Source organism: Streptomyces sp. NPDC004610 (assembly GCF_040609715.1).
Taxonomy (GTDB): domain Bacteria; phylum Actinomycetota; class Actinomycetes; order Streptomycetales; family Streptomycetaceae; genus Streptomyces.
This window is the reverse complement of the sequence record NZ_JBEXLA010000020.1, coordinates 1-57,671: the sequence shown is the minus strand read 5'-3', so window position 1 is coordinate 57,671 and position 57,671 is coordinate 1. Positions and strand designations below refer to the sequence as shown.

Genomic DNA, 57,671 nt, shown 5'->3' with positions numbered 1-57,671 from the left:
CTGCCCGCCGGGCGCCCCGGTGTTGCTGTTGATCCGCACCTGGACATCGGCGGTCCGCGCGGTCACCGGGATGGTGAGCGTGTTCCCGGTGCTCGGGTTGAAGCCGTAGTTGGTGGCCGCCACCAGACTGGTGTACGCGGTCTGGCTCTGCTCCCGGCCGAGGATCTGGATGTTCTGGGTGCGCGCGCCCCAGATCGGGTCGGGGTTGAGCTTGATGACGACCTGGCTGATGTCGGCGTTGGCACCCAGCTTCACCGTGAGCACACTGGGCCAGACCCCGCTGGCGCCCTCCCAGTAGGTGCCGACGTTGTTGTCGACGGCGTTCGGCCCGACGAAGGTGTGCACATACCCGGAGACGGTGACCGGCTTGCCCACCGCGAGGTTGGTCGCCAGGATCCCGGCGTCCCCGGTGGTCGCCGCCTTCGCGCTGAGCGGCGAGGTGTTCCCGGCCGCGTCCCTCGCCCGCACCTGGTAGGTCACCGTCGCCCCGGCCGGCTGGTCGTCGGTGAACGAGGTGACGTTCCCGGCGACGCTCCCGGCCCGCTTGTTGTCGGCGTAGATGTCGTACCCGGTGACCTTCCGGTCGTCGGCCGACCGCTGCCAGCCGAGGCTCACCGCACCGGACTTCGCCGCCTTCGCGGTCAGCCCGGTGGGCGGGGTCGGCGCCTCGGTGTCACCCTTCGCCGCCCGGCGGGTCACCGTGCCGCTCGCCGCCGACTGGTTCCCGGCCGCGTCCCGGGCCGTGACCTTGTAGGCGAGCGTCCGGTCCGCGGGCTGGTCGTCGGTGTACGAGGTGACGTTCCCGGCGACGGTCGTCCGCAGCACCCCGCCGAGATAGATGTCGTACCCGGTGACCTTCGTATCGTCCTTCGCCGCCGCCCAGTCCAGGGCGACCTTCCCGGTGGCGGGCTCGGTCAGCTTGAGCGCGCCGGGGGCGGAGGGCGCCGAGGTGTCACCGGTCGCGGGCCCGTACACCTCGACCTCGCCGAACTGCCCCCCGCTCTTCTTCGACGCCCCGGCGAGCGCGAGCCGCAGATACCGGGTGGTCGTGGTGTCGAAGCTGATGGTGGCCTGGTTCCCGTCGTCCGGGTCGAACCGGTAGGCGGCCTCGGCGACGATGTCCGTACGGTGCTTGCCGTCGGTGCTGCCCTGCACCTTCAGCGTCTGCGTCCGCGCGTCGAACCCGGCGGGCAGCTTCATCACCACCCGGTTCACCGGCAGCGCCGCGCCCAGATCGGTCTGGACCCAGGGCGCGGAGTCGCCCTTGCCGCTCTTCCAGTAGCTGCTGCGGTCGGTGTCCGCGGCCGAGCCCGCCGCGTGTCCGGCCACCGCGCTGCTGGCGGTCACCCGCTTGCCGCGGGCCAGATCGGCGCTGCTGCCGGTCGCCTCGTGCGCCTCCAGCTCGGCCAGCTGACCGGCGCCCGCGGCGCTGTTGCCGGTGATCTCCACCCGCAGATAACGGGTGTCGAGCGCCGGGAAGGCGATGGTCACGGTGTTGTCGTCGGCCGGGGCGAAGGTGTACTCCGCCGAGGGCACCAGGACCCGGAACGCCGCACCGTCGGCACTGCCCTGCACGGAGAGGGTCTGGGTCCGTGGCTTGAAGCCCTCGGGCAGCTTCAGCACCGCCTGGTCGATCTTGGTGCGGGCGCCGAGGTCGATCTGCGCCCAGGCGGGGAAGTCCCCGCGACCGCTCTGCCAGTACGTGTCCCGGTCGCCGTCGTTCAGCGCGGCGGCGGAGTGCCCGCCCGCGCTGCTCGCCGCGGCGGCACCGCTCGCCGCGAGGGCCGGTCCGCCGCTGCCACCGGCCGCCAGCGCGGGCAGGGTCGGCCCGCCGACGACCACGAGACTGCCCGCCAGGGTCATGGCGAGCGTCCGCCATCTGTAGCGCCTGCCGCCGGATGGCTCACTGCTGATACGCGTGCTGCTCATCGTGCTCCTCGTCCGCAGGGGTGGGGGATGCAGGGGTGCTCTCGCTCATGTCAGAAAGTTGCGAGAGGGTGATCCTGAGAAGCGTTGCACTGCAAGTAATTTGCGTAGGTCTGTTGAAGCGTTGCAGAAAGCGCGGTCTACGTCCATGCTCATGACAAAGATCGGTGCGGGGGTGGGGTGGGGGCGGTGGGGGTGGGGATGGGAGCAGGGGACAGCGACAGGGCCGGGGCCGGGAACGGGGCCGGGAACGGGAACGGCCCTCGCGCTCGGGGGAGTCGCGAGGGCCGTTCGGGGGAGGGGAGGGGGAGCGGGGTGGTGCCGGGTCAGTCCTGGAGCCCGTAGAAGAGGATCGGGGAGTTGGGCCGCAGGCCGATCCGCCGGTAGACCGGGGCGCCGGCCTCGGTGGCGTGCAGTACGGCCCGGGTGAGACCGGTGGCGCGGGCCCCCTCGTACAGCGCCTTGCGGGTGACGGCCTCGCCGTACCCCTTGCGCTGCCACTCCGGGTCGGTGGCGACCAGCGCGACGAACAGCCGGCCGTCCTCCGCGACCGCCCCGGCGCAGGCCACCGGGGTGTCACCGCGCATCCCCAGATAGGCGTACACCCCGTCCTTCCACAGGGTTGACCCGAGCAGCCCGTCGCGCCCGTCCTCCAGCGGGAAGCCGTACGCGCGGGAGTTGAGATCGGCGTACGCCCGTAGCTGGGTCTCGTCGGTGACGCGGACGAAGGTGAGGTCGGGGTGGCGGGGTTCGGGCAGCGGGAGGACATCACCGGCCATCCCGGTGCCGGGGAAGGCGTACCGGAGACCGGCCTGCTCGGCGGCGATGGGGAGCGCGGCGCGGGCGGTCTCGTCGAGCAGCGCCTCGAACAGCCAGAGGAAACCCGGGCGTTGCTTGGTCCGCATGACCTCGGCGGCCTCGCGCAGCCGCCGGGCGAGCGCGTCCGGACCGATGCCGGTGCCGGTGAGGGTGAGGCAGTTCCAGAAGGCGAACCGGCTGTCGGCCCAGCGCACCGCGACACCGGGCAGATCACGTACATCGGCGTCGGGAGTGCGGTCGAGCACCATGTGCCGCCAGACGGAGGTGAGTTGCTCCGCCGATTCGACGGAGTCCGCGAGTTCAGTCACCGTGGTTGACCCCAGAGGTCGGAAGTGGGCGCCACCGCCGGGCTCCACGAGAGGGGGGCGGCGGCGCGGGACGGTTCCGGGGTAGCACAGGAGGGGGGCTCTCGGGGGTCGGTTGGGTGGGAGGGGGTGCTCTTGAGGGGTGGGCGCTTCTCCACCGGGGTGCGGTGATGGTGGAGGGCGTGGGTGGTGAGGGGTGGTCGGGGCGGGGCGCGGCCGGAACCGCAAGGGGCCCTCAGAGCTCTCTGGGCCCTCTGGGCTCTCTGGGCCTTGAGGGCATCAGGTGTCGGCGGAGTCAAAAGTGCGATGCGCGGATTCGTACGCCTCTGCGACCATGCCCGGATGGAGCAGAGTCCTGAAGCGCTGGTCATCCGGCACGCCCACCGTCTCCCGTCCCCTCCCGGGTCCCCCGGTGAAGGCGCCGTCGTCGCGCGGCAGTTCGACGCGGTGCTGGCCTCGGTGGGGTTCAAACTGTCGTCGGAGTTGCTGGAGCGGCTGTCCGGGCTGTCCAGGACGGCGGTCACGCGCACCGCGCGGCGGACGCTGCGCACGGTCCGCGAGATGGTGGGCGACCACGTCCGCCACAACAGCTACTTCATCGACTTCCCGGCGAACGTCCCGGACACCGAGGAGTTCTGGATGCGGTGCGTGGCGGAGGCGCTCGCCGACCCCGCGTCCCGCCCGCACGTGCTGTCGCAGCTGGCCCAGGGCGTCCTGAACCTGCTCAGCCTCCCCACCTACGGCCGCTACCAGCACACCTACGAGGACATGCTCGCGGCGCAGGACGAGCTGATCGCCGCCGCGGGCGACCGGGTGACGGTGCTGCACCTCGGGCGGGACCTGGACGACGAGCTGACGGAGCTGTACCTGGCCCTGGCGGGCGGTACGACACCGCTGGGCGAGGACGACCTCCTCGACCTCACCTTCCTCGCCGGGTGGTGTGTGCTCGGGCCCCAGCCGGAGTCGATCCCGGTGCGGGAGAACCGGGCCGTCGTCAACGCGGCGCGGCTCTCCGCCGGCGCGGATCCGCTGCTGGACACGGTGACCGATGTGCTGCGGCTGGCCTGCGCGCTGTCCGGCGGCGATGTCACCCTGACGGAACCGACCCGGTTCCGGACGCTGCCGAGGCCGGTGCGCCGGGCGCTGCTCGCGGGCCTGGACACCCTCGTCGCCGCGAACCCCGCGAAGCTGGCCGACGTCCTCGCGCACCGCGAGCCGTTCAAGCGGCTCGGTGAGCGGCTGCACCCGCACGAGTACCCGCAGTGGCGGCACGCCGCCGCGGTGTTCGCCGTGGCCCGGGGCGACCGGCGGCCCCGCCGCTCCCTCGACAGCCGGATCGAGGAACGCCTGCACGACCACGACGTCCCGGGCGCGGTACGGCTGCTGTCGTCGGCGCCGGGGAAGCTGTTCCGGTCCCTGGACCTGCTGCTGCGGATGGCCGTCGGCCAGGAGGAGCGGGACCTGGTCCTGGAGGCGGCGGAGCGGGTCGCGCCGCAGGTGTCCGGGCGGGTGCTGCTGTCGGTCCGCGAGCACTTCCACAACCGGGAGCGGGAGACCGGCGCGCCCCGGGTCTTCGTCAATCGCCGGGGCCGCGGCTGGGTGACCGACGATGCCCGGCCGCCCGTCCCCGCCGCCGACCGCGATCTGCTGATCGCCGCCCTCGACGCCGAGATCCGCGGTCGGCTCCCGGTGCCGCCGGGCCGGATCCTGATCGACCCGGACATCCTCGATGTGGCGCTGCCGCTCAGCGGCCGGGCGGCCCCGGCCGGGCTCGGCGTGCTCCCGAGGGGTTCGCTCTCGCCGGTCGACGGCGGTGAGCTGCGCTTCTTCGTCCACTGGAAGCAGAGCAAGCACCGCACCGACTACGACCTGTCCGCGCTGCTCCTCAACGCGGACTACAGCACCGACGCCTGGCTCTCCTACACCTCCCTCAAGGCGGTGGGGGGCTGGCACTCCGGTGACATCACCGAGGCACCCGACGGAGCCTCGGAGTTCATCAGCCTGACCCTGGACCGGGTCGGCCCGCCCTTCATCGTGCCGCAGGTCAACATCTACGCGGGCGAGGGCTTCGACGAGGTCGAGGAGTCCTTCTTCGGCTACATGCTGCGCGACGCCGAGCAGCGGGGCCGCCCGTTCGAGCCGCGCACGGTACGCATGAAGTCGGACCTGCGGGGCACGGGCCGGGTGGCGCTCCCGCTGGTCTTCCGCCGAACGAAGGACGGCCGCTGGGGCGCGAAGTGGCTGCACCTGTATCTGCGGGGCATCTCGGCGGCCAACCGGGTCGAGGAGAACCAGGTGTCGGTGGCGAAGGTGGTGCGGGCGGTGGTGGCTCGCGACTATCTGACGGTCCGATACCTGGCCGATCTGATGTCGGGTGAGGGCGGCACGGGCCTGATATCCGGCGTGGGTGCCAGGGACCTGATGTATCGCGAGGGCGGGACGGGCCCGGTGTCCGGCGATGGTGACACGGACAGGGGCCCTCTGTCCGGCGACGGCCACACGGACCCGACGTCCGGCGGCACCCCGCCGGTCACCCCGTGGCGCGCCGGCGACCCGCTCCCGTCCGAGCCCGTCCTCTACCTCGGCCTGGAACGCCCCGAGGGCCTCCACCCGGACTCCCGGATCATCACCCCCGAAAACTTGCGCGACATGATCCCGGCGTGAGTGTTAGCGTGGCCGTACGGCGAGGCCATGAAAGGGCTTCCTTCTCAGACTCCTTACTGCACGAGTTCTTTCGCTTTCCTCGCCGTTCGCTTTCCTTCCGGGCGGTGCCCGCGCTGTCTCGCGCGGGCACCGCCCGGTCGGCTTTCCTGGTGGAACTCAGCGATGGCGTCCTTGACGCCGGGGGAGGGCTACGAGCCCGTCCGCCACCTGTCGCCGTCCGAGTCCGGCTCCGCATCGGGGTCCTGGTCCACGTCCGGGTCCGGGTCCAGGTCGTACAGGGGCCGCTCCTCGATCCCCAGGGCGCGCATCAACTGGCTGGTGGGAACCCTGAACTGGCGCCCCACCCGGAGCACCATGCAAGGAAACTCGCCCCGGTGGACCAGCCGATAGGCCGTCGCGTTGCAGACACCCAGCGCGCGGGCCGCGGTCCGCAGGTCGATGACGACGGGCAGTTCGAACAGCTCGGTGAAACTGAGCCGACCATGGGACGAGGTCATCACGGCCTCCTCGTGGCGGGGCGGGACGTGAGGGCGCGCACCCGACGCCGGGGCACGCGCTTCCGGGGAACGTGGCCCCGGGGCGGCCGGACCCCGGATTCCTCTTCGGTACGGGCGAGTGCCTCCGCCCGCAACTGCTCCGGACGTACCCGGAACCTCAAGGAGGCGCGCAGTCCGTCCGGCCCGTCCGGACGGTCGACCCGTACGTCGAGCCCGTCCCGTGCCGTGTCGATCTCCGACGGGTCGGCCGCCACGGGAGTCAGGGCACGGTCCTGAGGGAGACGCTCCACCTGAGTGGAAGGGGTCTCCCGCAGACCGGCACGGGCGAATCGCCACGCCCTGGTACGGGCCGCCCTGAGCAGCGGTCCGATGTGAAGGCCGGTCATGGCGCCCCAGTGGGCCGACTGCGCGGGCTCTTCCTGCCCTGCCTGCTCTTCGAGTGCTTCGAGCAGGGCCAGGACCATCTCGGACTCCACGTCCGAGCGGTTGACGCGCAGCCGCCCGCAGATCCGCCGGACCGTCCCGCTCAGCTTGGGCGCGGCCAGCCAGATGAGCAGGAGCTTCCCGGTTCCGTCGGGGGAGCGGTCGGTCCGGGCCGCACTGAGTACGGCGTCCCAGACCGTGGCGGACAGGCGCGGGTCCCGGTTCGGCCCGTAGAGGGCCTCGTACGCCTCGGCGGCGGTCAGCCGGACGGGGCCACCGTCGCTCTCGTTCGCCTGACGGCCGAGGATCACCGGCGCCTTCTCGTTGGCGTGGAGGTCGTCGAAAACCCTCCGGACCTCCCCCACCTACCACGGCACCACCAGGCGGGGACGGCGGTGCCCGCCCCCCCGCCTTCCCCGCCTTCCCGTGCAGCTGGGCGTCAGCGAAGCCGGAGGCCAGCCACCGGCAATGGCACAAACCTGTCGCGCCTGGCCGGATACCACAACGGCTGTGTTCAGGTTCACCGGTACGGAACATCCCGCTGCGTGGGGCGGACCTGTTCGGAGGTCAGGCGGGGACGCCTGCCTGGTTCAGGACGGTGGCCATCTCGTCCTCGGGGAGGGCGGGGTTGGCGCCCGCGCTGGAGGCCAGTTCGGGGATGCGGAGGGCCTCGCGGAGCCGGTGGAGCGGCAGGCGTGGGTCGTTGGCCGCGGCCTGGCGCGTCCAGACCGTGGGGTCATGGCTGAGCCGTTCGATCAGCGCGGGTGAGGCGGCCGGGTCCCGGACGGCCAGTCGGCGGTGGTTGCCGTCCGGGTGGTCCGCACAGCGCGCGGCGAGGCCCTCGCGGGGAAAGCGGGGGTGGGTCTCCGCCATCCAAGCGGAGAACGTCCCGCCGAGCCGGGCGAACACACGCATCAGGACCTCCTGAGGGGTGTCGGGGTGGTGCACGCCCAGGAGGTTCTCCACCAGGGGGTCCCGGGTGCGCGCGAGCAGGCTGACGAGGTCGGGCGGCAGATGGGGGCTGTGGGCGGCGGCGCGGCGGAGCAGTGGGTGGGCGGAGGCCGCGGCCCGTCGCAGCACCCCGGGGTCGGCGAGCCCGTCCCGTACCCACTCCACGTCACCCTTGGCGAAGGCGTCGACGGTGAAGTCGATCGACATGCGGCGTGTCTCGTCCAGTTCGGGCCTGAGGGAGACGGCGAGCCGTACGGCCCCGTCGGGGTCGGTGGCGAGCCGCTCGACGAGGTCGGGGGGCAGCGAAGGGTTCTCGGCGAGGGCCGTCAGGTGCGTCCGTTCGGCGAGGCACCGTTCGGCGTCGGCGCGGACGAGGAGTCCGTGGCGCAGTGCCCCGGCCGCGGACTGCGGATCGCGCAGGAGTCCGGCGGTGAGGTGCGCGTCCCGCCGGCACGCCCGCAGCGCGGCGGCCCGCCGCACCTCCGGGTCGGGGTCGGCCAGCAGCGCCGACCGCTCGCCCGGCGCCAGGATCTCCCATACGCGTGCCGCGCTTCGGCGCGCTGCCGGATCGGGGTGCGCGGCGAGGGAGGCCACGAACGACGGCGCGATGTGGGGTGAGTCCAGCAGGGCCGTCCGTACGGAGGGGTCGGGGTCGTCGAGCAGGCGGGCGCACACGTCGTCCGGCAGCGGTGCGACCGTCGTACGCGGGTCACGCGACTCGGGTCCGTACGCGAGAGCGGCCCGCACCCTGGGGGAAGGGTCGTCCACGAGCCGGGCCCGCTGCGCGGGCTCGGCCCTGGCGCTCATCGCGAACCCGGTCCGGGCGCGCGGGTTCGGGTGAGCCAGGATCACCGCGACGGCCGGCTCGGGGAGTCCGGCCCGCTGGAGGGCGTGACGGGGCGGGCCGTCACCGCCGCCGTCACCGTCACCGCCGCCGTCGAAGGCGAGCAGGCGCAGCAGCAGCGGTGTCGGCAGCGCCGGGTTGCGGGCGACTCCGTCCAGCGCGGACGTATGGAACGCGACCATGATTCCCCTGATTTCCCTGCCCCTGTGTCTTCGGCGGCTGGTCCACGACCATCCCCCCCCGCAGCCCGTCAGGCCGTCCGGCGGGCGAACCCTCCTGATCGGCCGGACAGTACCCAATCTAGGTCTAGCCAGGTGCTGTTGCCCGGTCCGGGCCGGCCCGGACCGCGCCTGCGCCTGTCGGTGGGCTTCTCGGTGTGGTGGTGCTGCGGCTTCTTCGGTAACCATCGCTCGACCGTGCGGCTCAGCCGTCTCCGGGGAGAGGAAGGCATGGTGGTTGTCACCGGCCGGTACACCGGGGTGTCCAGGAGCCGGTGCCTGGCCGCCGCTACGAGGGCGAGCGAAGGGCTCCGCACCCACCCTGCCGCACTTCCGCTGCCACTGTGACGTCCGTGGCCCGGATTCCCGAGCTGGCGGTCGCACAGGATCATCCCCGGTGCGGTGCGGTGCGGTGCGGTGCGGTGCGGTGCGGTGCGGCCGGGCGGGTGTGCGCCGCCGCTCAGGATCACCCCTGGCCCGGCGTCGCGGCCGGGCAGTTGCGCGGCCGGGGTCTGCGGCTGGATCGCGGCGGAAATCGGCGTAAGAGTGGCTTATGTCGTGCGCCGCGCCGTTGTCACCATGTCCCGATGAGCGGCTCGCCGGACACCGGTATCCCCGTGCAGAGCACCACGGACGGTGACCCTGCTGTTCTTCTCGCCCTGCACGAGTGGCTGGGGCCGGAGGACGCACTGTGCGGCCGACTATCGCCGCAGTCGTCCCGGAGGGCGGTCGGCGGGGAGGGGAGATGGGCGGGGGCCCGCTCGACGTGCTCGCGCTCGGGAGGAGCCGGGATCACCGTGCGAAGGCCCCGGGGGCGCAACGTCACCGTCGGTGCCCACGGCGTCCGGGAGAACCTGCCCACCCCGATCCGCGAGACCGACCGGCTCGCGCACAGACCCGGGCGGCAGCCGTGACCGGGCTCCCCGACCCGACCCGACCCGTTCCCGCGCCGTACTCGGCGACACCCGGAACGGACCGGTCTTCCGGGTCAAGGCCTTCGCCAGCCTGGCCTTCGCCACGCCGCCCCCGACTCCGCTGTCCCCGGGACCCTGCACCGCCACCGCCGCACCAGCCCTCGGCCATCCCGCCACCAGCACCTCCCTCGCCCAGTACCTTGACGCTCGCCGCTACTTCGACGACTGGATCACCCTCATCACCACCGCCCTGGCCGCCTACCGGGAACTCGGCAACCAGCGCGGCGAAGCCCTGGCACCGAACAACCTCGGCATCGCCCTGCGACAGGTACGGCGGTTCCAAGAGGCCGCCGACGCCCACAGCCAGGATCTGGCCATCTGCCGCGAACTCGGCGACCACCGGGGCGAAGGCGCAGCACTGACCAACCTCGGCAACGCCCTCCACGAGATACGGCGGTTCGGGGAGGCCGTCGACGCCCACACTCAGGCCGCCGCGATCTACCGCGAACTCGGCGATCCGTCCAGGAACGGCTGGCTCGGATGGCCTGCGTGGTTGCGCACAACGATGGCTGGCTGAGACGAAGCCGAGCGACCGACGCTGATTGACCTGGGCCGGGGCGAGCGCTGCGGGTCCAGCCAGCGGCACCGGCCCAGGGTGTGGACCCGTGCGGCGGCTGGGTCGGTGGTGCCCCTTCCCGCCCGAGTCCGGCTCGGCCGGTGGCGGCGGCCATGGCGAGGTTGGAGCATGTGCAGGCCCATCAGGCGGCGTGTGTTCCGCAGGGCTGCTGCTGTTCCTGTTCGGCGTCGTAGAAGACGGCCTGGTGCTCGGCGAGGAAACGTGAGGCCGCGTCCACACCCAGGGCACGCAACCCGCTGGTGTCCTCCCGCACGAGCCGGGCAAGGTAGTCCCCGATGCTCAGCCCGAGCTCGGCGGCACGCTTCCGCGCGAGCTCCGCGACTTCCTCGTCCCCGCGCACGCCCATTTGCGTCTTCGCCATACCACCCTCGCCATACCACCCATGGCAACAGCCGTTACCAAACGGTGGGCGGAGAGAACGGTCCGGCTGACATCCGCAGGCGCCTGGTGCCCCGAGCCCGGCAAGGCCGTCCCGCGACTGCGGGAGACGCCCGCCTTGCCGCGCGGCCCGCCCGGCCCCCTGCGGACAGCCGTCGGGACCGCCGTTGCCGGATCGGCGGTTTCAATACGGGCAGAGTGGATGCGGCTCTCTGAATTTCAAATTCAGGCGGCACAGCTCCGCCCATTGCCGCCGTTCAGTCTTTTTGGTGTTTGTGGACGAGCCAGACGGCGAGGAGTGATCCGGCTGCCGGTGGGATGAAGTTGAGTGATGCTCTGAGGCCCCATTGTGCGGCGGTGAAGAGTGCGGCGAGGTGGATGAGCACCGCGATTGTCGAGACGAGGAGTAAGGGGCCTCTGGCGAGCATTATGCGTCTTTTCTGGGTGGGGCTGGCTTTGCTTGGTATTTACCGGGAGGGTCAGCATGCCGCGTGGTGGTTGTGTGCGCAACAACAGGTTGTTGCAGGGCCTGAACCGGTGACCCCGTATGCCCCTTTGCGGAGACATTGCGAATCTGAGGTTGATTGCCGCCGAGCAGGGTAAACGCGGATGTTTCCGTGCCGCGCGTACTGGCTGATTCTTTTCGGTTTGGCTCATTAGCTTCACCGGCTGCATACACCGGGTTTTGTATACGTTACGAGCTGTGATGGACATCACCAGGAGTCTGGGCTGCCATCGCTGTCCGAATTGGATTCTTTGATGATCTTTGCGATCTTGTGTTCCGTGGTTACTTTTCGATTCGTTTACAGCTCCTGCATGCGTGGAAGAAAAGGAGTGGCTTGTGAGACCCGAAGAGTTTCCCTCTCCCGAGGAGAGAGGGCGGATGTGGCATGAGAAAAGCAGAAGCATCCGCTGGATAGCGGGCGGGCTCGCTGTTCTGCTGTCGGTTTCCCTGATGGAAAGCGCGGCGGTGGCCGCAGCGCCGGAACAGGCCGGTACGGCGGCGGGTGAGGAGAAGAAGAAAGCTGTCACGTCCGCGGCGGACATTCCGTCGGCGAAGGTCGCGGCCCGGTTGTCCGGGCAGCGGGTGGAGGCGCTCAGTGAGCGTACGGAGACGTCGACGACGTGGGTGAACAAGGACGGCTCGCTGACGACGGAGCTGTCGGCGGGGCCGGTGCGTTTCGAGCGGGACGGGAAGTGGGTGAACGTCGATGTCGGCCTGCGGGAGACATCGGACGGGAGCGTGGAGCCGGTCGCGCATCCGGGTTCGCTGAGGCTGGCGGGCCGTACGGGGACGCCGGCGGCGTCGCTGGCGGCGGCCGGGCGGGCGAAGCCGGTGGACCTGGTCACACTCGGAGAGGGCGACCAGCAGATCACCCTCCAGTGGAAGGGCGGTCTGCCCGAGCCGGTGCTGGACGGCACACGCGCCACGTATCCGGAGGCGGTACCGGGCGCGGATGTCGTGGTGGAGGCGACCCGGACCGGGTTCGAGCAGTTCGTCGAGATCAACGAGCGTCCCACCACGGACGCCTACTCCTACACGCTGCCGCTGAAGGCCAAGGGCCTGAAGGTGAAGCAGCTCGCCGACGGCAGTGTCCAGTTCACCGACAAGAAGAACAAGCGGCGGGCCGTCATGCCCGCGCCGGTGATGTGGGACGCGACGGTCGACAAGCGTTCCGGTGAGCACACCCGCAGGGTGCCGGTGGCGATGAAGGTGGTGCAGAAAGGTTCCGGCGTCGATCTGGTGATGACCCCGGACGCCGCCTTCCTCAAGGACCCGGAGACGAAGTTCCCGGTGACGGTCGACCCGTCGACGTCGGCGCTGGGCAATGTCTTCGACACCTATGTGCAGCAGGGCGAGACGGTCGACTGGTCCACGGACACGGAGCTGGACCTCGGGAACCCGGGCACGACCAACGCGAACGGCACGCCGCGTACGGCACGGTCGTTCATCTCCTGGAACACCTCGCCCATCCGGGACGCGCTGGTGACCGGTGCGACGCTGAGTCTGTTCAACTTCCATTCGGGCAACACCGATTGCACGGCCCAGTCGTGGCAGGTGTGGTCGGCGGGAGCCGCGTCCACGTCGTCGCGGTGGACCGCGCAGCCCGCGTGGACCGCGCAGCGGGCCACGTCGACGCAGACCCGCGGTAACCCGGCGTGCACGGCGGCGCCGGACGGCTGGATCACCGCGGATGTGACCACCCTCGCCCAGGAGTGGGCGTCGGCCGCCGCGACCCGGGGGCACATGGGGCTGCGGGCGGCGAGTGAGACGGTCGTCGCGCAGTGGAAGCGGGTCAATTCCGCGAACGCGGCGTCGAATCCGCCGAAGCTGTCGGTGACGTACAACTTCCGGCCGAAGACGGGCACGAAGCAGGAGGCCGGGCCGCCGTTCTTCTCCTACAGCGGCGCCTATACGGTGAACACCGTGCGGCCGGTCCTGCGGGACACGTTCGTCGACGCGGACGGCGACAGGGTCAACGGCACCTTCCAGATCTACGACTCGACCGGCACCACCCAGGTCGGCACCAACATGGTGTCTCCCTATGTGGCGTCCGGTTCGGCGGCGTCGGTGACCGTCCCGGCCGGGGTCCTCACCAACGGCACCACCTACCGCTTCCGCACCAGCCCCTACGACGGCACCCACTACAACACCGGCTGGTCGGCGTGGAAGACGTTCACCGTCGACACCGCCGCCCCCTCCGCCCCGCCCGCGGTGACCTCCACCGACTACCCGTCCGGGCAGTGGGTCAAGGGCGCCGGGCAGGCGGGCACGTTCACCGTCACCCCGCCCGCCGCCGACCACCAGTGGCTGGAATGGTCCCTGGACGGCGTGACCTGGACCAAGGTCACCACCGGCGGCGCCACGGTCGACAAGACCATCAGCGTCACCCCGCCGAAGAACGGCACCCACACCCTCCAGGTCCGCTCCGTGGACCGCGCCGACAACAGATCCGAGCCCCGCGACTACGTCTTCCACGCCGGGCCCGGCGGGTTCGTCCAGCCCTCCGAGGGCGAACGCACCGCACGCCGCCTCCCGCTGGTCGCCGAGGCCGCCGCGAGCACCTACGACAGCGTCGCCTTCTCCTGGCGCCGCTCCGAGGCCGACCCCTGGGTGCGGATCCCGGCCGGTGACGTCACCTCCGGCGGCACCGCCCTCACCGCCTGGCCCGTCCCCCTGGTCAGCGGGAAGAACGCGCCGCTGGTGTGGAACGCCACCAGCACCGTCGACCCGGACGGCACCGTCCAGATCAAGGCCGACTTCACCGGCCCCGGCTCCGCCGCCTCCTCCACCGCGCCGCTGACCGTGGTCGTGGACCGCAACGCCGACGGCGCCGCCACCACCGACACCGGTCCCGGCTCGCTGAACCTGCTCACCGGCGACTACACCCTCTCCGAGACCGACGCCTCGTTCTTCGACATGTCGGTGACCCGCACCGCCTCCTCCCGCAGCCCGCAGCAGGGCGCCCAGCAGGAGGGCCAGGCGGCGATCTTCGGCAGTGAGTGGGTGGCCGGCACGACAGCTGAGCTGACCGACTCCGACTTCAGCCAGCTGCGCAGGATCTCCGACACCGCGGTGGCGGTGGACATGGCCGAGGGCGATGTCCTGCACTTCACCGCCAACGCGGCCCGCACCGGCTGGATCTCCGAGCCCGGCGCGGAGGACCTCACCCTGACCGGCAGCGTGAGCGCGGCGACGTTCACCCTGACCGACAGCGAGGGCACGGTGACCACCTTCACCAAGCCCACCGGCGGCAGCACCTGGCAGGTCTCCTCCACCCTGCTGAACGGCCTGACGAACTCCACCACCACCGTCATCTCCGAGACGGTCACCACGGGCGGCACGACACTCGCCCGTCCGAAGCGAATCATCGCCCCGACCTCGGCCGTCACCGCCGCCACCTGCGAGGCCACCCCGACCACGAGGGGCTGCCGGGTCCTGGAGTTCGTCTACGCCACCGCCACCACGGCCACCGGCACCGACACCAACGCCCAGTTCGGCGACTACACCGGCCAGGTCCGCCAGATACGCCTGTACTCCACCCAGCCCGGCGCGACCGCGGCCACCGCCACCGTCGTCGCCACCTACCGCTACGACTCCCTGGGCCGGCTGCGCCAGACCTGGGACCCCCGCATCGGACAGCAGGCCCAGACCCAGTACGCCTACCACGAAGGCCGCGTCACCTGGCTGGAACCGGCCGGTGAACAGCCCTACACCTTCACCTACGGCAACGCCGGAACCGGCACCGCCCCCGGCGCGGGCATGCTCCTGAACGTCTCCCGCCCCGCCCTCCAGCAGGGCAGCGCCACCACCACCGACGGCGACGCGGTCACCAGCATCGTCTACGGCGTCCCGCTGACCGGCACCAAGGCCCCCCACACCATGGGCGCCACCACCACGGCCGGCTGGGGCCAGCTCGACAACCCCAGCGACGCCACCGCCGTCTTCCCCCCGGACTCGATCCCCGCCTCCCACGACGGTGACGCCCTCACCTCCGGGAGCTACGGCCGGGCGAGCGTCCACTACCTGAACGCCTCCGGCCGCCAGGTCAACACCGCCGAACCCGGCGGCCACATCAGCACCACCGAGTACGACCGCTTCGGCAACACCGTCCGTGAACTGACCGCCGCCAACCGGGCCCTCGCCCTCGGCACCACACAGGCCCAGCAGGACACCCTCACCGACCTCGGGATCGTCTCCCGCACCTCCTCCGAGCGGGCCCACCTGCTGTCGACGACCTCCCTGTTCAACGACACCGGCACCCGCGAACTGGAGGAGTTCGGGCCACTGCGCCGGGTCGACCTCGGCGAGGACCTCAGGGACGGCACCACCGTCCTGGTCGAGTCCGGCACCTCCGTACCCGCCCGCGCCTGGACGGTCAGGGAGTACGACGAGGGGCGGCCCACCAACGGCACCGCCACCGTCAGGGACCAGGTCACCCTGGAAATCACCGGCGCACGCGTCCGGGACTACTACTCGGTCATGGGTGAGCAGCGCGTCACCGAGTCCCAGTACGACTGGGCGAAGGGCCTGCCCACCCTCGTCATCAAGGACTCCGGCGGGCTCAATCTGACCACGTCCAACGGCTATGACGCCCAGGGCCGCGTCACCTCCCAGTCCCTGCCCGGCTCCACCGGCAGTGACGCCGCGACCCGGATCACGACGTACTGGTCCGGCAGCGGTACCGGCTGGTGCCAGGGCCGCCCGGAGTGGGCCGACGCGGTGTGCTGGACCGGCCCGGCCGGAGCCATCACCGGCGGCGGCTCCAACCCGGCCAACCTGCCCGACACCAGCACCGAGTACGACTACTACGGGCAGCCCGCGACCGTCACCGACACCGCCAACGGCCAGACCCGCACCACCACCATCGTCTACGACGCGGCCGGCCGGCCTGAGACGACCACGATCACGGGCACCCTGGGCCAGGCCGTGCCCGGGTCCACCACCGAGTACGACCCCGCCACCGGCGAGGTCCTCAGAACCGTCTCGACCGCCGGGGGAACCATCACCCGCGCCTACGACACACTCGGCCGTCTCATCTCCTACACCGACGCCGACGGCGGGCAGACCACCACCGAGTACGACCGTCTCGACCGGCCCGTCAAGACCACCGACAGCGTCCCCTCCACAGTCACCTACACCTACGACCACACGGCCGAACCCCGCGGACTGATCACCAGGACCACCGACTCCGTCGCCGGTGACTTCACCGCCGCCTACGACCCCGACGGCTCCCTCACCACCGAGAAACTCCCCGGCGGCTACACCCTGAACGTCACCGAGGACCCCGCCGGCGCGGTCACCTCCCGGGCCTACACCCGCGACAGCGACAGCACCTCCGTCTACACCGACACCGTCACCGAGAACGTCCAGGGCCAGACCACCAGCCACCAGGGCTGGTCCGCCCAGGAGTACACCTACGACAAGGCCGGCCGTCTCACCGGTGTCGACGACACCGTCGGCGAGGTCTGCACCCGCCGCACCTACACCTTCGACCAGCGGGCCAACCGCACCGCGCTGGCGACCTCCACCGAAGCCGCCGGGGCCGCCTGCACTTCCACCGGTGCCACCACCACCACGAACACGTACGACAGCGCCGACCGCCTCACCAACACCGGTTACACCTACGACGCGTTCGGCCGCACCACCGCCCTGCCCGGCAGCACCCTCAGCTACTACACCAACGACCTCGCCCACCAGCAGACCAGCGGCACCACCCGCCAGACCTGGCAGCTCGACGCCGCCCTGCGCTTCCGCTCCTGGACCACCGAGACCGGCAGCGGCACCACCTGGACCCAGACCGCGTCCAAGATCAACCACTACGACGGCGACAGCGACAACCCCCGCTGGATCACCGAGAACACCACCACCGGCGCCCTCACCCGCAACGTCGACGGCACCGGCGGAGACCTCGCCGCCACCACCGGCCAGACCGGCGACACCGTCCTCCAGCTCACCAACATCCACGGCGACATCGCCCTCCAGTTCCCCCTCGACACCACCCAGGCACCCACCGCCCTGGACAGCGACGAGTACGGCAACCCCCGCCCCGACCAGGCAGCCACCCGCTACAACTGGCTCGGCGCGAAACAACGCTCCAGTGAAACCGTCACCGGCCTCACCCTCATGGGCTTCCGCCTCTACAACCCGGCCACCGGACGCTTCCTCTCCCTCGACCCCGTCTACGGCGGAAACTCCAACGCCTACGAGTACTGCAGTGCCGATCCCGTCAACTGCTACGACCTCGACGGCCGATTCGGCTGGGGCAAGATGTTCGACCGTGTGGGGATGGGCCTGTCCGTCGCCGCGATGTTCGGCTGCGGTCCCTGCGCGGCAGGCGCAGCGGTCATCAGCATCGGCCGAGGGGGATACAAGCTCGCCCGCGGGGACCGCTCCGGGTGGATCGACCTCGCGGGAGGCCTCTCCTACGGCGCTGCCAGGGGGGCCAAGTGGGTCGGCAACCGGTGGAGGAACCGCAACATGAAGGCCAGCCCCAAGGGCGTGAGCAACGGCCGGGCACGAGCTCACAAGCGTGCACGCCAGAGGGCAGCCGCCAGGCACAGGAGCTACAACCGGCGCGTAGTACGCCGGGCCAACCGGCTCGACCGCTGGTACGGGTACGGCAGCACCTCCTACTCGCTCTATGGTGAGTACCGCGACTGGCGCCGCCGCTGAGCCGATCAACAGATGACGTAGGAAACACCACAGTGTGACGGGAGGGGCTGCACGCGCAGCCCCTCCCTACCCGCTGATCCGGAACCCGAGAAGAGACTTCCTCATGCCCATCCGCCCACAGAGGCGTATCCCTGATCTGGCGGCCACGGCCGATGCGTTCGCGTCCTGGCTCCTGGACCGTATCGGCGACAGGTTCTACGAGCCTGCCGACCAGTCGGGAACCGAAGAACTCGCGGCTGCCTGGAAGCGCGTCAGGGCAAAGCCAGGACGGCTTTCCACCAAGACCAGCGACGAGTGGAGCCGTATCGAATCGTTCATGGGAGCCACCGGCTTCGGGTGGCTTGTCCTCTCCACGCTCATCGGAGTCCTCTACCTGATCAGCCCCCTCGGCGGATGGGCCGCCACACTGCTGCACAGCGTCATCCTGATCACCGTGTCCCTGACCGCAGGGCTCGCTGCCACCCGCATCGCCGCGCACTACGCGGCCACCGCGGCAATCTCCCAGAACTACGCATCGAACCGGCGCATACGCACCATGACATCGATCCTCCGCAGCCGGACCGTCCTCGCCGTCGCCGCTGTGACCGCAGCCGTTCTGTACATCTCCTTCGGACCGCACCACCCCTGAGAAGTCCTCACCAGGTCAGCCCTGCGAAGTCGATTTCGACATGCCCTGTCAGCGGATGGGCGTGGCGAGCTCGTGGACGATGTCGAGGCAGGTCGAGGCGACCGGGTTCAGGCCGGTGCGGGGCCGCAGGAAGCCGTAGTCGATCGGTGGGGCGTCGTGCAGCGGGACGAAGGCCAGGCCCGGACGGGAGTGGAAGTCCTGGGCGCGCATCACCACCGTGCTGACGCCGACGCCCATGCTGACGTGGACCAGGACCTCGGGCCAGAAGCGGGTGGCCGGCCTCTGCGGGATCGGCCGGCCGGGCGGGGTTCTTCGGGGGAAGCAGTAGTCCATCCAGTATTCGGGGATGTGAACTGGATCTCCACACAGCTGAGTTGTGTGCAATCCAATCGCGGGATGTGTCGTGCGCCCCGTACTGTCCTCCTCGACGAAACCCCCACCGGCCGACGGCAGGACACCCAACGCCTAACCGGGCCCCGTCGGGCCAGTGGTCCCTCTGCACCCCGCAGGACCCGGTCGCCCCCCCCGCTCCACCACGGCACCAACACCCTCGCCGAGCGCGGCGAAAGTGCCGCTTCCCGTAGGCGCGGATTCCCCGCGGCGGCGGCGGACGCCTCCCGGTGGTGCCCCGTGCATCGCAGATTCCCCCGCCCCACCCCTTGCGGGATCGCCGGGCGACAAGGCATGCTCCCGGCATGGTTAAAGGATTTAACTACTTTCGGGTAGGGGGGAAGTGACCGCCCTATGAGCGATCCATCCGAGTTCGACGCGCTGGGTCAGGCAGAGTTGATCCGTAGCGGGCAGGTATCGCCGAAGGATCTGCTGGAAGCCGCCATCGAGCGTATTGACCGGACCAATCCAGAGATTAACGCCGTCATTCACACCATGTATGACGAAGCGCGTTCGACCGCCTCCGGAGCGCTACCCGAAGGGCCTTTCACCGGAGTTCCCTTTCTGCTGAAGGACGGCGGCGGAGTGGGGTACGCCGGGGTGCCGATGACCTCCGCGAGCAGATTCCTCGCGGATTACGTGCCCACCGAGGACGGTGAACTCACCCGCCGCTACAAGGCCGCCGGTCTCGTGGTGTGCGGCAAGACGAATCTGCCCGAGTTCGGACTCCTGCCCACCACGGAACCCGAACTGCACGGGCCCACCCGCAACCCCTGGGACACCGCGCTGTCGGCGGGCGGGTCGAGCGGTGGCGCGGCGGCGGCCGTCGCCGCGCGGATGGTGCCCATGGCCAACGCCAGCGACAGCGGGGGATCGATCCGGGTTCCGGCCGGGAACTGCGGGGTGTTCGGGATGAAGCCCACCCGGCTCCGGATCTCCTCGGCCCGCCGCAGGGCCGGACTCTCCCCCCGGATCGCCGTGCTCAGCGAACACGCGGTGACCCTGAGCGTGCGCGACTGCGCCGCCCTGCTCGACGCCACCGCCGGGCCCCTGCCCGGGGACCCGTACCGGGCGCCGCGGCCCGAGCGGCCGTATCTGGAGGAGACCGGACGCGATCCGGGGCGGCTGCGGATCGTCTTCAGCCGCCGGTCACCCACCGGCTCGCCGCTCCATCCCGACTGCCTCGCGGCTGTCGAGGACGCGGCCCGCCTCTGCGAGGATCTCGGACACCATGTCGAGGAGGGCACGCCCGGACTGGACGCCGCGAGGTTCGGGAGCGCGTTCAGCGCGGTGTCATCGGCCGGGCTCGCCTGGGACGTGGCGCGGATGGAGCGGACCCTCGGCCGGGCGGCCCGTGAAGAGGACTTCGAGGCCGGCACCTGGGCGATGATCCAGAACGGCCGGTCCGAGGCCACCGGACTGGCGGCCTACTTCGACGCCCTCGCCGAGTTGCAGACGCTCTGTGACGGGCTGGCCGCCTTTCAGGAGCCGTACGACGTCTGGCTGACGCCCACCGCGGGGGCGCCCGCGCCGCCGCTCGGCTTCTTCACCTCGCCGCCGGAGGACCCGACGCGCGGACTGCGTGCCTCCGCCGCCTTTCTGCCGTTCACGGTGCTCATCAACGTCACCGGGCAGCCCGCGATGTCCGTGCCTCTTTTCTGGAATTCGGCCGGTGTCCCGGTGGGAACCCATTTCGTCGGCCCCTACGGCGACGAGGGGCTGCTGTACCGGCTGGCCGCCCAATTGGAAGCCGCCCGCCCCTGGGCCGGACGCCTCCCGCCCGTGCTGAACACCCGATAGCCCCGATAGCCCCGATAGTTCGATGGGCCGATAGGTCGATAGCTCGATGGCCGGTTGGCCCGATAGCCCGAGGGCTCATCGCGCAATGAGGCCGAAAGCCCTCGCGGGTTCTTCCGGGACCCGCACGACAACGAGGAGAAAAGCTGTGTCCACCCATACCGAAGCATGGCCGAACCAGCTGATTGCCGGACCCCGCTGGACTTCGCACCAGTTCATCGCCAGCGAAGTGATGGACGACCAGATCAAGCATCAGCTGAGCATGATGTTCTTCGGCATGTCGGATCTGGGCGAGTGCCTTGAGGTCGCCCGGCGGATACGCGTCGACGACGAGGAGAGCTGGATCGAGGCATGGGGTGACCGTGCCCATATGCTCCAGCAGCGCGCCGAGGCAGCGGAGAAGCGTGGCCGGAACGTCTCCGCGGGCGACGCCTATCTGCGTGCCGCCACCTACTGGCGGGCCTCGCTGATGCACTTCAGCCACCCGGAGGATCCCCGGGTCCGCGAGCACGCGATCAGCAGCTACGACTGCTACGACCGCTATCTCGCGCTGTCGGGGTATCCCGGGGAGTTCGTGCGCATACCGTACGAGGGCAGCTTCCTCTTCTCGTATCTCTACCGCAGTCCGGTGGCCAAGGGCCCCGCGCCGCTGCTGATCTTCTTCCAGGGCCGGGACGCCTGGCCGGAGGACACCCGCTGGGTCTACGACGGTGCCATCCGGCGCGGCTACCACTGTCTGTCCGTGCAGTGCCCCGGCCAGGGACTGAGCCTGCGGCTCAACAAGCTGCCGTTCCGGTACGACTGGGAGAAGGTCGTCACACCGATCGTGGACACCGCCGTCACCCTCGACGGAGTGGCCCCGGACCGTATCGGTCTGATGGGACTGAGCTTCGGCGGCTATCTCGCGCCCCGCGCCGCCGCCTTCGAGAAGAGACTCAAGGTGTGCGTCGCCAACCCGGGCGTACTGCACTGGGGGGACGCCATCCGGTCCGGGCTCCCCGACGCGCTCGGCGACGCGCTGGCCGGCGGGCCCGAGGTGTTCAACGGGGCCGTCGCGTCACTGGGCGCCGAGCTGCCGCTCGCGGAGTGGTTCCTGCGTGACTCGGGGTGGAAGCACGGAACCACGACACCGTACGAACTGTTCCAGGCGTTCGACGCCTGCGATCTCACCGACGTCGCGGCCGGGATCGAGTGCGAGACCCTGGTGATGGACGGCGCGGAGGAGCGGTTCTCCACCGGTCAGGCGGAGTTGCTGTACGACGCGCTGACCTGCCCCAAGGAATTCATGCTGTTCGACGAGGACAGCACCGCGCAGCTGCACTGCCAGAACGGCGGGACCGCCACCGCCGCGGAGTTCACCTTCGACTGGCTGGACGGGCGGCTCTAGCGCCCCGCCCCGGGGCCCTTCCCCTCCGCTCCGGCCCCGCCCTCCCCGGCCCGAGGGTCCGTCCCCGGCCCCAGGGTCCGCCCTCCGCTCCAGTCCCGTCCTCCCCGGCTCCAGGGTCCGTCCCCGGCCCTAGGGTCCGTCCTCCGCTCCGGCTCCGTCCTCGGCCCCAGGCTCCGTCCTCGGCCCCAGGCTCCGTCCTCGGCCCCAGGGTCCGTCCCCGACCCAGGGTCCGCCCTCGGCCCCAAGGCCCGTCCCCGGCCCCAAGGCCCACGCCCGCCGCCGACCCCCAGGGCCCACGCCCACCGCCGGCCCCAGGCTCCGGCTTCCCGGACCTGCGCCGTGTGCCCCCGCCGGGAGGGTGCTCTCCCCCCACTCCCCGCGTCCCCCTCCTCACTTCTTCCCCCCGTCCAGGGACCCTTCAGGGAGTACGCCCATGTCCGAACCCCTTCCCCGGGTCGCCGCGCCCGGCGCCCGACCCGCACCCCGACCGCCCGCGGGGGCCGTCGAGGGCCGTCGCGAGGTGACCGAGCACCCGGCGGACGACGTCCCGGGCCCCGGCTCGGTCGACCCCGGCCCGGCCGCCCCCAGCGCCATCGCCCCCGGCGCCGTCGACCCCGCCGGACTGCGGCTGCGCGACACGCTCCGGCGCGGCGGGTGGAGCATCTGCCTGCTGGCCGTGCCCCTCGTCGTGATGGAACAGCTGAGCCGTGAGGCGACCAGCACCCTCGCCCCGGACATCCGCAACACCTTCGGCATCTCCGACGCCGCGTTCGTCGCCACCGCCGGGTTCACCGGAGTCGCCCTGGTCCTGGGCGGGATACCCATGGCCTGGCTGGCCGGCCGGGTCAACCGCAAGAACCTCGTCGTGATCTCAGCCATCGTGGGAACCCTCTCCCTGATCGGCGCCGGGCTCGCCCAGAACGTCTGGCACCTCTTCGCCGCCTACGCCTTCACCGGCCTGGCCGCGGCGTACTCCAACCCGGTCTTCGGCTCGCTGATCGCCGACGCCTACCCCGTCGAGGGACGCGGCCGGATCTACTCCCTGCACGCGACGGCCACCCCGATCGGCCAGGCCGTCGGACCCGCACTCGCCGGATCGCTGGCCGGTGTCGCGGACGACGGCGGCACATCCTGGCGCTGGGCGTACATCGGACTGGCCGTGCCGTACGCGCTGCTGGCGATCGCCGCGGCCGTCTTCCTGAAGGAACCGCGGCGCCACGGGGCCGGCCGGCCCGCCACCGACGGCGACGGAACCGGTCCGGCGCGGGAGGAGCACCCTGTCGGGATCCTCCACGGCTTCCGGCAGATGATGAGGGTCAGGACGTTCCTCTACATGTGCCTGGGCATCGGTGTCCTCGGGCTGGCCCTGTTCACCGTGCCGGTCCAGATGTCCCTGCTGCTGGGCGACGAGTACCACTTCGACGCCTTCGAACGCGGAGTGATCTTCTCGCTCACCCAGTTGCCCGTGATCGGCGCCATGGTGATCGGCGGCCACTACTTCGACCGGGTGTTCCGGCGGACGCCGGAGACGACCGTGCTCATCGCGGGCGGCTCGATCCTCGGGTACGGCGTCATCACCTGCGGCGGGATCTGGCTGGGGCCCGCCTGGCTGATGCTCATCGCCTACGTCCTGGCCTCGATGTGCGTGGGGATCGCCCTGGTGTGTGTCGGTCCGCTGGTCGCGGCGGTCTCACCGCACCGGCTGCGGGCCCAGGCGTTCGCGTTCCTGCCCGTCTTCACCTTCCTGATGGGCGGCTTCTTCGGCTCCGTCTTCGCCGGATTCATCTCCGACTCGTTCGGACCCCGGACCGCGATCACCTGCGCCGTGGCCTTCTCGGCCTTCGCCGCCGGGCTGCTCTTCCTCCGTGGCCGCGGACATCTGCGGCACGACATCGCGGCGGCGGCCGAGGAGCCCGACCTCGACCCGGAACCCGTACCCCTCTGAAAGGACTGGCCATGTCTTCGTCTTCGCACCCCGCGGGGGCACCGACCACGCCACCCCACCCGTTCGGCCTGCACGGCAGAACAGCCGTCGTCACGGGCGCGAGTTCGGGCATCGGCGCCGAGATCGCGCGGGCCCTCGGCGCCGCCGGCTGCGACGTCGTCCTCGTGGGCCGCTCCGCCGACCGGCTGACCGCCGCCGCGGCTGCCGTCGCCCTGAGCGGAGCCGCGCATCTGACGGTCGCCGTCGATCTCCGCGAGGACGACGCCCCGCGCCGGGTCGTCGAGGCGGCGATCGAGCGGTTCGGGCGGCTCGACGTCCTGGTGCACTCCGCGGGCGTCTACACCCAGGCATCGCTGACGGACACCACGGACGAGATGTTCGACGGACAGTGGGCGACCAATGTCCGCGCGCCGTTCCGGCTCACCCGGGCCTCCCGTCCGCATCTGACGCGGGGCGCCTCCGTCATCTTCGTCTCCTCGATGTCCGGCCGGGTCGGCTCGCCCGACGACTCGGCCTACTGCGCCTCCAAAGGCGCGGTGGAACTGATGGTCAAGGCGCTCGCCACCGAGCTGGCACCGGCCGGCATCCGGGTCAACGCGGTGGCCCCCGGCAATGTGCACACCCCCATCAACGCCGGACTCATCACCCCGGAGCTGGAGAAGGAGATCGTGGCGACGACCCCGGCGGGCCGGGTGGGCGAGGTCGCCGACATCAGTCCGGCGGTGGTCTATCTCGCCTCGGACGCCTCGTCGTACGTGTACGGCGCCAGCCTCGCCGTCGACGGCGGGTTCACCGCGCAGTAGCCCACCGGCACATCCGCCCCGCGCCCGGCGACCGAGGACACCGGCGGCGCGCGCCTCACCGGCGGACCGGACATCCAACCCCGTTCGAGAGCGAGCACGAGGACCCGACATGACCACATTCCCCAGCGGCGTCGACCCGCACCGGTTCGAAGCCGAACTCCGCCGGCTGGAGGAGGTCTCCCGCTTTCCGGAGATGCCCCGCAACCTCTTCGACGAGGGCCCCCATCTGATCACCACACCCGAACTCCCCTGGGGCGACGCCGTGCGCGAGGCGTCGGTCGGGGTGTACCTCCGCTTCGTCCACGGCGAGACCTGGATCACCGGCGGCGGGGCGCGGGAGATGGAGGCGGAGGTCGTCGGGTGGCTGGGCGGGCTGATGGGCGCCGCGGCGCCGGCCGGCTTCATCACCTCGGGCGGCTCCGAGTCCAATATGTGCGCGATCCTCACCGCGAAGCAGCGGGCCGGACGCCGTGGCGGAAGTGTGGTCTTCCCGGACAACGGCCACTACTCGCTGCACAAGCTCTGCCGGATGTTCGACCTCGACCCCATCGTGGTGCCCGCCCCCCGGGGCCGGCTGGACCAGGTCGATCCGGAGGCCGTCGAGGCCGCCGTCCGCCCCGACACGATCGCCCTCATCGCGACGGCCGGGACCTGGGCGTACGGCAGTGTGGACCCGATCGCGGAGATGGGTGCGATCGCCGAGCGCCATGGGCTGTATCTGCATGTCGACGGGGCGTTCGGCGGCTTCATCCTGCCGTTCCTGGAGCGCTCCGGCTATGACACCGCCATCCCCGCCTGGGACTTCCGGGTCCCCGGGGTCTGCTCGATCAGCGCCGATCTGCACAAGAACGGCATGGCCCCGCCGCCCGCCGGAACACTGCTCTTCCGGGACGCGTCACTGCTCGCGTCCGCGAAGGAGATCTGTCCGCCCAACGGCACCATGTCCGGCACCCGGGGCGCGGGGCCCATCGCGGGCGCCTGGGCGATGGCGAAGCTGCTCGGCGAACCGGGCTACACGGCGGTGTCACTGAAGTCCATGGCGATGCGCGACGAACTCGTGGCCGGGGCGGAGGCCGTGCCCGGTCTCGACGTCCACCCGGGGTCGCGGATCAATATGACCCTCATCCACTCCCGGACCCTCGATCTGCGGCCCGCCGCCGAGCAACTACGGCGCCGAGGCTGGATGTTCGCGGCACGGGCCGTGCCGGGGCCGGTGAGCCTCGTCGTCGTCCCCATGCCGCACAACGACGGCCGGATCGCGGACTTCCTGCGGGATCTGCGGGAGTGCGCGGCGTCCGCGCCCCCGCTGGAGGGGACGCCTGCCGAGGCGTCCCGCGAACCCGTGTCCAGTTACGGCTTCTGAGCATGAGCACCGAGAAGCGGAGACCGACCATGTGCGCCGACCACCCTCATCCCTCCCCGGCCCCCGGGCGGACCCGCCCCCCGAGGGCCGACTCGGCCCATCCGGCCCACCCGGCCGACTCGGCCGACTCGGCCCATCCGGCCGCCCTGTTCCGCCCGGCCGCCCCGGCCGACTCGGCCCGCCCGGCCGCCCGGCCGCGCCCAGCGACCCGCCCCGGGCCCGTCCCGGCGCCCCTGCCCGCGAAAGGGAACCGCCCGTGAGCGCCCCCGGCCCGGCCACCCGGGTGTCCGTCGACATCGGCGGCACCTTCACCGACCTCGTCGTCGAGCAGAACGGCGAGCTGCGGCTGTTCAAGTCGCCGACCGTGCCGGACGATCCGGTACGCGGCATCCTGACTGTCCTCACCAGGGCGGCCGAGGCCGATGGACTGACCCTGGAGCGATTCCTCGCCCACGTCGGGACGTTCGTCCACGCCACGACCCGCGGACTCAACGCCGTACTCACCGGCACCACCGCGAGGACCGCGTTCCTCACCACCGAGGGCCACCCCGATGTGCTCCTGCTGCGCGAGGGCGGACGGCCGGACCCCTTCGACTTCACCGTCCCGTTCCCCGAGCCCTATGTGCCCCGCTCCCTCACCTTCGAGGTGCCGGAGCGCATCACCGCCTCGGGGGAGATCCTGCGCCCGCTCGACCACGACGGGCTCGGCCGGATCTGCGACCGCCTCGCCGCCGCCGAGGTCGAGGCCGTGGCCGTGTGCCTGCTGTGGGCGACGGTGAACCCGGCGCACGAACTCGCGGTCGCCGAGGTGCTGCGAGAACGCCTGCCCGGTGTCCCCCACACCCTCTCCCACGCGCTGAACCCGTCGCTGCGGGAGTACCGGCGGGCCTCGTCCGCCGCGATCGACGCCTCGCTCAAACCACTGATGTCCCGGTACACCGAGGGCCTGACCGGGCGGCTGCGTGCTGCCGGGCTCACCGGCCGGATCCTGATGGTCACCTCCATCGGCGGGGTGATGGATGTCCGGGACGCGGCCGAGAAGCCGGTGCTGACCATCAACTCGGGTCCGTCGATGGCCCCCGTAGCGGGCCGCGCGTACGCCGCCGCGGACCTCGGCGCGGGCACGGTGATCGTCGCCGACGCGGGGGGCACCACCTACGACGTCACCCTCGTCCGCGACGGCGAGATACCCGCCACCCGGTCGGCCTGGGTCGGCGGCGAGATCACCGGACATATGACCGGGCTGCCGTCGATCGACGTCAAGAGCGTCGGCGCGGGCGGCGGCAGCATCGCCTGGGTGGACCCCGGCGGCCTGCTGCACGTCGGCCCGGCGAGCGCGGGTTCGGTGCCGGGCCCGGCCTGTTACGGGCGCGGCGGTGCCCGTGCCACGGTGACCGACGCCGCCCTCGTACTGGGGTATCTGGACCCGGCGTCCTTCTCCAGCGGCGCCATGGTGCTCGATCCGGAGGCGGCGCTCGCGGCGATCACCACCGATGTCGCCCGGCCGCTCGGTGTCGAACCGGTCGCCGCGGCCCACGCCGTACTCGAACTCACCACCGAGCACATGGTCCGGGCGATCGAGGAGATCACCCTCCAGCAGGGCATCGACCCGTCCCGGGCGGTCCTCGTCGGCGGCGGTGGCGCCGCCGGGCTCAACGCGGCGGCGGTCGCACAGCGGCTCGGCTGCCGCACCCTGGTGGTTCCGGCCGTCGGCGCGGCGCTCGCCGCGTCCGGGGCGCTGATGTCCGATCTGCGGGCGGTGTACACGGCGACGGTCCCGGCGGTGACCAGCGCCTTCGAGGCGGACCGGGTGAACGCGGCGCTGGCCGCCCTGCTGGCGCGGTGCGGCGAGTTCGCCGCACATGTGGGCGCGGACCCGGCGGAGATGACCGTCACCCTGTTCGCGGAGGCGCGGTACCCGCAGCAGATCTGGGAGCTGGAGGTGCCCCTGCGCGGCGAGTCCTTCGCCACGGCGGACGCCGTCAGGGACTTCGAGGCCGACTTCCACGCCGTCCACCAGCGCATCCTCGGCATCACGGACGAGGATTCACCGGTCGAGGTGGTCAGCTGGGGCGCCAGGGCCAGGGTGCCGCTGGCCGACCGTACCGGCGTGCTGACCGCCCGGCCCGGGGAGGCCGCCCCCGCCGGAGTGCGGCGGGCCTATGTGCCCGGCCGGGGCATGACCGGCATTCCGGTACGGCCCCTGTCGGGCATCGCCCCCGGCGAGGTCCTCCAGGGCCCCGTGCTCATCGAGTCGCCCTTCACCACGGTGGTCGTCGCCGACAACAGCACCGGCGGGATCAGCGCCTCCGGTTCCCTGGTCATCCACCCGGCGAAGGAATCCACCGAGCGGACCCGAGCGGAACGGCCGTCCGGCGCGGAAGGGTCGTCCGGTGCGGAAGGGTCGTCCGGTGCGGATCAGCCGTCCGGCGCGGAAGGGTCGTCCGGCGCGGATCAGCCGTCCGGCCCGGAACGGTCGTCCGGCGCGCAACAGCCGACCAGCCCGGAGCGGCCGTCCGGCACGCAACAGCCGTCCGGCGCGGAACAACGGACCGGTTCCGGCCGGCGGGAGGAGACGAGATGACCACGGAGCAGAGCGCCCCACGGAACGTGGCCGGGGTACGGGACGGGGCCCGGCTCGCCGTCCTGGCCCACCGATTCGAGGCGATCGTCCGCCGGATGTCCAACACCCTCGCCCGCAGCGGCCGTTCGGGTGTGCTCAACACCGCGCGGGACTTCTCCTGCTGTGTGCTGACCGCCGACGGCGGGGTGCTGATGACCGGCCAGAGCCCGCCGATCCATGTGATGGGCGGCCCCGACCTCCAGGCCCGCTCCCTGCTGGAGTTCCATCCCGAACTGCGCGCGGGCGACGCGTTCCTCCACAACTCGCCCTACCACGGCAACACCCACGCCGCCGATCACTCCATCCTGGTGCCCGTCGTGGACGACGCGGGCGTCCACCGGTTCACCGTGCTCGCCAAGGCCCACCAGGCGGACTGCGGCAACTCCGTACCGACGACGTACATGGCCGGCGCCAGGGACGTCTACGAGGAGGGCGCGCTGATCTTCCCCGTCGTGCGCGTCCAGGAGGACTACACCGACCGTACGGACATCCTGCGCATGTGCGAGATGCGCATCCGCGTCCCGCACCAGTGGCGCGGCGACTATCTCGCCGTCCTGGGCAGCGCCCGGATCGGGGAACAGTCGTTGCTGCGCCTCGCCGAGGAGGTCGGCTGGGACGCGCTCGACTCCTTCGCCCACGATTGGCTCGACTACGGCGAGTCCCGCATGGCGGCGGCCATCGCCGCCCTCCCGGCGGGCGAGACGACCGTGACGACCCGGCACGACCCGTTCCCCGGGGTGCCGGACGGCGTCACCATCGGCGCGAAGGTCCGCGTCGATCCCGTCGGCGGCGTGATCGACGTCGATCTGCGGGACAACCCCGACTGTGTGCCCAGCGGACTGAACCTCAGTGAGGCGTCCTCCCGCACGGCCGCGCTGATCGGGGTGTTCAACAGCATCGACCACACCGTTCCGCACAACCAGGGCAGTTTCCGCAGAGTGCGGGTGCGACTGCGGGAGAACTGCGTGGTGGGCATTCCACGGCACCCGGTGAGCTGCTCGGTCGCGACGACCAACCTCGCCAACCGGCTCGGCAACATCGTCCAGCGCGCCTTCGCCGATCTCGGCGACGGGATCGGCATGGCCGAGGTCGGCACCGGAATGTCCCCGTCGGAGGCGGTCGTCTCCGGTGTCGACCGGCGCGGCGGGGGCGCCGAACCGTTCGTCAACCAGATCTTCACCGGCACCAACGGGGGAGCGGCCGGCCCGTTCAGCGACGGCTGGCTGACGATGGACGACCTCGGCAGCGGCGGCACCCTGCTGCTCGACAGCGTCGAGATCGACGAGCTGAAGCAGCCGCTGGTCATCCATGAGCGCAGGCTCGCCCAGGACACCGAGGGCGCGGGACGGATGCGCGGCGCCCCCGGACTCACCGTCGAGTACGGCCCGGTCGGCGGCGACCTGGAGGCGGTGTACGCCAACGACGGATCCGTCCATCCGATGAGCGGCGCCCGCGGCGGACTGCCCGGCGCGCGCTCGGCCCAGCAACTGCGGCACCACGACGGACACCTCAGCGATCTGGACATCTGCGGCCCGGTACGGGTGGCGCAGGGCGAGCGGCTGGTCGCCCGCACCAGCGGCGGCGGCGGATACGGCCCGCCGGACACCCGCGACCCCGACGCCGTGGCCCTGGACATCCGCGAGGGCTGGATCAGCGCGGACCGCGCCCGGCGGATCTACCGGGTGGCACTGGACGACACCGGCGCGGTGGACACGACGGAGACCGCCCGGATCCGCGGAACGACATGAACGACGCGAACGACATGAACGACGGAAATGAGGTGACGGCGATGAACCCTGCAAGCCCTGCAAGCCCTGCAAACCATACGAACCCTATGAACCCGGTGGACCGCACCCGGCTCTCCGCCCTGCTCGCGGAGGAACGCCGCACCTACCGCGACCGCAACCCCCGCTCCCGTACCGCCCACCAGAAAGCGGACCATCTGCTCGGCGGTGTGCCGATGACCTGGATGGCGAAGAACGCGGCGGGCTTCCCGCTCTATCTGCGACAGGCCGCCGGAGCGACGGTCGTCGACCTCGACGGCCATGAACTCATCGACTTCTGCCTCGGCGACACCGGAGCGATGGCCGGGCACTCCCCGGCACCGACCGTCGCCGCAGTCGCCCGCCGGTACGGCGAACTCGGCGGCGCGACGACGATGATGCCCACCGAGGACGCGGCGGTCGTCGCGGAGGAACTGGCCCGCCGGTTCGGGGTGTCCCGCTGGAGCTTCGCCCTCTCCGCGACCGACGCCAACCGCTGGGCGCTGCGGCTCTCCCGCGCGTTCACCGGCCGGCCCAGGATCCTGGTCAACAGCTACGGCTACCACGGCAGCGTGGACGAGTCGTTCGTCGTCACCGGCCCCGACGGCCCGCGCTCCCGGCCCGGCAACGTGGGCGCCCCCGTCGACCCCACGACGACCAGCCGGGTCGTCGAGTTCAACGACCTCGAAGCGCTGGAGCGGGAACTCTCGTACGGGGATGTCGCGGCGCTCCTGATGGAGCCGGCGCTCACCAACATGGGCATCGTCCTGCCCGAGGCGGGCTACCTCGACGGCGTACGCGAACTGACCCGCCGCGCCGGTGTGCTGCTCATCAACGACGAGACCCACACCGTCTCGGCCGGACCCGGCGGCTGTACCGGCGCCTGGGGGCTCGAACCGGACATCGTGACCATCGGCAAGGCGATCGGCGGCGGCATCCCGATCGGGGCGTACGGGCTGAGCGAACCGCTCGCCGAGGAGCTGTGGGCCAGAGCGGACCTGGACCTGGTGGACACGGGCGGAGTCGGCGGCACCCTCGCGGGCAACGCGCTCTCCCTCGCCGCCGCCCGCGCCACCCTCACCGAGGTACTCACCCCGGCCGCCTACGCGCACATGTCCGCACTCGCCACCCGGTACACGGCCGGTGTGGAGCGGATCATCCACGCCCACCGGCTGCCCTGGTCGGTGACCCGCCTCGGTGCCCGTGCCGAGTACCGCTTCATGGCACCGGCACCGCTGAACGGCACCTCCTCGCAGCGGGCGACCGACGCCGAACTGGAGGACTGTCTGCATCTCTTCCTGCTCAACCGGGGCGTCCTGCTGACCCCCTTCCACAACATGGCGCTGATGTGCCCGGAGACCTCCGAGGCCGACGTCCGGACCCATCTGGCCCTGCTCGACACCGCGGTGCGCGCCCTGGTCGCGTGATCACGCCCGGCTCTCCAGCGGTCCGCCCCGGCCCGGAGCGGACCCCGGGAAGGCTCACCCACGAACTCAGAGCAAGGCATGGAATCCACTTCCGAACGACCCGAATCAGCCGGCAAGGGCGCCATGGCGGCGGCGGATCCCGTGATCTCCCATCGGACGATCATGCGGATCCTCACGGGACTGCTGCTCGCGCTGTTCTCCTCCGTGCTCAGCACGATGATCGTGACCAACGCCCTGCCCGCGATCCTGACCGAACTCGGCGGCAGCCAGGCCCAGTACACCTGGGTGGTGGCGGCTTCCCTGCTCACCATGACGGTCAGCACCCCGATCTGGGGGCGCCTGGCCGACCAGTACAGCAAGCGCCCACTGGTCCAGCTCGCGCTCGTGATCTTCGTGACCGGCTCGGCGGGCGCGGCGCTCGCCCCGTCGATGGGGCCGCTCATCGCGATGCGGGCGGTCCAGGGCATCGCCATGGGCGGTCTGATGGCCACCGGCCAGGCGGTCATCGCCACCCTGGTCCCACCCCGGCAGAGGGGGCGCTACTCCGGCTACGTCGGTGCCGTCATGGCCGGGGCGACGGTGTGCGGCCCGCTCGTCGGCGGGGTCGTCGTGGACACCGAGTGGCTCGGCTGGCGCTGGTGCTTCCTGGTCGTGCTGCCGTTCGCGCTGGTCAGCCTGGTCCTTCTGCAACGTCATCTCCTGCTGCCCGAGACCCCCCGCCGAAAGGCGGAGGCGGACTGGACGGGGGCGGCGCTGATCGCCGTCACCGCGTCGCTGCCGCTGCTGTGGGTGACGTTCGCGGGCGACGCGTTCGCCTGGGTCTCCTGGCAGACGGCCGCGTTCCTGAGCGCCACCGTCCTCGTCGGGGCGATCACCGTCCGGGTGGAGCGTCACCACCCGGCGCCTGTCGTCGCACGGTCCGTCCTCGGGGACCGGAACACCCGGCTGGTGGTTCTGGGGAGCGTCTCCGTCGGGGTGGTCATGTTCGGGGTGATCCTGTTCCTGAGCCAGTACTTCCAACTAGCCCTCGGGCACTCACCGACCGCCGCCGGACTGCTGGGCATGCCGATGATGCTCGGCACCCTCGCCGGCACCCTGGGCTCGGGGACCCTGATCACCCGCTCGGGGCGCTGGAAGGCGTTCCTGGTCGGCGGCTCCGCCCTGCTGGTGACCGGGCTGGCGCTGCTCGGACTGCCCGCCGTGACCGGTGCCGGTCCCCTGCCCCTGCCGCTGCTGCTCGCGGCGACGGTCCTGGTCGGGCTGGGTATCGGGGCGGTGATGCAGAACTACGTCCTGGTGGCCCAGAACTCCGTGGACACCGACCGGGTGGGTGCCGCCGGTGCCACCGTCACCTTCTTCCGGTCGCTCGCGGGCGCGATCGGCGTCTCCCTGCTCGGCGCCGTGGTCACCCACCGCGCGGCCGGTCTCACCGACACCGCCGCGGCGACGGAGCCGGGCGGCGGCCCCGCACCGGACCCGGCACTGCGGGAGGCGGCACAGACCGCGTACGGAGACGCCCTCGCCGTCGTGTTCCTGGTGTCCGCGGTGGTCGCCCTGGTCTGTCTGGCCGTCTCCCTGGCCCTCCGGGAGACTCCCCTGCGTACCACGCTCCCCGGGAGCGAACAGAAAGAGCCCACGGCACAGGAGGCCCAGGCACCGGGAGAGGATACGTCCCCTGAGCGGACCGGCCGCCCGAAACACCGGGACTCGAAGAACCGGGGCACCGATGCGGGACCGCCGGGCGACTGACGCACTCCTCGGCTTCGTCGCGCGGGTTGGCGGCACGGGCCCTGCTGGGGCCTACCGGGGCCTACCGGGGCCTGCCCGGGCCTGTCGGGCCAGGGAGTCAGCCGTCCCCTCAATGCCGTTCGCCGCCGCGTACTGTCCGGCAACCCGGACGGTCGTCCCTGTGGGGCCGTCTCGCAGGGCCTGGGCATCCGGGGCGGCGACTGGCCCGGAGCTCCGGAGCCCCGGATCGACGGATCGACGGCTGATGACCGCGGTGGGCCACAGCTGGGACAGGCCGTGTGGTCCAGGCCGTGCGGCACAGGCCGCTGTGTCGGGCCGCCCGAGGCTTGGGCGCGACGGCCCTGGGCATGGGCGGCCCTGGACGTGGGGACCTTGGCGGCGAGCGGCCTTGGAGGTGGGTAACCCTGAACGTGGGCGACCTTGATGGCGAGCGGCCCTGGACGTGGGCGACCTTGGCCGCGAGCGGTCCTGCACGGGCCGTGGCTCAGCCGTTCTTCGCCCGCCCGGCCCAAGCGCGCCGCCCGCCCCCGCCGAAGTCCTTCTCGGCCTGTATGTCGAGCGCGGCCTCGATCTCCTCCACACGCAGCGCCCTGAAGGCCTCGATGGCATCCCCGGTCTCCCCGAGAACGTCCTTGATCCGCTGCACCAGCAGACCCTCCGCGCCCCGAAGGGTGTCGACGCCGTGCTGGGTGATCGAGAAGACGACCCCCCGCCCGTCGCCCGCCGTGTCGCTGCGCTCGATGAGACCGGCTCGCACCATGCCATTGGTGAGCGCCGACACCGCGGGGCGGCTCACCGCCGTGGAGCGCGCCAGCTCGTACGCCCGCTGCTCGCCGACCACGGCACTGTTCAGCGCGCGGTACTGGGCCAGGGTGAGCCCGGCCTCCTCGCACACCTGCTGGACGATGCGGGCCAGGCGGATCACGGTCCTGATGGACTCAAGCAGCTCGGTGTCCGGACTCTTCTCCATACGACTCTCCCGGCCCATCGGCCCACTGTCCCGCCCTGGGGGCGAATTCGGCGCGGGATGTCACAGCTCCACTCCCGCTGTCCGACATGCCACCCTAGTCCGTACCGGCCCGCCACGCCCAGGTGGCCTCGGAAGACACCGCACTCCAGGAGTCCGAGCGGCGGAACCCGATCTATGCCGACCTGCGCAACCCGGCAGGTGACGGGGCCACCGTCTACAACCACACGCCCGAGGGACGACTCCTCGCGTCCAGCTCGATTCTGTCCCAGGCGAACAACCTCCAACAGGATCTGACGACGACGACGCATCCCGGGCCCGGCACCGATACCGGACCCGAACAACAGAAATCTTCAGCCGAAGATCGACGGTGGCGGCGGGAAGGACCTGCGAAACCTCGTCCCCCAGTATGCGAAGACCAACAGCCCGTACATCAGGGACGGAGTGGATAAGGATATTCGCATGTCTCTCGAATCCGGTCACAGTCCTGCTCTGGCGATAAACCCGCACTACGACAATGCGACCTCGGGAATCCCCACCCGGATCGAGTATAATCACGCGGGCCTAAACACAGGTGTGCGCAAGCGCTGTGTGACCTACCGGCCCCCTGTGGGTGGCCCTGCTGAGGGTTCTGCAAACTGTCCGAAATGAATTTTGAAGGTGACCATGCAACTCAACTACACCGATGCAGTCATGGAGATGCTCGGGGAGCGCACGAGCCCCGTACCGTTCGTCGGGTCATGGGATGACCTGGAAAGTGAGTTGGGTGTTCGGCTTCCTGAGGACTACAAGAGGATCCTGGAAAAGTACGCCCCGGTTCAGCTGAATGGACATGTCTTTCTGGAGCATCCGCATACCCGTAGGTGGAACCTCGGTCAATGGATGCGCGGGACGGTGGAGGCGTTCTCGCGCAGTAAATTTACGGAGGATGATTGTCCGACGATGCCAGGGGGGCCGGTCTTTGGTGGGCCTGCTGGTCTCATTCCATTGCTCAGTACTGATCGTGGAGAATACCTCTTTGGGATTGCTCGTATGGTTGGAAGCCATTCCGGAGAATGGATCCTTCTTTCCTGTGACGGTGATGAGCAAGGGTTCTACGAATATCGAATGTCTTTCTCTGAATGGTTCTATCGGCATCTGATTGGAGAGAGTATGTTCGGTCCGGGAAGCGCAGTTTTCTATCCGGGTCCGATTGTGTTCGAGAGTATGCCGATGACCTACGAGGAGCGCTCAGTCAGTTGGCAAGGGCCCGAACGCGGCATGTGAGCCATGGATGTGACGTTCCCTGCGATTCGCATCTCACTTGGCCAGTCGGCGGTATTGGATGAGGGTTGCAGGCGATGCAGGCGATGCAGGCGATGCTGGTGAAGGCCAGGACGTGGTCGGCCTTGCGTTCGTAGCAGCGGTGCGGGCGGCGGCATCCGGGCAAGCGTGCCGGGCCAGAGAGCGTTCGATGGTCCAACGGTGCTGCCCCAGCCGCTTGGAGGATTCGATGCCCTCGCGGGTGATGCGGTGCCTGATGCCGCCCGACGCGGTGTTCCTCGCCGTGCTGGAGATCTTCGCCCGCTACATCCGTGACCACGGCTCGCGGGCCCTGCCACCGGACGGCGCTCCGGAGCGCGAGGCCGACCGGCTCGCCGCCCGCAGCCCCGTCTGTGGCCTCATCGCCCGGCCCGACCGGCAACTCGTAGCCCGGCTGGCGGAGTTCACCGCGGGCCGCTGACCCGCTGCCCGCACCCGCGCGGGATCAGAGGAAGGGGAGTCCCGTCCGGCCAGGACGGGACTCCCGACGACGCCTCTTGTAGGACCGTCTGCCGCCTGCCTTCCCGGGCGGAGCCGCCCGACGGCTTCCGCGCGGGTACTGCTCACCCTGGGAGGCGCGGCCCTGCGGACAGGAGCCCCATCCGTTCCTGGTGCCCAGCGGGCCGTTCCTTCAGTCCGACCTCTGTCCGTCTCGTCCGGGGAACGCTCTCCAGCATCCTCCGGGCCGCCGTCGAGGACCGCCGCCTCGGACGCAACCCATGCCGCTCCAGCACGGTCGGTCGAGGTACGGGAACAGCTGTGCTTCGCGCTCCCCAAGGGGCGCAAGGTCCGCGACGTTGCCACTGCCGGGCAGCGTGGCTCGGGCCACCCGGCAGCAGCACATGCAGCAGTCCGCACCGGTGCCGGTCACGCCGCCCCGGGACGACCCGACTCCCGCCGAGACACCAGCGGCGGCCAAACCGCGGCGACCGAGGACCTACAGCCTCCTGGTGACGGGACGCGAGCGCAGGGCCAGCAACCGGAACTACCTCAACTCCTACGTGTGGAAGCTCGCTCCGACCACGGCGCGACCGTGATCGCCCCGCTGGACGAGGGCAGCGCCGACGGTGCTCGTGTGTGGGAGGAGCCGTTCCGGGAGCAGGCGTCCACCCCCTGCGTCACTTCTTCGCCTCCGAGGAACTGGAGGCCGGCGAGTCGGTCGTCTCCCTGGCGTGCTGGCTGGGGCACTCCGACCCCGGGTTCATGTCGTGGAAGTACTCCCACTCCCTGCCCCGCGCGGGCGCGCGAGGCGGCGTCGCCATCGACGCGATCTTCGCGTAGCCGAGGCTGGTCGGCAGGACCTGTGGAGCGTGGCCCGTAGCCAGCCACAGGCCCAAAGTCCCAGAGGAATCACGGGGATGCCGCCGCACCCTGCCCTGGCCCGCTGAGTCGCAGGTCAGCAGCCAGAGTGCGGCGGCAGCCGCGCGTGCGTCAGATGTCCCGAAAGATCTCGATCTGCGCCCCGATCGAATTCAACCGCTCCGCCAGATCCTCGTACCCCCGGTTGATGACATACACATTGCGCAGCACCGACGTGCCGTCCGCCGCCATCATCGCCAGCAGGACCACCACCGCGGGGCGGAGCGCCGGGGGGCACATCATTTCCGCGGCGCGCCAGCGGGTGGGGCCCTCGACCAGGACGCGGTGGGGGTCCAGGAGCTGGAGCCGGCCGCCGAGGCGGTTGAGGTCGGTGAGGTAGATCGCGCGGTTGTCGTAGACCCAGTCGTGGATCAGGGTCTTGCCCTGGGCCACCGCGGCGATGGCCGCGAAGAACGGGACGTTGTCGATGTTCAGGCCCGGGAACGGCATCGGGTGGATCTTGTCGATCGGCGCTTCCAGCTTCGAGGGGCGCACGGTCAGGTCCGCCAGCCGGGTGCGGCCGTTGTCGGCGACGTACTCGGGGCTGCGGTCGTGGTCGAGGCCCATCTCCTCCAGGACCGCCAGCTCGATCTCCAGGAACTCGATGGGGACCCGGCGGACCGTCAGTTCGGACTCCGTGACCACCGCGGCGGCCAGCAGGCTCATCGCCTCCACCGGGTCCTCGGAGGGGGAGTAGTCCACATCCACGTCGATGGTGGGGACACCGTGGACGGTGAGCGTGGTGGTGCCGATGCCCTCCACCCGCACACCCAGCGCCTCCAGGAAGAAGCACAGGTCCTGGACCATGTAGTTGGAGGACGCGTTGCGGATCGTGGTGACCCCGTCGTGGCGGGCGGCGGCCAGGAGCGCGTTCTCGGTCACCGTGTCGCCGCGCTCGGTCAGGACGATCGGGCGGTCGGGGCGGACGGCGCGGTCCACCACCGCGTGGTACTGGCCCTCCGTCGCCGCGATGTCCAGCCCGAACCGGCGCAGCGCGATCATGTGCGGCTCGATGGTCCGGGTGCCGAGGTCGCAGCCACCGGCGTACGGCAGCTTGAAGCGGTCCATGCGGTGCAGCAGCGGACCGAAGAACATGATGATCGACCGGGTGCGTACGGCGGCGTCCGCGTCGATCGCGTCCATGTCCAGGTCGGCGGGCGGCACGATCTCCAGGTCCACCCCGCCGTTGATCCAGCGGGTGCGGACGCCGATGGAGCCCAGCACCTCCAGCAGGCGGTAGACCTCCTCGATCCGCGCCACCCGGCGCAGCACGGTGCGGCCCTTGTTCAGCAGCGACGCGCACAGCAGCGCCACGCATGCGTTCTTGCTGGTCTTGACGTCGATCGCGCCGGACAGGCGCCGACCGCCGACGACCCGCAGATGCATCGGGCCCGCGTAGCCCAGCGAGACGATTTCGCTGTCCAGCGCTTCACCGATTCGGGCGATCATCTCAAGGCTGATGTTCTGGTTACCGCGCTCGATGCGATTGACGGCGCTCTGGCTGGTGCCGAGCGCCTCCGCGAGCTGCGACTGGGTCCAGCCCCGGTGCTGACGGGCGTCCCTGATGAGCTTGCCGATGCGTTCGAGGTAGTCGTCTGCCATGACGTTGAGGCTATCTCAGATATGAGATGGCGCTCGCTGGGGGGTCCGTTCGGGTGAAACGGCGTCAAGAGTCGCTGGTGGGGGCGCTTGTGCCGGAGGTGGGGTGGATTGGGGTTTGGTGGGGTGGATGCCGGGTTGGTTCGGGTTCGGTGGGGTCGGCGGAGTGGATGCCGGGCTGGTCCTGGCTCTGGCTCTGGATCTGGTTCAGGTTCGGTGGGGTGGGTGCCCGGTTGCTCACGGTTCGGTCGGTGTCGTTGTGCTCAGGCCGCGCATCACCAGGTCCAGCAGTCGCCGCGCCCTCGGCTGCCAGTCGTCCGTCGGGTCGATCTGCCACAGGCCCGCGATGGCCAGCACGAAATCGTCCGCGGTGACGCCGGGGCGGACGGTTCCGGCCTTCTCGCCCGCCGCCAGGAGGAGTTCGATCGCGTCCAGCAGCGGGGCGGCGCCGGGGGGTGTCGCGCAGCCGGGGGCGTTCGTCGCCCGGCGGATCGCCTCGGCCAGTCCGATTTTGGTCATGTAGTAGCGGGCCAGATGGTCCATCCACTCGCGCAGGGCCCGCTCCGGGGCGCAGGTGCGCAGCAGTTCCGGCGCCGCGTCCGCGACCTGCTGCATCTCATGCCGGTACAGCTCGATGACCAGCGCCTCGCGGTTCGGGAAGTGGCGGTAGAGCGTGCCCTGTCCGACGCACGCCTTCTTGGCGATGGCGCTCAGCGGGGCCCCGGCGTCGCGGGTCAGCTCGGTGAGGGCCACCGCCAGGATGCGTTCGCGATTGCGCTGGGCGTCCACCCGCTGCGGGGTGGCGTCCGCACCCCGCGCCGCCTCGCTCCTCGGCTGTCTCATAGTCGTCTCTCCCGGCCTGTCCCGCGCGAACCCGATCTTGCCAACCGGACAGCTGTCCGCTACGTTCCTGAGCGTATCCGGACAGTTGTCCGGTTGAGTCTCCGGGGGTGGCGGCGCCGAGCCCAGTCTCGCAGCGTGCGACTCCCGGTTCCCACCCCCCACCCGCCGCCCGCCGGCCCCCAAAAAGAGCGCCCGGAACCGCGACAGCTCCGCGAAAGAAGGCTGACCATGGCTTCGGCCCCCGCGTCGACCTCCAGCGACCTCACCCTCCACATCAACGGCGAGAAGTACGCGCTGACCGCCGACCACCGCACCACCCTCCTCGACGCCCTGCGCGAGCGGCTCGACCTCACCGGCACCAAGAAGGGCTGCGACCACGGACAGTGCGGCGCCTGCACGGTGCTGGCCGACGGGCGCCGCACCCTGGCGTGTCTGACCCTCGCCGTCGCCGCCGAGGGCACCGAGATCACCACCGTCGAGGGGCTCGCCCCGGACGGCCGACTGCACCCCGTCCAGCAGGCGTTCCTCGACCTCGACGGCTACCAGTGCGGCTACTGCACCCCCGGCCAGATATGTTCCGCCGTCGCCGTCCTCGACGAACACGCGGCCGGCTGGCCCAGCGCCGTCACCGCCGACCTCCGCCCGGAGACCGGACCACCGCCCCTCACCCCGGAGGAGATCCGCGAGCGGATGAGCGGCAACCTGTGCCGCTGCGGGGCCTACGTCGCCATCGTCGACGCCGTCGCGCACGCCGCCCACCTCACCGCAGCCGCCCCCACCCGTACTCCCGCCCACCTCACCGCAGCCGCCCCCACCCATACCCCCGCCCCCGCCCCCGAGGAGCCCACCGCATGAGGGAGTTCGGCTACGACCGCGCCCACGACATACCCGGCGCCCTCGCCCTCCTCGGCCGCGACCCCGACGCCCGCTACCTCGGCGGCGGCACCAATCTCGTCGACCTGATGAAGTCCGGCGTCGAACGCCCCGCCCGCCTGGTCGACATCGGCGCCCTCCCCCTGGACCGCGTCGAACGCTGTGCCGACGGCTCGATACGCATCGGCGCCACCGTCACCCACAGCGACCTCGCCGCCCACCCCGGCATCCGCCGCGCCTACCCCGCGCTCGCCCAGGCCGTCCTGTCCGGCGCCTCCGGGCAGCTCCGCAACATGGCCACCATCGGCGGCAACCTCCTCCAGCGCACCCGCTGCCCCTACTTCACCGACCTCACCGCCCCCTGCAACAAACGCGACCCCGGCACCGGCTGCTCCGCCGTCCGGGGCGAGCACCGCGGCCACGCCGTCCTCGGCGCCTCCGCGCACTGCGTCGCCGTCCACCCCTCGGACCTGGCCGTCGCCCTCACCGCCTTCGACGCGGTCATCTCCTACGAGAGCCAGGACGGCGCCGGGGAGATACCGCTCGACGCCCTCTACCCGCCCGTCGCCGACACCCCGCACCGCGAGACCGTGCTGCCCCCGGGCGCCCTCATCACCGGCGTCACCCTGCCGCCCGCCCCGGTCGCCGCCCGCTCCCGCTACCGCAAGGTCCGCGAACGGGCCTCGTACGCCTTCGCCATCGGGTCGGTCGCCGCCGCCCTCGACACCGCCGACGGCGTCGTACGCGATGTCCGGCTGGCGTTCGGGGCGGTCGCCTCCCGGCCCTGGCGGGCCCGTACCGCCGAGCGGGCGCTGCTCGGCGGCCCCGCCACCCCGGACGCCTTCACCCGCGCCGCCGACGCCGAACTCGCCGCGGCCACCCCGCTGCGGGACAACGCGTACAAGGTCCCCCTCGTCCGCAACCTCGTCACCGCGCTGCTCACCGAACTCACCGCCCCCGTACCACCCGGCGGACCCGTCCCGAGCGCCCAGGGGGGCGACCGATGACCCTCACCTCCCTCAGCGCCGTCGGCGTCCCGCACACCCGCGTCGAAGGCCCCGACAAGGTCACCGGGCGCGCCCGCTACTCCGGGGAAGTGCCCTTCGCCGAGCTGGCGCACGGCTGGCTGGTGCTGGCCACCGTCACCCGGGGCCGGATCCGGTCCGTGGACACCGCGTCCGCCCTCGCCCGGCCCGGCGTCCTCGCCGTCCTGCACCACGGGAACGCGCCGCACGTCGAACCGGACGAAGGGGACACCACGAGCGCCGTGTTCCAGCACGACCGGGTGCCCTACCGGGGCTGGCCCGTCGCCCTGGTCGTCGCCGAGACCTCCGAGCAGGCGCGGGAGGCCGCCGAGACCCTCGCCGTGGACTACGCCACCGAACCGCACGACACGGACTTCCGCGAGGACCACCCCGGCGCCTACGTCCCCCCGGACGGGCCGCATGTCGCCTCCGCCGTCCGCAAGGGCGATCTCGATGCCGCGCTCGCCGCGTCCGCCGTCCTCGTCGACGCCCGCTACACCACCCCCGAGCAGCACCACAACCCCATGGAGCCGCACGCCGCCACCGCCCGCTGGGAGGACGGCCGGCTCGAACTCATCGACTCCAACCAGGGCGCCGCCTGGGTCCAGGGCGGTCTGGCGCGGATGTTCTCGCTCGACCCGGGCGCGGTACGGGTCCGCTCCGAGCACATCGGCGGCGGCTTCGGGTCCAAGGGGCTGCGCGCCCACCAGGTGGCCGCCGTGATGGCCGCGACCCGGCTGCGCCGCCCGGTCCGGGTCGTGCTGACCCGGCGCCAGATGTTCTCCCTCACCGGCTACCGCAGCCCCACCGTCCAGCGGGTACGGCTCGGCGCCGGACCCGACGGACGCCTGCGCGCCCTGGAGCACCAGGGCTTCAATCTCACCTCCACGGTCCATGAGTTCACCGAACCGTCCGCCTCCACCGGACGCGTGCTCTACGCCGCCGACGCCCACCACACCGCCCACCGGCTGGTCCGCCTCGACGTGCCCTCCCCGACCTATATGCGCGCCCCCGGCGAGGCACCCGGCTCCTTCGCCCTGGAGTGCGCCCTCGACGAACTCGCCGAACGCCTCGGCCTCGACCCCATCGAACTGCGCGCCCGCAACGAACCCGCGCTCGGCCCCGTCTCCGGACTGCCCTTCGCCGGACGGCAGCTCCTCGACTGCTTCCGCGAGGGCGCCGACCGCTTCGGCTGGGCCGACCGCGACCCCCGCCCCCGGCTGCGCCGCGAGGGTCCGCTGCTGCTCGGCACCGGCACCGCGGCGGCCTGCTTCCCGGCCGGTGCCGGGCCCTCCACCGCCGCCGTCACCGCCGAGGCCGACGGCACCTTCACCGTCCGCATCACCGCTGCCGACATCGGCACCGGCGCCCGTACGGCGCTCACCCTGGTCGCCGCCGACGCGCTGGACGTGGCGCCCGCCCGGGTCCGGGTCCGCATCGGCGACAGCGACTTCGGACCGGCGATGATCGCGGGCGGCTCCACCGGCACCCGTTCCTGGGCCTGGGCCGTCACCGCCGCCGCCCGCGAACTGCGCGAACGGCTCGTCCCCGGCGCCGACCTGCCCCCGCAGGGCATCACCGCCCGCGCCGACACCACCGCCGCCCTCGCCGCCCTGCCCGCCCGCGAACGGCACTCCTACGGCGCCCAGTTCGCCGAGGTCGCCGTCGACACCGGCACCGGGGAGATCCGGGTACGGCGGCTGCTCGGCGTGTTCGCCGCCGGGCGGATCGTCAATCCGCTCACCGCGCGCGGGCAGTTCGTCGGCGGGATGACCTGGGGCCTGTCCATGGCCCTGCACGAGGAGGCCGCCCGCGACCCCGCCTCCGGCGCCTCCGTCGGCGCCGACCTCGCGGGCTACCACTTCGCCGCGCACGCCGACGTCCCGGCCGTCGAGGCGCACTGGCTGGCCGCACCGGACGACGACGACCCCGTCGGCATCAAGGGCATCGGCGAGATCGGCATCGTCGGCACGGCCGCGGCCATCGCCAACGCCGTCTGGCACGCGACCGGCGTCCGCCACCGCGATCTCCCCCTGCGACCGGACCGGATCCTCACCGCGGGCCTGGAGGAAAACGGCCGGGAACCGGAGGAGTGACCGATCAGCCGTGCAGCCACCTCGTGCCGCCCCCGGCAGCCGCCGGGAACCCGGGGAGTGACCGACCGGCCGTACACCGACCTCGTACCGCCCCCCGGCAGCCCCGGGAACCGGAGGAGTGACCCCCACGTTCATCTGAGACCACACACAGCGCACCTCCGGTGAGGCGGACACCGGGGCCCTAACCCGCCGGACCGCCCTGCGGCCGGTGCACGGAGGCAAGGATGTTCGACATCGCCCGGGAGCTGGACCACTGGGTGGCCGAAGGACGCGCGTTCGCCGTCGCCACGGTCGTGGCGGTCGGCGGCAGCGCCCCCCGGGGCCCCGGCGCCGCCCTCGCCGTGGACAGCGAGGGCACGGCGATCGGCTCGGTCTCCGGCGGCTGTGTGGAGGGCGCGGTCTACGAACTGTGCGAGCGCGCCCTGCGCGACGGCGAGACCCTGCGCGAGCGCTTCGGCTACAGCGACGACGACGCCTTCGCCGTCGGGCTGACCTGCGGCGGCACGGTCGAGGTACTGGTCACCCCGGTCGGTACGCGATCCCCCGACCGCCCGGTCCTCGGCGCGGCGCTGGCGTCCGCCGCCCGGGGCGAGGGCGCGGCGGTGGTCCGGGTCGCCCGGGGCCCGCGCGAGCAGCTCGGCCGGGCCATGACGGTCCGCCCCGACGGCACCTACGAGGGCGGGCTCGGCCTCTCCCGGCAGCTCGACCGGGTCGCCGCCGCCGAGGCCCGCGCCCTGCTGGAGGTGGGGCGCACGGGCAGTGTGGAGATCTCGGAGAACGGCTCGCACTGCCCCGGCGGACTCACCCTGTTCGTGGAGTCGAGCGTGCCGCCGCCCCGGATGATCGTCTTCGGCGCGATCGACTTCGCGGCGGCGCTGGTCCGGGCCGGGAAGTTCCTCGGCTACCACGTCACGGTCTGCGACGCCCGCCCGGTCTTCGCCACCCGCGCCCGCTTCCCGGACGCCGACGAGATCGTCATCGACTGGCCCCACCGCTATCTCCGCACCACCCCGACCGACGCCCGCACGGTGCTGTGCGTCCTCACCCATGACGCCAAGTTCGATGTACCGCTGCTGGTCGAGGCGTTGCGGCTGCCGGTGGCGTACATCGGCGCGATGGGCTCGCGGCGCACCCACGCCGACCGGGATTCCCGGCTGCGCGAGGCGGGCCTCACCGACGCCGAACTCACCCGGCTGCGCTCCCCGATCGGCCTGGACCTCGGCGCCCGCACGCCCGAGGAGACGGCCCTGTCCATCGCGGCGGAGATCATCGCCGCGCGCCGGGGCGGCTCCGGCTCCCCCCTGACCGGCAGCCGCACCCCGATCCACCGGGACACGGACACGGCGGTGGCGGACCGGGAGGAGGCACCTGCGGCGGCGTGAACGGACGGTGACCCGGGAGTACGGTGCCCCCCCCCGGCGGACGGTGACTCCTGGGCGGACGGTGCCCTCCGGGCGAACGCTGCCTAGGATCACCGCATGTCCGCCGACGAGCCCATCCTCACCCGGTCCTCCTTCCGCCGCCTCCACCCCCTCTCGGCGCCGCACCCCCTGTCCCTGCCACCCGCCCGGATCTGGTCGGACGCGGACTGGCAGATCATCCGGCGCGGCTACCAGGCACGGGACATGGACGAGAAGTGGAACGTCTTCACCGAGGGCGACGAGGTCTTCCTGCACCGCAGCTGGACGGGGAACGGAGTCTTCGTGGCCACCTTCACCCCGGCCGAGGGCGGCGGCCGGCGCATCACCCGCGCCCTGGTCGAACGCGATCCCGCGCGCCAGCGCTCCACGGACGACGACCACGACCGGCTGATGCTGGAACTGGTGCTCAGCGCCATCGTCCTCGGCGAACCGGCCACCGAACTGCGCGCCGCCCTCGTCGAGGCCCGCGACACACAGGGCGCGACCGACGCCGCCGCCATCCAGCACAGCCTCCTCGGGCTGCGCACGCCCTCCGGCCAGGCACCGGCATGAAGGTACTCGTGATCGGTGCGGGCGGGACGATCGGAACGGCGGTCGTCCGGGCCCTGGAGGGGACGCACGAGGTGGTACGCGCCTCACGCCGGGGCCCGGTCCGGGTGGACCTGGAGGAACCGGACTCCCTGGACGCCCTGTTCGAGACAGTGACCGGTCTGGACGCGGTGATCTGCTGCGCCGCGAGCGGCCCACTGGTCGACCTGGCGGCCGTCGCCGACGACACCTTCGCGGCGGGCGTACGCGGCAAACTGCTGGGCCAGGTCGCGCTGGCCCGGCGGGCGGCACGGTCCGTCCGGGAGGGCGGCTCCATCACCCTCACCGGCGGCACCTTCCCCGAACCCCTGGCGGGCGGCTCGCTCGGGGCCCTGGTCAACGGCGGCCTGGAAGGCTTCGTCCGCAACGCGGCGACGGAACTCCCGCGCGGGGTACGGCTCAATCTCATCAGCCCGGGATGGATCAGCGAAACGCTGGAGGCGCTCGGCCGCGACGGCTCCGCCGGGACCCCGGCGGCGGAGGTGGCGCGCGCCTATGTGAGAGCGGTGGAGGGGGATGTACGGGGGTGGGTCTGGCGGGGGCCGGAGCGGGAGCGGGGGTGAGGTGGGTGCGGGGGCTGCCGCGAAGGTCGGCGGGGTGAGGTGAGGTGGGTGCGGGGGTCGGCGGGGTGAGGTGCGCGCCGGTCGCGCTGGGCCGGGAGTATCCGCGTGCCCGTCGCGTCCCCCCTCCCGCCCGCACCCAGCCCCATACAGCCGCCGCTCAGTACCCCACCTCCCGCCACCCCCCACCCTCCGGATCCAGCTCCGCGTAAGCCGCCTCGGGTGGGCTGATCGTGAAGCGGACCACGCCGTCGCCGCCGCCCGTGACCGTCCAGGGGTGGAGGTCGTCGCGCAGGACGTGGACACCGGCCGGGGTGAGTTCCGCCGCGCCGGAGCGGCCCGCGGCCAGGAACACCCGGTCGCCGACCACGGCCACGTCGGCGAGGGGGAGTCCGCAGCGGGCCCGCACGGTGAAACCGGCCTCCGCCGAGCCGCGCAGGATCCGCCCGCCCCTCGACCGGCCGCTGATCAGGACCTCGCCGTCCGGGGCGAACGCGATGCCGCTGAGGATGTCGCCGGTGTCCGGGCCGTCCGGATCCGGCAGGGGGCGCCAGCGGTGTCCGTCGAAGTGGAGGAGGGTGCTGCCGTACCCCACCGCGTAGACATCGCCGGGGGAGCGGCCCCGGATACAGCCGAGGGGGCGGCCGAGACCGGGGTCGTGCTGGGTCCAGCGCTCGCCGTCCCAGTGGTAGAGGACGCCGCCGAAGGTGCCGATATGGACGTCCCGGTCCGAGGTGCCCCAGATCGACCAGGGGCGGGGGCGGGCACCGTCGGACTCCTGGGGCGGCAGCCGGTGGTGGCGCCAGCGCAGACCGCCCTCGGGCACCTCGAACTCCAGGCCGGGGTCCGGGTCGTCGTCGTCCGGCCAGGGCACCGGCGCCGTGGTCCAGACGAGGCCGGTGCCGCTGGTCACCCAGGGGTGGCCCGGCGCGGACACCCACAGTTCGCGGAGCGGGTCGTTGGTGGCCAGTACGTTCTCGGCGGGGCCGTCGTCGCCCGCCCGGCGCCGGAACAGATAGCCGGCGGCCTGGGCCTCCTCACCTGGACGGTAGGCGATCAGCAGGAAGTGGACCGTGCCCGCCGTCTCCTGGACGTACAGGATGTCCTCCCGGAAGCCGCCGTCGGGGGAGGACTCCGGGGCGGGGCCGCTGTGGTCGTCGTCGCTCATCGCGGGGGCGGCAGTTCCTCCAGCGGGGCGACCGTGCGACCGCCGCGGATCAGGGGCTGTCCGGCCACCAGCCGGTCGAGCAGCCCCTCGTAGCGCAGGCCCGCCTCGGAGAGACGGACGTCGTCCCCGGGGTCGGTCCCGGCGGGGATCAGGGCCTCCGGGAGCAGCAACTCGGCCAGTTCCAGGGGCGGGTCCGGCTGATCGACCGTCAGACCGGCCCCGGCGAGGTCGGCGTAGCCAGGGACGACCGGCCGTCCGCGCAGCCGTCCGCCTATCTCCGGCAGGAACTCGTCCCACAGCACCGCCAGCGCCGCCCGCAGATCCCCGCCCGCCTCCAACTGCCCGTCGGCCGTCACGCCGATGACCGTCTCGGCCTCGATGCCGCCCTGGACCAGCAGCCGGGCATCGCCCGCCACGACCAGGTTGGCGACCCGCAGATCACCGAGCACGATCAGCGCCGGGGCGCCGAACTCCAGGTTGAGGACATTGCCGTCGATCTCCAGGTCGCCGTCGATGACATAGCCGGTGACCGCGCCGTCGATCCCCTCGTACTCAGGGCGGCCCCCGGCCCTGATCCAGGGGTTTTGGTGCCGGTACTGGTGGTCGTCCAGCCACAGCGAGCCGGGCAGCGCCGCGGGCCCCGGGTGCAGGATGTACTCCTCCTCGTACAGCCCGCCGTACAACTCCTCAGGGACACCGCGCCGTTCGAACAGCGCGACCGTCTCCGCCCATGTCTGGTAGATCGTCTCCATGGACGGCACAGTAGGCCCCGCCACTGACAGCCGCTCCCACCGCGTCCGCCCCGCCCCCGCCACCCACTACGCCCCCCACCCCTCTCGTCCCGTCACCCGTTCCGCACCTGCGTGCGCGCCGCGCCGCGCCGTGTGCCCCGGCCGAAGGCAGTCCGCCATGTCCAGCAGCACGGAAACCCCGCACCGCCCGCCCGCTCGTGCCGTCGTCGTCGGCGGCAGCATCGCCGGGATGCTCGCCGCGGCGGCCCTGCGGGAGCACGTCGGCTCGGTCGTCGTCGTGGAGGCCCATGAGCTGCCCGAGGGGCCGGTGCCGCGCGCCGGGGTCCCGCAGGCCGCGCACATCCACCTCCTCCAGACCGGCGGCATCGACGCCGTGGAGGATCTGCTGCCCGGCACCGTCGGCCTGCTGCTGGCCGCGGGCGCCCACCGGATACCGGTGACCACCGACATGATCGTGTACTCCCCTCAGGGCTGGTACCGGCGCTGGAGACGCGCCACCCACCAGGTGATCACCGCAGGGCGCGACCTCACCGACTCCGTCGTCCGCGACCAGGTCCTCAAGGACCCCCGCATCAGCGTCCTCCCGCACACCAGGGCCGTCGCCCTGCGCGGCGACCGCCACCGGATCACCGGCATACGGGTGCGCGCCGCCGACGGCACGGAACGCGAACTCGCCGCGGACCTGGTCGTCGACGCCTCCGGCCGCGCCACCCGGACTCCCCGGTGGCTCGACGGCCTGGGCGTCACCGGGCTCGTCCAGGACGACATCACCTCCGGTCTCGCCTACGCCAGCCGCTTCTACCACGCCCCCGTCCCCACCTCCGGCTGGCCCGTCGTCGCCGTGCAGGCCGATCCCGGGCGGCCCGGACCGGCGGGCTCCGGCGGCATCCTGCCCGTCGAGGGCGACCGCTGGCACGTCAGCCTGATGGGCGGCCCCGGCGCCCACCCCACCACCGACCCCGACGCCTTCGAGCCCTACGCCCGCACCCTGCGCCACCCCGTGATAGCCGACCTGATCCGGCACGCCGAACCCCTCACCGAGGTCAGCGTCACCCACAGCACCACCAACCGCCGGTACTACTACGAACGTCTCCCCTCCTGGCCGGACGGCCTCGTCGTGCTCGGCGACGCCGTCGCCGCCTTCAACCCGCTGTACGGGCAGGGCATGTCGGCCGCCGCGCAGGGCGCCGTCGCCCTGCGGGACGAGCTGCGCGCCACCGGCCCGGTGCCCGGCCTCGCCCGCCGCGTCCAGCGGGCCGTCGGCGCCCGGGTCGGCAACGCCTGGGACCTCGCGGTGGGCACCGACATCCACTTCGCCACCACCACCGGCCGCACCCCGACCCTCGCCGACCGGCTGCTGCACCGCTACGTCAGCCGCCTCTCCCGCACGGCCACCGGCTCCTTCCACGCCGCGACGGCCCTGACCGACGTCCTGTCGCTCCAGGCGCCGCCCGCCTCCCTGGTGGGCCCGCGCGCCCTCCTGACCGCCCTCGCCGGACCACACCGCCGCCCCCTGGACCGCCCGCCCTTCACCCCCGCCGAACGCGAGCTGCTGAGGGATCTGGGAGAGCCGTCCCCCTGGTAGCGGGGCGGGCTGGTAGCGGGGCGGGTCAGAGGCGGTGCACCGAGCGCAGGGCCCCCGCGTAGAGGCCGTCGCCGTCGAGGGTGGAGGGGCCGCCGAGGTCGGCCATGGTCGGACCGTCGGCGGTCTTGCGGCTGGACAGGAACCGGGGGCGTCCCGTGCGGTCGGTGCCCAGATGGATGCCGACGTGGTCGATCTCCCCGGCGTCCGCGCTGTCCGCGTCGAAGAACAGCAGGTCGCCCGGCTGGAGCAGGGCCAGGTCCGGGGGAGCGGTGGCGGACCGGGCGAGGGTGACGCCCGGCGCGTGCAGGGACTGGTCGTGGGAGCGCCGGGGCAGGGCGGTCCGCGCGGGGTCGTCGCCCGCGGCGAGGGGCACCCCGCCGTGATGGCCGTACACCATCCGGACATAGCCCGAGCAGTCCAGATGGCCGGGCCACAGGGCGCTCGGGGCGGGGCGGGTGCCGCCGACCGGGAAGGTCCAGGGCAGGCCCATGTACTCATGGAAGTCGGCGCCCTCGCGCCGGGTGCCGTCGGCCGCCGCCGGTCCGTACCCCGCCTCCCCGAGGACCCGCGCCCCGTCCAGCGCCACCGACCGCACCTCCGGGGCGCCCGCCACGAACATGAAGGCGTGCGCGAGGACATCCGGCGCCGTCGACCCGGCCCAGGTCCGGACGGTCTGCTCCAGGGCGGTGGTCCAGGTGCCGTCGAAGGGCGCGGGCAGGACGCGGATCCACTCCCGGTGGGTGACGGCGGGCGGCTCGGTCCAGCGCGCGGCGGAGACGGCGAAGCGGGTGACGCGCAACCGGACGGGAAGGTTGTCGCTTCCGGTGGACGCCACCGCCCGCACCCCCACCCGTCCCTGCCGGAACACGGTGTCGGTCGCCTCGGCGGTCCAGGCGGCGGGCTCCGCCGACGCCGTCGGCCAGGCCCGGACCTGCGTGAGGTCGCCGGTGCGGCGCACCCGGATCGACCAGGGGGTGGTGCCGGGGCCGCTCGGCAGGGGGACGGCAGGGGTCAACTGGGTGACCGTGTCGGCCTGTTCGCGTTCCAGGCGGAGTTCGGCGGCGCCGCCGGGGTGGAGGAGGAGCCGGGCCCGGTAGTGGTTCCTGGTGTCCTGGTAGCCGAAGGACACCGCGAACGACAGCGCCGCGCCCGACGGGGCCGACTCGAAGGAGCCGTCCGCGCGGACCTCGACATCGGCGATCGGGTCGTCGCGGAGGGTGGCGTGGCGGCTGAGGTTGGCGCTGCTCAGCACGATGGTCCCGGTGCCGGGCTGGACGGAGTAGTCGGTGGCCGCGCCGTTGACGGTCGACCAGGAGCCGCCGGCGGGCGAACTGCCCCAGTCGTCGGTTCTCTCCCGGTCGAAGAGATCGGTGAAGGGCTTCTTGTTCTCGGTGAACGTCCGCTCCGCCCCGGTCAGCCGCACGGTCCGCGCCCCGGTGGTCAGCAGCGCGATCTCCACGTCGTCCTGCTGTCGTACGGAGACCCGCCCGGGGGTGCCCGGCAGCGGTACGGCGGTCAGGGCGCCGAGACTCAGCGCGGCGTACAGCGAGGCGTCGTTGGCGGCGAGGGTGACCCCGGTGACGGAGCCACCGCCCGACGCGGAGGCGACGGCATCGGAGGCGGTGACGGCCCGCGCGGCGGACCGGGGCGCGACGAACGGCAGCGCCACCCCGGCCCCGAGGGAGGCGACGAGCCCGCGCCGCGAGAGACGACCGGAACCGGCGGGCGGGGAGGAAGGGGAGGGTGTCGGGGGACCAACGGGATTCGACATGAAGTCATGGTCACATCAAAAGCGGCACCGCATCTCGGCTTCGCCGTCCAGCACTTCGTAGCGCACCCCGGGGAAGTCGACCAGGCCGAAGTGGACGGACGGGTCAGTCGACGGCGAGGGCGAGGCCGCCGGGCGTCACCACCCCCGCCGGTCGCACGAAGTCCCCGAGCCCCAGCCGCCCCACCACGCTGTCCGTCCCCCTCCCCGCCCCCACCCCCGCTTCCCTCTACCCTGCGTCACGTGATGACTTCCGACGACGTCCTGTCCGTCCTGTCCCTTGCCCGTGGCGCGGGCGCCGATGTCTGGATCGCCGGTGGCTGGGGGATCGACGCGCTGATCGGTGAGCAGACCCGCGATCACCGCGATCTGGATCTGGCGCACCGCGAGGACCAGGAACCGGCGCTGCTGGCCGCGCTCGCCGCCGCGGGCTTTCTGGAGACCCTCGACTGGCGCCCGGCCCGCTTCGTCGTCTCGGACCCGGGCGGCCGGGACATCGATCTGCACCCGGTGACGTTCCGCCCGGACGGCTCGGCCGTGCAGAAGTCACTCGACCCGGCGAACCCGTATCTCTACCCGGCGGACTGCTTCACCACCGGCACGATCGGTGGCGCCACCGTGCCCTGCCTCTCCGTGAACCAGCAGATCGCCTTCCACCAGGGCTACGCCCCGACCGACCGCGACCGCGCCGACATGGCCCGACTCCGCCAGGCCTTCGGGGCGGACGCGGGCTACTGAGACCGGCAGACGTCCTCCGGGAGGGCCCCCTACTGGACGGCCCCCACCTGGCCGACCCTCCTCCGGTACGGCCCCCCTCCGGTACGGCCCCCTCCGGAACGTCCGGGACACTCAGCCGCGCGCCGCCACACCACGAACCACCAAAAACACCGCACCCCGAACCACACATCCACCCCACCCCGAACCCCCCAAACCCCCCCACCTTCGGACCATCTCACCCATACCGCTCCACCAGCGCCCCACCGATCGACGCCAGATGCTCCCGCACCCCCTCCGGGCCGGTCACATCGAGCCATTCGACCAGCCCGGCCAGCTCACTGGCGAGCGTGTACTCGCTGTGGCCGCGGATCGCGACCTCGATACGGCCGTCGTCCGTGGGGCCTCCCACCTCCAGCCGGCCGCCGAGCGTCACCCGGAGGGTGCCGATCACCTGGGGCGCGCACACCGCCCGCACCGTCACGGGCGTTCGCCTGCGGTCGACCTCGTCGGCGATCTCGCGCCAGCTCTCGGCGAGGTCGAAGTCCTCGGGCCGGTGCACGGGGTCGCCGGTCGGGTCGGCGGACGACACCCGGTCGATCCGGAAGATCCGCCGTCCGGCCCCCGTGTGGGAGACGAGGTACCACGACGGACCCTTGGCGACGATGCCCAGCGGGTGGACGGTCCGCTTGGTCCCGGCGCCCGTGCCGTCGACATAGCCGAGCCGCACCTGCACACCGCGGATCACCGCGTCCTGGAGCACGTCCAGGAAGCGGGGCGGCGGGCGGTGCTCGACCGGACTCGACCCCCAGCGCTGGGGGTCCATGACCAGCGACGACGCCGCCGCCTCGGCCTGTGCCCGGAAGGGCTCCGGCAGGGCCTGGACGAGCTTGCGCAGCGCCGCTTTCACGGCCGGGGTCGTGGCCGAGGCCGGTCCGGCGACCAGGAACAGGGCGCGGGCCTCGCTCGCGGTCAGCCCGGACAGATCGGTCCGGGCGCCGCCCACGAGGCGCCAGCCGCCGCCCCGGCCCTGCACGGAGTACACGGGCACCCCGGCCATGGCCAGGGCGTCGAGGTCGCGGCGGGCGGTGCGCTCGGAGACCTCCAGTTCCCGGGCGACCTCCGCCGCCGTCACCTGCTCGCGCCGCTGGAGGAGCAGGAGAAGGGCCACCAGCCGGTCGGTTCGCACATCGGCAACATTTTCATGGAAACCGGTCATGGGGTGACCGGTTTCATCGAAAGGATGGCACAGCAGAGATCGAGAAAGACCGAAAAAGAGATCGCGAGGAAAGCGCATGTTCCATCCGGCCGAATTTCCCGAGCCCACCCTCATCTCCGTCAACGGCGTCGAGCTGGAAGTCTTCGAAGCGGGCCGGCGAAACGGCGCCAAGCCCATCGTGCTCTGCCACGGCTGGCCGGAGCACGCCTTCTCCTGGCGCCACCAGATCCCCGCCCTGGCCGCCGCGGGCCACCATGTCATCGTGCCGAACCAGCGGGGTTACGGGAACTCGTCCCGACCGGCCGACGTCACGGCCTACGACATCGAGCATCTCTCGGGTGACCTGGTCGCACTCCTCGATCGCTACGGCTACGACGACGCCACCTTCGTCGGTCACGACTGGGGCGCGATGGTCGTCTGGGGGCTGGCCCTGCTGCACCCGGACCGGGTGAACAAGGTGATCAATCTGAGCCTGCCCTACCAGGAGCGCGGGGAGCGGCCCTGGATCGAGGTCATGGAAGAGATGCTGGGCGGCGATTTCTATTTCGTCCACTTCAATCGGCAGCCGGGTGTGGCGGACGCCGTGTTCGAGGAGAACACCTTCCAGTTCCTGCGCAATCTGTACCGCAAGAACGAGCCGCCCGTGGAGCCCCGGCCGGGAATGGCGCTGATCGAACTCGCCAGAGCGGAAAAGCCGCTCGGCGATCCCGTCATGAGCGACAGCGAACTGGCCGTCTTCGTCTCGGCCTTCACGTCGTCGGGATTCACGGGCGGTGTCAACTGGTACCGGAACCTCGACCGCAACTGGCAGCTGCTGGCGGACGTCGACCCGGTCGTCCGGCACCCGGCGCTCATGATCTACGGCGACCGGGATGTGATCCGCAGGTCCGAGCGGCTGGCGGAGTCCGTGCCGCGGGTGGAAGTGGTCGGTCTGGACTGCGGTCACTGGATCCAGCAGGAGAAGCCGGACGAGACGAACCGGGTGATCCTGGAATGGCTGGAGCGGCAGGACGCCCGGTAGGGGTGCGTGCTCATCCATGAGCCGGTCACGGGCCGGGCGGCGGCAGACCGTTCGCCGCCGCCCGGCACCGACCCGTGACCGTCACCCTGACCGGATGAGAGCGCGCACACAGAACCCAGCACATGACCTCTCCGCGCCCATGTACTAGAGTTATCTCGACATCGAGATATCTGCCGAGGCGTGCCGCAGCCGCCCACCCCGGTGAGGAGTACCGGTAAGGGTTACCTAACTTAGCCTTACCTTAGCGGATTGGCCAAGTCTGCGTGGCGGCAGGATGCGGTGGTACGCGCACATGAATGAAGGAGACTGTCGTGTCGGCGAACAGCTTCGACGCCCGCAGCACGCTGCAGGTGGGCGACGAGTCGTACGAGATCTTCCGGCTGGACAAGGTCGAGGGCTCCGCGCGCCTTCCCTACAGCCTGAAGGTGCTGCTGGAGAACCTGCTCCGTACCGAGGACGGCGCGAACATCACCGCCGACCACATCCGCGCCCTCGGCGGCTGGGACTCCCAGGCGCAGCCCAGCCAGGAGATCCAGTTCACGCCCGCCCGTGTGATCATGCAGGACTTCACCGGCGTGCCCTGTGTCGTGGACCTCGCCACCATGCGTGAGGCCGTGAAGGAGCTGGGCGGCGACCCCGCGAAGATCAACCCCCTCGCCCCCGCCGAGCTGGTCATCGACCACTCCGTCATCGCCGACAAGTTCGGCACCAACGACGCCTTCAAGCTGAACGTCGACCTGGAGTACGGCCGCAACAAGGAGCGCTACCAGTTCCTGCGCTGGGGCCAGACCGCGTTCGACGAGTTCAAGGTCGTACCCCCCGGCACCGGCATCGTCCACCAGGTGAACATCGAGCACCTGGCCCGCGTCGTCATGGTCCGCGAGGGCAAGGCGTACCCGGACACCCTGGTCGGCACCGACTCGCACACCACCATGGTCAACGGCCTCGGCGTGCTCGGCTGGGGCGTCGGCGGCATCGAGGCCGAGGCCGCGATGCTGGGCCAGCCGGTCTCCATGCTCATCCCGCGCGTCGTCGGCTTCAAGCTGACCGGCGAGCTGACCCCCGGCACCACCGCCACCGACCTGGTGCTCACCATCACCGAGATGCTCCGCAAGCATGGTGTGGTCGGCAAGTTCGTGGAGTTCTACGGTGAGGGCGTGGCCGCCACCAGCCTCGCCAACCGCGCCACCATCGGCAATATGTCCCCGGAGTTCGGCTCCACCGCCGCCATCTTCCCGATCGACGGCGAGACCCTGAACTACCTGCGGCTGACCGGCCGCAGCGAGCAGCAGGTCGCCCTGGTCGAGGCGTACGCCAAGGAGCAGGGGCTGTGGCTGGACCCGGCCGCCGAGCCGGACTTCTCCGAGAAGCTGGAGCTGGACCTCGCCACCGTCGTCCCGTCCATCGCCGGGCCCAAGCGCCCGCAGGACCGGATCGTCCTGGCGAACGCCGCCGAGCAGTTCAAGCGCGATGTCCTCAACTACGTCGACACCGCCGACGAGGCCGGCCAGGAGTCCTTCCCCGCCTCCGACGCCCCGGCCGCCACCAACGGCGTGCCCAGCAACCCGGTCACCGTCACCGCCCCCGACGGCACGACGTACGAGATCGACCACGGTGCCGTGACCGTCGCCGCGATCACCTCCTGCACCAACACCTCCAACCCGTACGTCATGGTCGCCGCCGCGCTGGTCGCGAAGAAGGCCGTCGAGAAGGGTCTGACCCGCAAGCCCTGGGTCAAGACCACCCTCGCCCCGGGCTCCAAGGTCGTCACCGACTACTTCGACAAGTCGGGCCTCACCCCGTACCTGGACAAGGTCGGCTTCAACCTCGTCGGCTACGGCTGCACCACCTGCATCGGCAACTCCGGCCCGCTGCCCGACGAGGTCTCCCAGGCGGTCAACGACCACGACCTCGCCGTCACCTCGGTCCTCTCCGGCAACCGCAACTTCGAGGGCCGGATCAACCCCGACGTCAAGATGAACTACCTGGCCTCCCCGCCGCTGGTCGTCGCCTACGCCCTCGCCGGCTCCATGAAGGTCGACATCACCCGCGACGCCCTCGGCACCGACCAGGACGGCAAGCCGGTCTTCCTGACCGACATCTGGCCCACCGAGGCCGAGGTCAACGAGGTCGTCGCGAGCGCCATCGGCGAGGACATGTTCAACAAGTCCTACGCCGATGTCTTCGCCGGTGACGCCCAGTGGCAGGCGCTGCCCATCCCCACCGGCAACACCTTCGAGTGGGACGCCCAGTCCACCTACGTCCGCAAGCCCCCCTACTTCGAGGGCATGCAGATGGACCCGGCGCCGGTCACCGACATCTCCGGCGCCCGCGTCCTCGCCAAGCTCGGCGACTCGGTCACCACCGACCACATCTCCCCGGCCGGTGCCATCAAGGCCGACACCCCGGCCGGCAAGTACCTCACCGGGCACGGCGTGGAGCGCCGCGACTTCAACAGCTACGGCTCGCGCCGCGGCAACCACGAGGTCATGATCCGCGGCACCTTCGCCAACATCCGGCTGCGCAACCAGATCGCGCCGGGCACCGAGGGCGGCTACACCCGCGACTTCACCCAGGCCGACGCCCCGGTCTCCTTCATCTACGACGCCTCCCGCAACTACATCGAGCAGGGCATCCCGCTCGTCGTCCTCGCGGGCAAGGAGTACGGCTCCGGCTCGTCCCGCGACTGGGCCGCCAAGGGCACCGCCCTGCTCGGCGTCAAGGCCGTCATCGCCGAGTCCTACGAGCGCATCCACCGCTCCAACCTGATCGGCATGGGCGTGCTCCCGCTCCAGTTCCCGGAGGGGCAGTCCGCCGCGTCCCTCGGCCTGACCGGCGAGGAGACCTTCTCCTTCACGGGCGTCACCGAACTGAACGACGGCACGACCCCGGCCACCGTCAAGGTCACCACCGACACGGGCGTCGACTTCGACGCGGTCGTCCGTATCGACACCCCCGGTGAGGCCGACTACTACCGCAACGGCGGCATCATGCAGTACGTGCTGCGCAACCTGATCCGCGGCTGACACTCCGCGCGGAGACAGGACAGGGCCGCACCCCGGGCGACCGGGGCGCGGCCCTTCGCGCGCTAGGGCGTGTCTTCAATTGATCTTGCGTGGTGGATCATGGTCGGGTGATACGTCGTCATGAGCTGTCTGATGAGGAGTGGGAGTTCCTCCGTCC

At 71.6% G+C, this 57,671-nt stretch carries 40 protein-coding genes and 1 pseudogene (1 of these 41 running past the window's edge); 26 read left to right on the top strand and 15 right to left on the bottom strand.

Features of this window, described 5'->3' with window-relative positions:
* Together ABZX40_RS22485 and ABZX40_RS22480 are read right to left on the bottom strand one after the other, a co-directional pair.
* Positions 1-1,863 carry the start of a discoidin domain-containing protein gene (locus ABZX40_RS22485; RefSeq protein ID WP_355741187.1) on the bottom strand. Its footprint begins 2,400 nt before the window's first position, so the window shows 1,863 of its 4,263 coding nt (coding positions 1-1,863); the start codon lies at positions 1,861-1,863; its stop codon lies off the left edge, out of view.
* A gap of 389 nt (positions 1,864-2,252) precedes the next feature.
* Positions 2,253-3,053, bottom strand: a complete 801-nt coding sequence (locus tag ABZX40_RS22480; RefSeq protein ID WP_355741105.1) for a GNAT family N-acetyltransferase — start codon at positions 3,051-3,053, stop codon at positions 2,253-2,255.
* 339 nt (positions 3,054-3,392) lie between these two features.
* Between ABZX40_RS22480 and ABZX40_RS22475 the strand changes: the two genes are divergently transcribed.
* The gene (locus tag ABZX40_RS22475) at positions 3,393-5,714 is read left to right on the top strand and encodes a TerD family protein (protein ID WP_355741107.1); all 2,322 of its coding nucleotides are present in this window, start codon (positions 3,393-3,395) and stop codon (positions 5,712-5,714) included.
* Positions 5,715-5,902: 188 nt separating this feature from the next.
* Here ABZX40_RS22475 and ABZX40_RS22470 read toward each other — a convergent pair whose 3' ends face one another.
* The 3 genes from ABZX40_RS22470 to ABZX40_RS22460 form a co-directional block, all read right to left on the bottom strand.
* The gene (locus ABZX40_RS22470; RefSeq protein ID WP_355741109.1) at positions 5,903-6,211 is read right to left on the bottom strand and encodes a helix-turn-helix domain-containing protein; all 309 of its coding nucleotides are present in this window, start codon (positions 6,209-6,211) and stop codon (positions 5,903-5,905) included.
* Positions 6,211-6,999 carry a hypothetical protein gene (locus ABZX40_RS22465; RefSeq protein WP_355741111.1) on the bottom strand — a complete coding sequence of 263 codons (789 nt, stop codon included), beginning with the start codon at positions 6,997-6,999 and terminating at the stop codon, positions 6,211-6,213. The genes ABZX40_RS22470 and ABZX40_RS22465 overlap by 1 nt, the downstream gene beginning before the upstream one ends.
* Positions 7,000-7,201: 202 nt before the next feature.
* Complete coding sequence (locus ABZX40_RS22460) at positions 7,202-8,611, bottom strand: Mucin-2 (protein ID WP_355741113.1); 1,410 nt, start codon at positions 8,609-8,611, stop codon at positions 7,202-7,204.
* An 867-nt stretch (positions 8,612-9,478) separates the two neighbouring features.
* Here ABZX40_RS22460 and ABZX40_RS22455 point away from each other — a divergent pair.
* A complete protein-coding gene (locus tag ABZX40_RS22455) occupies positions 9,479-10,138 on the top strand; it encodes a tetratricopeptide repeat protein (RefSeq protein WP_355741115.1) in 660 nt (219 codons plus the stop codon).
* A 181-nt stretch (positions 10,139-10,319) separates the two neighbouring features.
* Here the strand turns inward: ABZX40_RS22455 and ABZX40_RS22450 are convergent, their stop codons facing one another.
* Positions 10,320-10,559: a hypothetical protein gene (locus tag ABZX40_RS22450; protein WP_355741117.1), complete on the bottom strand. Its 240-nt coding sequence runs from the start codon at positions 10,557-10,559 to the stop codon at positions 10,320-10,322.
* Positions 10,560-11,459: 900 nt separating this feature from the next.
* Between ABZX40_RS22450 and ABZX40_RS22445 the strand changes: the two genes are divergently transcribed.
* Both ABZX40_RS22445 and ABZX40_RS22440 read left to right on the top strand, forming a co-directional pair.
* Positions 11,460-17,753, top strand: a complete 6,294-nt coding sequence (locus ABZX40_RS22445; protein ID WP_355741119.1) for a DNRLRE domain-containing protein — start codon at positions 11,460-11,462, stop codon at positions 17,751-17,753.
* Positions 17,754-17,856: 103 nt separating this feature from the next.
* Positions 17,857-18,381, top strand: a complete 525-nt coding sequence (locus ABZX40_RS22440) for a hypothetical protein (protein WP_355741121.1) — start codon at positions 17,857-17,859, stop codon at positions 18,379-18,381.
* A 48-nt stretch (positions 18,382-18,429) separates the two neighbouring features.
* Here ABZX40_RS22440 and ABZX40_RS22435 read toward each other — a convergent pair whose 3' ends face one another.
* Complete coding sequence (locus tag ABZX40_RS22435; protein WP_355741122.1) at positions 18,430-18,714, bottom strand: hypothetical protein; 285 nt, start codon at positions 18,712-18,714, stop codon at positions 18,430-18,432.
* Between the two features lie 411 nt (positions 18,715-19,125).
* Here ABZX40_RS22435 and ABZX40_RS22430 point away from each other — a divergent pair, with 411 nt between their 5' ends.
* From ABZX40_RS22430 to ABZX40_RS22390, 9 genes are all read left to right on the top strand, one after another.
* Positions 19,126-20,571 carry an amidase gene (locus tag ABZX40_RS22430; protein ID WP_355741124.1) on the top strand — a complete coding sequence of 482 codons (1,446 nt, stop codon included), beginning with the start codon at positions 19,126-19,128 and terminating at the stop codon, positions 20,569-20,571.
* A gap of 145 nt (positions 20,572-20,716) precedes the next feature.
* Entirely contained in the window at positions 20,717-21,955 is a 1,239-nt protein-coding gene (locus tag ABZX40_RS22425; RefSeq protein WP_355741126.1) for an alpha/beta fold hydrolase, read from the top strand.
* Between the two features lie 433 nt (positions 21,956-22,388).
* A complete protein-coding gene (locus ABZX40_RS22420; RefSeq protein ID WP_355741127.1) occupies positions 22,389-23,900 on the top strand; it encodes an MFS transporter in 1,512 nt (503 codons plus the stop codon).
* 11 nt (positions 23,901-23,911) lie between these two features.
* A complete protein-coding gene (locus ABZX40_RS22415; RefSeq protein WP_355741129.1) occupies positions 23,912-24,703 on the top strand; it encodes an SDR family oxidoreductase in 792 nt (263 codons plus the stop codon).
* Positions 24,704-24,812: 109 nt separating this feature from the next.
* A complete protein-coding gene (locus ABZX40_RS22410) occupies positions 24,813-26,066 on the top strand; it encodes an aminotransferase class V-fold PLP-dependent enzyme (protein WP_355741131.1) in 1,254 nt (417 codons plus the stop codon).
* Between the two features lie 256 nt (positions 26,067-26,322).
* On the top strand, positions 26,323-28,650 hold the full coding sequence (locus ABZX40_RS22405) for a hydantoinase/oxoprolinase family protein (RefSeq protein ID WP_355741133.1): 2,328 nt from the start codon (positions 26,323-26,325) through the stop codon (positions 28,648-28,650).
* Positions 28,647-30,437, top strand: coding sequence for a hydantoinase B/oxoprolinase family protein (locus ABZX40_RS22400; RefSeq protein WP_355741135.1), 1,791 nt, complete (start codon positions 28,647-28,649; stop codon positions 30,435-30,437). The genes ABZX40_RS22405 and ABZX40_RS22400 overlap by 4 nt, the downstream gene beginning before the upstream one ends.
* An 86-nt stretch (positions 30,438-30,523) precedes the next feature.
* On the top strand, positions 30,524-31,879 hold the full coding sequence (locus tag ABZX40_RS22395) for a transaminase (protein ID WP_355741137.1): 1,356 nt from the start codon (positions 30,524-30,526) through the stop codon (positions 31,877-31,879).
* A gap of 78 nt (positions 31,880-31,957) precedes the next feature.
* Positions 31,958-33,628 carry an MFS transporter gene (locus ABZX40_RS22390; protein WP_355741139.1) on the top strand — a complete coding sequence of 557 codons (1,671 nt, stop codon included), beginning with the start codon at positions 31,958-31,960 and terminating at the stop codon, positions 33,626-33,628.
* 484 nt (positions 33,629-34,112) lie between these two features.
* Here the strand turns inward: ABZX40_RS22390 and ABZX40_RS22385 are convergent, their stop codons facing one another.
* On the bottom strand, positions 34,113-34,598 hold the full coding sequence (locus tag ABZX40_RS22385) for a helix-turn-helix domain-containing protein (RefSeq protein ID WP_355741141.1): 486 nt from the start codon (positions 34,596-34,598) through the stop codon (positions 34,113-34,115).
* Positions 34,599-35,261: 663 nt separating this feature from the next.
* On the opposite strand from ABZX40_RS22385, the gene ABZX40_RS22380 reads away from it, so the two are divergent.
* The gene (locus ABZX40_RS22380; protein ID WP_355741189.1) at positions 35,262-35,861 is read left to right on the top strand and encodes an SMI1/KNR4 family protein; all 600 of its coding nucleotides are present in this window, start codon (positions 35,262-35,264) and stop codon (positions 35,859-35,861) included.
* Positions 35,862-35,946: 85 nt separating this feature from the next.
* Here the strand turns inward: ABZX40_RS22380 and ABZX40_RS22375 are convergent.
* Positions 35,947-36,107 (bottom strand): annotated as a pseudogene (locus ABZX40_RS22375) (IS5/IS1182 family transposase); the annotation flags it as partial.
* Between ABZX40_RS22375 and ABZX40_RS22370 the strand changes: the two are divergent.
* Both ABZX40_RS22370 and ABZX40_RS22365 read left to right on the top strand, forming a co-directional pair.
* On the top strand, positions 36,088-36,318 hold the full coding sequence (locus ABZX40_RS22370; protein WP_355741143.1) for a hypothetical protein: 231 nt from the start codon (positions 36,088-36,090) through the stop codon (positions 36,316-36,318). The pseudogene ABZX40_RS22375 and the gene ABZX40_RS22370 sit on opposite strands and share 20 nt — an antisense overlap.
* Before the next feature lie 656 nt (positions 36,319-36,974).
* Positions 36,975-37,178, top strand: a complete 204-nt coding sequence (locus tag ABZX40_RS22365; protein ID WP_355741145.1) for a hypothetical protein — start codon at positions 36,975-36,977, stop codon at positions 37,176-37,178.
* Between the two features lie 150 nt (positions 37,179-37,328).
* Here the strand turns inward: ABZX40_RS22365 and ABZX40_RS22360 are convergent, their stop codons facing one another.
* Both ABZX40_RS22360 and ABZX40_RS22355 read right to left on the bottom strand, forming a co-directional pair.
* Positions 37,329-38,858 (bottom strand): UDP-N-acetylglucosamine 1-carboxyvinyltransferase, encoded by a 1,530-nt coding sequence (locus ABZX40_RS22360; protein WP_355741147.1) that lies wholly within the window; start codon positions 38,856-38,858, stop codon positions 37,329-37,331.
* Between the two features lie 234 nt (positions 38,859-39,092).
* Positions 39,093-39,698, bottom strand: coding sequence for a TetR/AcrR family transcriptional regulator (locus tag ABZX40_RS22355; protein WP_355741149.1), 606 nt, complete (start codon positions 39,696-39,698; stop codon positions 39,093-39,095).
* Positions 39,699-39,926: 228 nt separating this feature from the next.
* Here ABZX40_RS22355 and ABZX40_RS22350 point away from each other — a divergent pair, with 228 nt between their 5' ends.
* The 6 genes from ABZX40_RS22350 to ABZX40_RS22325 all read left to right on the top strand — a co-directional run bounded on the left by ABZX40_RS22350 (position 39,927) and on the right by ABZX40_RS22325 (position 46,264).
* A complete protein-coding gene (locus ABZX40_RS22350; RefSeq protein WP_355741151.1) occupies positions 39,927-40,553 on the top strand; it encodes a 2Fe-2S iron-sulfur cluster-binding protein in 627 nt (208 codons plus the stop codon).
* Positions 40,550-41,578: a xanthine dehydrogenase family protein subunit M gene (locus ABZX40_RS22345; RefSeq protein WP_355741153.1), complete on the top strand. Its 1,029-nt coding sequence runs from the start codon at positions 40,550-40,552 to the stop codon at positions 41,576-41,578. Before ABZX40_RS22350 ends, ABZX40_RS22345 begins: the two co-directional genes overlap by 4 nt.
* The gene (locus ABZX40_RS22340; protein ID WP_355741154.1) at positions 41,575-43,692 is read left to right on the top strand and encodes a xanthine dehydrogenase family protein molybdopterin-binding subunit; all 2,118 of its coding nucleotides are present in this window, start codon (positions 41,575-41,577) and stop codon (positions 43,690-43,692) included. The genes ABZX40_RS22345 and ABZX40_RS22340 overlap by 4 nt, the downstream gene beginning before the upstream one ends.
* A 224-nt stretch (positions 43,693-43,916) precedes the next feature.
* Positions 43,917-45,074, top strand: coding sequence for an XdhC/CoxI family protein (locus ABZX40_RS22335; protein ID WP_355741156.1), 1,158 nt, complete (start codon positions 43,917-43,919; stop codon positions 45,072-45,074).
* Between the two features lie 96 nt (positions 45,075-45,170).
* The gene (locus ABZX40_RS22330) at positions 45,171-45,665 is read left to right on the top strand and encodes a hypothetical protein (protein WP_355741158.1); all 495 of its coding nucleotides are present in this window, start codon (positions 45,171-45,173) and stop codon (positions 45,663-45,665) included.
* Positions 45,662-46,264, top strand: coding sequence for a short chain dehydrogenase (locus tag ABZX40_RS22325; protein WP_355741160.1), 603 nt, complete (start codon positions 45,662-45,664; stop codon positions 46,262-46,264). The genes ABZX40_RS22330 and ABZX40_RS22325 overlap by 4 nt, the downstream gene beginning before the upstream one ends.
* 157 nt (positions 46,265-46,421) lie before the next feature.
* On the opposite strand, the gene ABZX40_RS22320 is transcribed toward ABZX40_RS22325, so the two are convergent.
* Complete coding sequence (locus ABZX40_RS22320; protein ID WP_355741162.1) at positions 46,422-47,429, bottom strand: hypothetical protein; 1,008 nt, start codon at positions 47,427-47,429, stop codon at positions 46,422-46,424.
* Entirely contained in the window at positions 47,426-48,181 is a 756-nt protein-coding gene (locus tag ABZX40_RS22315) for a hypothetical protein (protein WP_355741164.1), read from the bottom strand. The genes ABZX40_RS22320 and ABZX40_RS22315 overlap by 4 nt, the downstream gene beginning before the upstream one ends.
* A gap of 157 nt (positions 48,182-48,338) precedes the next feature.
* Here ABZX40_RS22315 and ABZX40_RS22310 point away from each other — a divergent pair, with 157 nt between their 5' ends.
* Positions 48,339-49,766 carry an FAD-dependent monooxygenase gene (locus tag ABZX40_RS22310; RefSeq protein WP_355741166.1) on the top strand — a complete coding sequence of 476 codons (1,428 nt, stop codon included), beginning with the start codon at positions 48,339-48,341 and terminating at the stop codon, positions 49,764-49,766.
* 25 nt (positions 49,767-49,791) lie between these two features.
* Here the strand turns inward: ABZX40_RS22310 and ABZX40_RS22305 are convergent, their stop codons facing one another.
* Positions 49,792-51,537: an NlpC/P60 family protein gene (locus tag ABZX40_RS22305; RefSeq protein ID WP_355741168.1), complete on the bottom strand. Its 1,746-nt coding sequence runs from the start codon at positions 51,535-51,537 to the stop codon at positions 49,792-49,794.
* 243 nt (positions 51,538-51,780) lie between these two features.
* On the opposite strand from ABZX40_RS22305, the gene ABZX40_RS22300 reads away from it, so the two are divergent.
* Positions 51,781-52,272 carry an amino acid transporter gene (locus tag ABZX40_RS22300; protein WP_355741170.1) on the top strand — a complete coding sequence of 164 codons (492 nt, stop codon included), beginning with the start codon at positions 51,781-51,783 and terminating at the stop codon, positions 52,270-52,272.
* A gap of 214 nt (positions 52,273-52,486) precedes the next feature.
* Here the strand turns inward: ABZX40_RS22300 and ABZX40_RS22295 are convergent, their stop codons facing one another.
* Positions 52,487-53,437, bottom strand: a complete 951-nt coding sequence (locus tag ABZX40_RS22295) for a WYL domain-containing protein (RefSeq protein ID WP_355741172.1) — start codon at positions 53,435-53,437, stop codon at positions 52,487-52,489.
* 106 nt (positions 53,438-53,543) lie between these two features.
* Here ABZX40_RS22295 and ABZX40_RS22290 point away from each other — a divergent pair, with 106 nt between their 5' ends.
* Positions 53,544-54,488 carry an alpha/beta hydrolase gene (locus tag ABZX40_RS22290; RefSeq protein ID WP_355741174.1) on the top strand — a complete coding sequence of 315 codons (945 nt, stop codon included), beginning with the start codon at positions 53,544-53,546 and terminating at the stop codon, positions 54,486-54,488.
* A gap of 311 nt (positions 54,489-54,799) precedes the next feature.
* Positions 54,800-57,514, top strand: a complete 2,715-nt coding sequence (gene acnA, locus ABZX40_RS22285; protein ID WP_355741176.1) for an aconitate hydratase AcnA — start codon at positions 54,800-54,802, stop codon at positions 57,512-57,514.
* Positions 57,515-57,671 lie beyond the last annotated feature (157 nt).

Coding starts and splice junctions, on each gene's coding strand:
- ABZX40_RS22475 (WP_355741107.1), top strand. CDS start 3,393: ATGGAGCAGAGTCCTGAAGCGCTGGTCATCCGGCACGCCCACCGTCTC.
- ABZX40_RS22470 (WP_355741109.1), bottom strand. CDS start 6,211: ATGACCTCGTCCCATGGTCGGCTCAGTTTCACCGAGCTGTTCGAACTG.
- ABZX40_RS22460 (WP_355741113.1), bottom strand. CDS start 8,611: ATGGTCGCGTTCCATACGTCCGCGCTGGACGGAGTCGCCCGCAACCCG.
- ABZX40_RS22450 (WP_355741117.1), bottom strand. CDS start 10,559: ATGGCGAAGACGCAAATGGGCGTGCGCGGGGACGAGGAAGTCGCGGAG.
- ABZX40_RS22445 (WP_355741119.1), top strand. CDS start 11,460: ATGTGGCATGAGAAAAGCAGAAGCATCCGCTGGATAGCGGGCGGGCTC.
- ABZX40_RS22440 (WP_355741121.1), top strand. CDS start 17,857: ATGCCCATCCGCCCACAGAGGCGTATCCCTGATCTGGCGGCCACGGCC.
- ABZX40_RS22435 (WP_355741122.1), bottom strand. CDS start 18,714: ATGGACTACTGCTTCCCCCGAAGAACCCCGCCCGGCCGGCCGATCCCG.
- ABZX40_RS22430 (WP_355741124.1), top strand. CDS start 19,126: ATGAGCGATCCATCCGAGTTCGACGCGCTGGGTCAGGCAGAGTTGATC.
- ABZX40_RS22420 (WP_355741127.1), top strand. CDS start 22,389: ATGTCCGAACCCCTTCCCCGGGTCGCCGCGCCCGGCGCCCGACCCGCA.
- ABZX40_RS22415 (WP_355741129.1), top strand. CDS start 23,912: ATGTCTTCGTCTTCGCACCCCGCGGGGGCACCGACCACGCCACCCCAC.
- ABZX40_RS22410 (WP_355741131.1), top strand. CDS start 24,813: ATGACCACATTCCCCAGCGGCGTCGACCCGCACCGGTTCGAAGCCGAA.
- ABZX40_RS22400 (WP_355741135.1), top strand. CDS start 28,647: ATGACCACGGAGCAGAGCGCCCCACGGAACGTGGCCGGGGTACGGGAC.
- ABZX40_RS22395 (WP_355741137.1), top strand. CDS start 30,524: ATGAACCCGGTGGACCGCACCCGGCTCTCCGCCCTGCTCGCGGAGGAA.
- ABZX40_RS22390 (WP_355741139.1), top strand. CDS start 31,958: ATGGAATCCACTTCCGAACGACCCGAATCAGCCGGCAAGGGCGCCATG.
- ABZX40_RS22385 (WP_355741141.1), bottom strand. CDS start 34,598: ATGGAGAAGAGTCCGGACACCGAGCTGCTTGAGTCCATCAGGACCGTG.
- ABZX40_RS22380 (WP_355741189.1), top strand. CDS start 35,262: ATGCAACTCAACTACACCGATGCAGTCATGGAGATGCTCGGGGAGCGC.
- ABZX40_RS22370 (WP_355741143.1), top strand. CDS start 36,088: ATGCCCTCGCGGGTGATGCGGTGCCTGATGCCGCCCGACGCGGTGTTC.
- ABZX40_RS22360 (WP_355741147.1), bottom strand. CDS start 38,858: ATGGCAGACGACTACCTCGAACGCATCGGCAAGCTCATCAGGGACGCC.
- ABZX40_RS22355 (WP_355741149.1), bottom strand. CDS start 39,698: ATGAGACAGCCGAGGAGCGAGGCGGCGCGGGGTGCGGACGCCACCCCG.
- ABZX40_RS22350 (WP_355741151.1), top strand. CDS start 39,927: ATGGCTTCGGCCCCCGCGTCGACCTCCAGCGACCTCACCCTCCACATC.
- ABZX40_RS22345 (WP_355741153.1), top strand. CDS start 40,550: ATGAGGGAGTTCGGCTACGACCGCGCCCACGACATACCCGGCGCCCTC.
- ABZX40_RS22340 (WP_355741154.1), top strand. CDS start 41,575: ATGACCCTCACCTCCCTCAGCGCCGTCGGCGTCCCGCACACCCGCGTC.
- ABZX40_RS22335 (WP_355741156.1), top strand. CDS start 43,917: ATGTTCGACATCGCCCGGGAGCTGGACCACTGGGTGGCCGAAGGACGC.
- ABZX40_RS22330 (WP_355741158.1), top strand. CDS start 45,171: ATGTCCGCCGACGAGCCCATCCTCACCCGGTCCTCCTTCCGCCGCCTC.
- ABZX40_RS22325 (WP_355741160.1), top strand. CDS start 45,662: ATGAAGGTACTCGTGATCGGTGCGGGCGGGACGATCGGAACGGCGGTC.
- ABZX40_RS22320 (WP_355741162.1), bottom strand. CDS start 47,429: ATGAGCGACGACGACCACAGCGGCCCCGCCCCGGAGTCCTCCCCCGAC.
- ABZX40_RS22315 (WP_355741164.1), bottom strand. CDS start 48,181: ATGGAGACGATCTACCAGACATGGGCGGAGACGGTCGCGCTGTTCGAA.
- ABZX40_RS22310 (WP_355741166.1), top strand. CDS start 48,339: ATGTCCAGCAGCACGGAAACCCCGCACCGCCCGCCCGCTCGTGCCGTC.
- ABZX40_RS22305 (WP_355741168.1), bottom strand. CDS start 51,537: ATGTCGAATCCCGTTGGTCCCCCGACACCCTCCCCTTCCTCCCCGCCC.
- ABZX40_RS22300 (WP_355741170.1), top strand. CDS start 51,781: ATGACTTCCGACGACGTCCTGTCCGTCCTGTCCCTTGCCCGTGGCGCG.
- ABZX40_RS22290 (WP_355741174.1), top strand. CDS start 53,544: ATGTTCCATCCGGCCGAATTTCCCGAGCCCACCCTCATCTCCGTCAAC.